Genomic DNA, 55771 nt, shown 5'->3' on the forward strand with positions numbered 1-55771 from the left:
ACGCCCGGTTACATTCCGAACCCGGAAGCTAAGCCTTACAGCGCCGATGGTACTGCAGGGGGGACCCTGTGGGAGAGTAGGACACCGCCGAACAAATTTTGAGAAAGGCCCACGCCGTTATGGCGTGGGCCTTTCTGCGTTTACGGGCACGGTTCGGCTAGAACGTCACGTCCGCCGTGTCGACCGTGCCGCCCTTTCGGCCGGGGGCCTCCTGCCACTGCCAGTAGAGGTTCGTGTGCGAGATGACCTGCTGCGGTGCCGGCGCACCGTACGCGGTGAGGTCCTCCGTGGTGTGGGCGTCGCCGACCAGGGTCGCGTCGTAACCGCGGACCATCGCGCCGTGCAGGGTGGAGCGGACGCAGGCGTCGGTCTGGGCGCCGGTGACGACCACGCGGCCCACGCCGTGTGCGGCCAGGACGGACTCCAGCTCGGTGTCCTCGAAGGAGTCACCGTAGCGCTTGTGGATGAGGGGCTCGGTGGCCTCCTCACGGGTCAGCTCCGGCACGTACTGCCAGGGGGCGCTGTCCGGCTTCAGCTCGTCGCTGGAGTGCTGGATCCAGATCACCGGGACCGCCTCGGAACGGGCCTTGGCGATCAGGGCGTTGATGTTGGCGATGACCTCGTCGCGGTTGTGGGAACTGTCCACCACCCCGTTCTGCACATCCACGATCAGCAGGGCGGTGTTCGGTCGGTTCGGCAGAGTCGTCATGGCGTCCACAGTAGGCGGGGGCACTGACAGCGGGCCCTGTGTGAGCGTCGTAAACGAGGTGAGCGTGGTGGGCGGTGGCGGCTACCGTGGCCGTATGAGTGCGATGACCAGCGGTGATTACGTTGTTCGTGCGATACGGGCCGAGGAGTGGGAGGACGTGAAGCGGCTGCGGCTGGTCGCGTTGCGGGACCCGGTGGCGCGCATCGCGTTCCTGGAGACCTACGAGGACGCCGTGGGCCGGCCGGACTCCTTCTATCAGGAGCGGGCCGCGCGGTCGGCCGAGGAGCCGAGCGGTGCGCGGCAGTTCATCGCCGAGGCGGCGGACGGGGAATGGGCCGGGAGTGTGACCGTACTCGTCGAGGAGGCCGGGTCCACGGATTGGGCCGGGGCCCGGGTCGAGCGGCGGCAAGGGCATGTGGTCGGGGTGTTCGTGCGGCCCGAGCACCGTGCGAGCGGGCTGATCAAGGCGCTGTTCGACGCCGGTGTGGCCTGGGCCAGGGAACGGGGTGCCGAGCGGGTACGGCTGCTGGTGCACCAGGATAACGCGCGGGCCCAAGGGGCCTACCGCAAGGCGGGGTTCGTGCCGAGCGGCGTACTCGTGCCGTTCGTCAAGGACGAGACGGAGAACGAGGTGGAGTTCGTTCTGGAGTGGCCGTCCTAGGCATTCGGCTGGACGGGCAGTTCCCGGTGCGGCCAGCGGGAGCGGGCCTGTTCGTGGGAGCGGAGCAGCGCCAGGGTCGGCAGGCCCTGGTCGACTCCGGTGGCGAGCAGGTCGGGGAGCTGGGGGAGCGGGGCCACGGCCGCGACGTCGTCCAGGACCAGGGTCAGTGGTGGGTCGAGCCGACCGGAGGATGACCGTTCGGCCATGCGCCGGCCGCGCTCGACCACGCTGGAGACGAGGGCCGTCAGGAGAGGCATCGCGCCGGGATTGGTCCTGGGGTCCTCGATGGATTCACCGACCACATAAAGCGTGCCCCCTTCGGCCACGAAGGAATCCAGGGCGAGGGCATCGGATCGGTTGGGTGTGCAGGCCTCGCGGATGTTGACCGTGAAGAGGGCGGCGAGCGTCCGGGCCGTCAACTCCTGTGCGATGTCGCGGCGTTCGGGGTGGGAGGTGAGTGCGGCTTCGAGCTCGCCGGCCGCGCCGGGGGCCGCCTTCGGGTGGGTGCGGAGGGTTCGTACGGCGTCCTGGACGCCGGTGCCCTGTGCCCAGCGGTGGACGTGGCGGATCGCGCGGTTCTCCAGGGCGGCGGCGTGGAGGTAGCTGCGCAGGAGGGTCTCGGCCGTGTCGGTGACCGCCTGGTCGATCTTGGCGGTGGGTTTCACGGGGGTGAGAAGTGCCTGGGCGCGCAGGACCGCGGTCTGCTTGTCCTCGCAGTTGGCCGTGGGCGACCAGTGGAAGCGGGCCGGGGTGTCGCAGAGGTGGTTCGGATCGTAGAGGAGGACCGGGCCGAGTTTGGCCCGGGCGTCCTTGGTGTCGGACCAGAGGGCGGGGTTCGAGGTGACGACGAGGGCGGGGCCTGCCGCGTCGCGGACGGCCTGGGTCGCGGTGGTGTGGCGGGTGTCCTTGGGTGCGATGTGGATTTCCGTCCACCTTCCCACCAGGCCGCCGTTGACAGCGGGGTGAGCGTAGAAGCCGTCGGGGACGGGGCGGCCCGGAGCGTCACCAGGGGTGGAGGGGGCCAGTGCGCTGATCGGTCCCGGGGCCGGGTAGGTGCCGTGCGCGTCGTGGCCGGCCTGTTCGAGTCCCGGGACTCCCGCGTCCGGGACTCCCGCTTCCAGGGCTCCCGCTCCCGGGACGGCCGGGTTCGAGGCTGACGCCCCCGAGGCCGGCGTCTGCGCCGGTTCCGGGCCCGTACGTGGCTCGGGCACCGCGGTGGTCGCCGCCGCGTACTTGTCCGCCGCCCGTCTTCTTCTCCCCGCGCGCCATCTCGCCACCGTGCCCATCACGAAGATCGTCAGGACCAGCAGGATCATCAGCTGGCCGATGAACAGGCCCCAGAACAGGCCCCATCCCGACAGCTGGGCCGGCGGCGTGTCCGGCCAAGCGCCCGTGATGTCGTGCGGTTCGCCGACGAGGTGGCGCATCGCGAGGGGGGTGTGGGAGAGGTCGACGGTCGACGGCCAGGCGCCGTGGGAGAACCAGGCCGCCAGGCCGGTCGCCGTCCACACCATCACCGTGATGCCGAGCAGGAACGCGAGTATGCCGATCAGCAGGCCGTCGGGGATCCCGCCGCCGCTCTGCTGTTCGCGCTCCTGCCGGGGGTCCGGTCTCACGATCGGGTCCTCCCTACGCCACCGTCGATTCCGAGTCGCCGAGATGCTGTTCGACGAAGGCCGCCGCTCGCTCCTCAGCCTCCAGTTCGGCGGCGCGCAGGGCGTCGTCGGCGGCGGCGAGCTGATCGGCGGACGACTCGGTCATCGCGCGGTCGGTGAAGACGAGTGGGCGTTCCGTCTCGGTGACCAGGTGTTTGACCACCTGGACATTGCCGTTGACGTCCCAGACGGCGATGCCCGGGGTGAGGGTGGGGATGATTTCCACCGCCCAGCGTGGGAGGCCCAGCACGCGGCCGGTGGCACGCGCCTCGTCCGCCTTCTGGGCGTAGATCGTCCGTGTCGACGCCATCTTCAGGATCGCCGCCGCCTCCTTCGCCGCCGCGCCGTCGACGACGTCGGAGAGGTGGTGGACGACCGCGACGAAGGAGAGGCCGAGCCGTCGGCCGAACTTCAGCAGGCGCTGGAAGAGCTGGGCCACGAAGGGGCTGTTGATGATGTGCCAGGCCTCCTCGACCAGGAAGATGCGCTTCTTCCGGTCGGGGCGGATCCAGGTGTGCTCCAGCCACACGCCGACGATCGCCATCAGGATGGGCATGGCGATGGAGTTGCGGTCGATGTGGGAGAGGTCGAAGACGATCAGCGGGGCGTCGAGGTCGATGCCTACCGTGGTCGGGCCGTCGAACATCCCCCTCAGGTCACCGTCGACCAGGCGGTCCAGGACCAGGGCGACGTCCAGGCCCCAGGCCCGTACGTCGTCTATGGCGACGTTCATCGCCTCCGCGGACTCCGGCTCGGGGTGCCGTAGCTGCTCGACGATGTCCATCAGGACCGGCTGGCGGTCCAGGATCGTCTCGTTGACGTACGAGTGCGCGACCTTGAGGGCGAAGCCCGAGCGTTCGTCGAGGCCGTGGCCCATCGCCACCTCGATGATGGTGCGGAGCAGCGCCAGCTGGCCGGTGGTGGTGATCGACGGGTCCAGCGGGTTCAGGCGGATGCCGTGGTTCAGCGCCGCCGTCGGGTCGAGCCGGATGGGTGTTATCCCCAGCTCTTCCGCGATGAGGTTCCACTCGCCGACGCCGTCCTCGCCCTGGGCGTCCAGGACGACGACCTGGCGGTCCCGGAAACGCAGTTGCCGGAGGACGTAGGTCTTCTCCAGGGCCGACTTGCCGTTGCCGGACTCGCCCAGGACCAGCCAGTGCGGGGCCGGGAGCTGCTGGCCGTAGAGCTGGAACGGGTCGTAGATGTAGCCCTTGCCGGAGTACACCTCGCGGCCGATGATCACGCCGGAGTCGCCCAGGCCGGGGGCGGCGGTCGGGAGGTAGACCGCCTGGGCCTGGCCGGTGGAGGTGCGGACCGGGGAGCGGGTCGTCTCGACCTTCCCGAACAGGAAGGACGTGAAGGCTTCGGTGAGGACGGACAGCGGGTCCCTCATCAGCGCATCAGCCTCTACCTTCGGATTCCGGTGGCGAAGGGAAGTGTGTTCACGAAGGCGCGGTGGTGCTCACGGTCGCACCACTCCAGTTTCAGGTACGACTTTCCGGCGGACGCCCTTATCGTGCGCTTGTCGCGGTTGAGGGCCTCCGGGGTACGGGAGGAGACCGTGATGTAGCCGACCAGGTTGACGCCGGCCGCGCCGCTGGCCAGGTCCTCGCCGCGCTGGTCGAGGCGGTTGTGGGCGGCGATGTCGCGGGGGTCGACGGTCCGGTTCATCTTGGCGGCGCGGGACGCCTCCGCCTCGTCGTTGGTCTTCTCGGTCAGCATGCGCTCGATGGCCACCTCGGTGGGTTCGAGGTCCATCGTCACGGCCACCGTACGGATGACGTCCGGGGTGTGGACGAGGAGGGGCGCGAGGAAGTTGACGCCGACGGGCGTCATCGGCCACTCCTTCACCCAGGCCGTGGCGTGGCACCAGGGCGCGCGGGTGCTGGACTCGCGGGTCTTCGCCTGGAGGAACGTCGGCTCCATGGCGTCCAGTTCGGCCGGCCAGGCGTTGCGCTGGGTCATCGCCTGGATGTGGTCGATGGGGTGGTCCGGGTCGTACATGGAGTGGATGAGGGAGGCGAGCCGGCCCTGGCCGAGGGGCTGGCGGACACGGATGTCCGCCTCCTGGAGGCGGGAGCAGATGTCGGTGAGCTCGCGGGCCATGACGACCGCGAGACCGGCGTCGCGGTCCAGCTTGCGGCCGGACTGCGGGCGGGCGGCGCGGGCCATCGCCTGGGCCTCCGCGGCCAGTTCGCGGGAGTAGTGCATGCAGGCGACGAGGTAGGCGCGGTGCTGCTCGCTGCTGGTGGAGACCATGGACTGCAGCTGGTCGTAGGAGCGGGACAGCCAGTCCGGGGACTTCTCGTCACCGCGCTGGGCGACGTCCTTGGCGTGGGCGTCGGGGTCGGCGGGGAGGGTGCGGGCGAGCATCTGGAGGCGGGTGACGAAGCCGTCGCCGTTGGCCACGTGCTTGAGGAGGGTGCCGAAGCGGTCGACGAGGGCTTCCTGGTCCTCGGAGTCGCGCAGGCCGACGCCGGGCCCCTCGATCTCGATGGCGGCGGTGACCGTCTTGCGGTCGGCGTGGAGCAGGACGGCGATCTCGTCCGGGCCGAACGGGGCGGCGAGCCAGCTGATCCGCCCGATACCGGGTGGGGGACCGATCTCGACCTCACGGCCGTCGATCCGGGTGCCGGCCTCGGCGGCCGCGGAACGGTAGACGGTGCCCTGGCGGAGCGTCCGTTTGAAACTGCGGTTGATCTCGAACCACTTGTAGAACGTACGGCGCTTGTACGGCACGTAGACCGCCGCCAGCGCGAGCAGCGGGAAGCCCATGAGCAGCACGATCCGCAGGGAGAGGACCGGGACGAGGAGCCCGCACATCATGCCGAGGAACGCGCCCGCGATGATCAGCACGATCTCGCCGGATTCACGGTTCCGGCCGACGATCGCGTTCGGCCGGGCGCGGCCGATCAGATACGTACGGCGGGGCGTGACCGGATGGGACAGATGGGACTCGGTCGTCAACGCCCTTCACCTCCCGAGCTGTTGTTGCGGGTGTTGCCGGCGTGCGGGGTGTTCAGAGGGCTGGGCGCGCGGGGTGCGGGTGCGGCGGAGGGGACAGATCCGCCGCCACCACCGTTCGGGGTGCGCGTGCTGTGCGCGGCGACGCCGCCCGAGGCCGGGTTGGACGGGCGGGCACCGGAGGAGGCGGAACCGCCGCCCCCGCCCCCGCCGCCGTTGTTGTCGGCGCGGGCGCTGTGCGTTCTGATGCCCTGGGCGACCAGGTTGGCGGGGCTGCTGATGACGGCGGCTGCCTTGCCCTCGGCGCCCTGCATGATGCGGTTGCTGCGGCCGGCCGCGATCTCGTCGCCGAAGCCGGGGACGAAGCGGTAGATCATCGCGCTGGCGAAGATGGCGAGCAGGATGATGGCGAGGCCGGAGACGACGGCGGAGAACGCGTCGGGGCCGCCGTCGGAGGACAGGGCGCCGGCGAGGCCGAGCACTATCACGATGACCGGCTTCACGAGGATGACGGCGATCATGACGCCGGCCCAGCGGCGGACGTGGCCCCACAGGTTCTTGTCGACGAGGCCGGCGTAGACGACGGTGCCGAGGAGGGCGCCGACGTAGAGCAGGGCGGCCCGGATGACGAGCTCCAGCCACAGCACCCCGGCGGCGAGGATGCTGACCAGGGAGACGACGATCAGCATGATCGGGCCGCCGCCGATGTCGTCGCCCTTGCTGAGGGCGCCGGAGAAGGTACCGAAGAACGTGTCCGTCTGGTTGCCGGTGGTCTTCGCGAGGACGTCGGTGACGCCGTCGGTGGCCGATACGACGGTGTAGAGGATGAGGGGCGTGAAGGCGGACGCCAGCACCGTCAGCCACAGGAAGCCGATGGCCTCGGAGATGGCGGTGCTGAGGGGTACGCCTCGCACCGCGCGCTTGGCGACGGCCAGGAGCCAGAGCAGGAGCGTGAGGATCGTCGACGCGGCGAAGACGACGGCGTACTGCTGGAGGAACTTCTCGTTCGTGAAGTCGACGTTCGCGGTCTCCTTCACGGCGTCGCTGAGCTTGTCGACGGTCCAGGAGGCAGCCTTGGCACACCCCTGAGCAAGCGAGGAGAGGGGGTCGAGGGTGGAGGTGAGGGGGTCGGTGGTTCCGCCGGTGCCGCCGCCGCTGCCCTTCTCGCAGTAGTCCTTCGCGGGACCGATCAGCAGGCTGCAGGAGTCGCTGCTCGACGACGCGGCGGGCGAGGGGGTGGGGGACGGAGACGGGGCCGCCATGGCACGGGTGGCCAGCAGCACCAGTGTGGTCTGTACGGCGGTCAGCATGCCGGCGAGCTTGAGTGCGCGGGACGGGCTACCGGGCATAAGTGAACCCTCCGTACTGCTCGACGGCCTTGCTGATCTCGTCGGATGTGGCGGCCTGGTCGTCACCTGGAACCGGAGCCGGTCCGTCCGCCTGTGTGTCCGCGCTGATCTTCCAGTCGCCGCCGGTCCACTGGAGGTCGAAGGTCCAGGTCTTCCAGGTGGTGGTCACGGGGTTGGTCGAGGAATTGCCCGACATGCCGATCAGCCCCATGTACCAGACGGCGATCTTGGCGCTGCTGTCGCTGTACTGCTGGATCTCGGTCCCCACCGGCACCGTACGGGAGACGAAGGTGCTGCCCTGCGGAGGATTTCCGTTGGCGTCCAGGCCCATCTTGCTCAGGAAGTTCGCCGAGTATGCCGAGTCCATGGCGCTCTGGAGGTTGTTCGCCGCGGTCGACGTATAGAGGCCGGTGACGATCCGGTGCCGGTTGTCCTTGTTGAACATGCCGGTCGAGCCCAGGGTCACCGCGTAGTTCGCCGCCGCGCTCTGCGCCCCCTGCGCACTGTGTGCGAACCCCGTCGGGATTCCTTCGGTGTTCTTCGTCTCCACCGGCTTGGTACCGCTCGCCGCCGTTGACGAAGTCGTCGGCCGGCCCCCGTTGCCGTTGCCGCCTCCGGTGCCCGTCGCCGATGACGAGTCTCCGTCCCCGCCTCTGTTCGCGAAGGCGATCGCCGCGATGAGGAGGACGACCACGCCGACGACCGTGACCAGGCTTCTGGAGGAGGAGCGGCCGCCGCGGCGGGACGCGCCGCCGTACGGGTCGCTCTCGGGCAGGCGGGTGCGGGTGTGGCCCGTCTCCGGGTAGCCGGGCTCGTCTCCGAGGCTCATGCCGCGTACTCCCCCTCCACGTCGTACCGGAACGCGTAGCAGTACGACGGTAGCCGTGCTGGTTCCCGCGCGGGCGCGGTGTGGTGACTCGACATCAGGGAAACGCAACCTCGGAGCGGGGGAAAGGGAGGTGCAGATTGGCTAGACGGCCATGCCGTACACGATCGTGAACAGGGTGCCGAGTGAGCCGATGATGAAGACTCCGGTCAGTCCGGCGATGATGAGGCCCTTGCCCTGTTCGGCACTGAAGGTGTCACGGAGGGCCGTGGCGCCGATGCGCTGTTTGGCGGCGCCCCAGACGGCGATGCCGAGGCAGAGCAGGATGGCGACGGCCATGACCACCTGGATCATCGTCTTCGCCTCGTTGCCCAGGCTGCCGAAGGGGCCCCAGTCCGGAGCGATCCCGCCGATGATGGTGTTGATGTCTCCCTTGTCGGCCGCATAGAACACGTAAGTCACCGCCCCTGGTGGGTAGTTCCGTTCGCCCCTGCCGGGTGCAGAGGTCACGCATCATTCTCGCCGAAAACGTCGCCGGAGTATGTCGACTTGACGTCATCGATTGGCGGGTTTCGTACGAAAGGCTCGTACGGTCACTCTGTGTATCACGGCAGGTCACGCCGGGCAATGAGGCCTGAGCGGAACCTGTCGTGTGGTTCCGTCGTTGACCCCCTCTATGACCTGGCACGTTTGATGGCGGCCGGTCGGGTGAGGGATCGAGACGATGTTCTCACGGTAGCCATGGGGAAATGGCCAGTGGACCCCGGCCGATGCCGGGGCCCACTGGGTCGGTGACGGGTGTTCAGCCCGCGAAGGCCGTGACGCCCTCCGGGGTGCCCCAGCCGGTCGGACCGTCGTAGCCGGTCGTGGCGGTGCAGTAGTACGACGTGGTGCAGGTGCCGTTGTTGCCGCTGGTCACGTCGTTGAGGTACGAGGTGCCGGCGTAGCCGTAGGGGAACTTGGCCGGGTAGGAGCCGCTGGACGGGGTGCCGGCCAGGGCGTAGACGCCCGCGATGATGGGCGCGGAGACGCTGGTGCCGCCGAAGGTGTACCACCCGGCGGTGACGCCGTAGGAGTCGTAGACGGAGACGCCGGTCGCCGGGTCGGCCACCGCGGAGACGTCCGAGATCATGCGCTTGGTGCAGCTGGTGTCGGTCTGCCAGGTGGGCTTGGCGTCGTAGGCGGAGCAGCCGGAGCCGGTGCCCTCGGTGCTGGACGTCTTCCAGACGGTCTCGGTCCAGCCGCGGGTGGTGGAGGAGGTGGCGAGCTTGGTGCCGCCCACCGAGGTCACGTACTTCGACGCGGCCGGGTACTCGGCGCCGTAGCCCTCGTCGCCGGCGGAGACGGTGATGGCGACACCGGTGTGGTTGAAGTAAGAGGAGTCGTACGAGGTGTCGGACGAGGACTCGCTGCCGCCGTAGCTGTTGGAGACGAACTTCGCGCCCAGGGTGACCGCCTCGTTCACGGCGGTGCCCAGGTTGGCCATGGTGGCGCTGGTCGCCTCGACGAGCAGGATCTTGCAGTTCGGGCAGATCGCGGAGGCCATGTCGAGGTCGAGGGAGATCTCCTCGGACCAGCCGGCGTCGGACGAGGGCAGCGAGGTCGTGGAGCCGGTCTGGCTGACCTTCTTGAAGCAGCCGTTGGCCGTGGGGCAGGCGGAGAGGCCGTAGTACGAGCGGTAGGTCGCGAGGTCGGTCTCGGCGTTGGGATCGTTGTACGCGTCGACGATCGCGATGGTCTCGCCCGAGCCGTTGGAGGCGGCGGCGGAGGTCAGGCCGTAGGCGGCCCGGAGGTTGGTCGGGCTGTAGCCGGAGGGGGTGCTGGCGTCGGCGGCCTTGGGGGTGACGCCGGTCTTCGCGGCCCGCTGCTTCTGGTAGGCGGTGAGGCCGCCGGTGACGCGGTAGGAGTTGCAGGCGAGTTCGCCCGTGTGCTTGGGGGTGGCACAGGGGGTCGCGGTGTAGGTCACCTTGGCGGAGGAGACGGAGGATGCCGCGTCGGCCTGGACGGCGGTGCCGAATCCGGTGAGCAGCAGCGCGGCCGTGGCCGCTGCCGCGGTGCCGACGCGGCGCCAGCCACCGCGTATGGAAAGTCTGTTGGGGGGAGTGGAACGCATGCGTGCAGCCTCCTGAGTTCCGGTATGGGGGAGGAACAGGGGCGGTGCGGGTGCGATCTGGTGCGTTGTGGTGCGCGATGAGAATCCTTTGTTGAGTACGCGACAACAAGAGGCTTCAGGAATCATGACTTCCGCATTGCCGAACGAGGCGTTCGCGTGACTCGTCGATGGCCGCCAGTTGTCCTGCGGGTGGCAGGCGCTTGACTCAACTCACAGCAAGTTCAAGGGAGTTACCAAGGCGGCCAGGAATACGAAAAACGGGCCACGGCCGGCTGCCGTGACCCGTTCCCTTTGCGTGCCGCCGAGGGGACCCCACGTCCCCCTCACGGTGGCGGCTCCCCGTGACCCGACGGGGAGGTCCTGCGGTCGGGGTTCAGCCGGTGAAGGCGTCCGTCCCTTCCGGGGTGCCCCAGCCGGTCGGGCCGTCGTAGCCCGACTTGGCGGTGCAGTAGTACGACGTGGAGCACGAGCCGTTGCTGCCGCTCGTCACGTCGTTCAGGGCGGAGGTGCCGGCCGCCGCGTAGGGGTACTGGGCCGGGTAGTCGCTGCTGCCGGGGGTGCCGGCCAGGGCGTAGACCGAGGCGATGATCGGCGAGGAGGCGCTGGTGCCGCCGTAGGTGTTCCAGCCGGTGCCGTCGGCGCCGTAGGAGTCGTAGACGGAGACGCCGGTGGCCGGGTCGGCGACCGCCGACACGTCGGCGATCATGCGCTTGGAGCAGCTCGTGTCGGTCTGCCAGGTGGGCTTGGCGTCGTAGGCCGAGCAGCCGGAGCCGGTGCCCTCGGTGCTGGACGTCTTCCAGACGCTCTCGGTCCAGCCGCGGCTGGTGGAGGAGGTCTTCAGGGCGGTGCCGCCGACGGCGGTCACATAGCGGGAGCCGGCCGGGTACTCGGCGCCGTAGCCCTCGTCACCGGCGCTCGCGGTGATGGCCACGCCCGCGTGCTTGTAGTACGAGGTGTCGTACGACGTGTCCGACGACGACTCGGCGCCGCCGTAGCTGTTGGAGACGAACTTGGCGCCCAGCTTGACGGCCTCGTTCACCGCGGTGCCCAGGTTGGCGTCGGAGGCGGACTTGGCCTCGACGAGCAGGATGTTGCAGTTGGGGCAGACCGCACTGACCATGTCGAGGTCGAGGGACTCCTCGCCGGCCCAGCCGCTGTCGGCGGAGGGGAGCGAGGTCGTGGAGCCGGTCTGGGAGACCTTCTTGAAGCAGCCGTTGCCGGTGGTGCAGTCCGACAGGCCGTAGTACGACCGGTAGGTCGCGAGGTCTTCCTCGGCGTTCGGGTCGTCGTACGCGTCGACGATCGCGACGGTCTCGCCCGAGCCGTTGGAGGCGGCGGCGGAGGCCAGGCCGTAGGCCGACTGGAGGTCCGAAGGGCCGTATCCGGTGGGGGAGTCGGCGGCGGCGTTCGGCTTGACGGTCTTCGGCGTCACGCCCTTGAGCGCGGCCTGCTTCTCCATGAAGGCGGTGGTGCCGCCGGTGACCCGCAGGGCGTCGCACGCGGCGAAGCCCTTCTTCGGGGTGGCGCCGCAGCCGGCCTTCTCGTACTGCACATGGGCCTTGGCGACCTGGGCGGCGACGGTCCTGGCGCTGACCTTGTGGGTCGTGGTGGCGGTGGCCGCGGTGGCGTGCGCCGCGGTGCCGAGCCCGGCGACGAGCAGGGCGGCGGTGGCCGCGGCTGCCGAGCCGGCGCGGCGCCATCTGCCGCGTATGTGGGGGGTGTTGGGGGTGGTCGTACGCAACGTACAGCCTCCTGGAAGAGGGGGACAGAGGCCTGCGGGTGGGGGCCACCGGTGTGGTTGCCGGTGGGGGCGGCGGCCCGCGAAGACCATCGCGTTGTTCAGTACGCGACAACAAGGTGGGTTTCGGAATCCTGACTTCCGCGTTACTGAAGGACGGCCGGGACTTACTGATCATTGGGCCGCGGATGGCCGGAAGTTGGGGTCCGATTGACCTGGGGGCGCGCGTGGCAGGGGCTCAATGCGCGTTGACGGTGCATTGAGGACGTGTCAGACGGGCGTTTTCCGTGCCGTTTCCGGACCGTTGCGGGCCTGTCCCGGCCTGTCCCGGCCTGTCCGGTCCCGTCCGGCCTATCGGGGCTTCAGGCCGTGCAGTACGAGGTGGACGTGTTCGTCGAGTCCGGCCAGGGCCTCCTGGGCCGGCAGGGCGCAGCCGGCGATGAGGGCGGCGAGGCCGTGGATGCTCGCGGCCGCGACGAGGGTGAGCCGTTCCGGGTCGCCCTCGACGATCTCGCCCCGGGCCTGCGCGTCGGCGACCAGCCGGGTGAAGGACCCCAGGGACGCGTCGATCACCTCGGCGGCCTGCACGGAGCTCTCCGGGTCGTGCTTGCGCGCGAACATCAGCTCCAGCAGCTCGGGGTGATCCACCGCGAAGGTGAGATAGGCCCGGGCCAGTGCGCTGACCCGCGGTTCGAGGGGGGCGGCCGGGTCGTCGGCCGCGTCCAAGGCGCGCTGCAGGCGGTCGTACCCGCTGAGCGCGAGCGCGTCCAGCAGGGCCTGCTTGTCCTTGAAATGCCGGCCGGGCGCGGCGTGGCTGACGCCGATGTCGCGGGCCAGTTCGCGCAGGGACAGCGCGGCGGCGCCCTTCTCGCGCAGGGTGCGTTCCGCGCTGGCGAGCAGGGCGGCGCGCAGGTCTCCGTGGTGGTAGGGGCGGCTTTGCGGCATGAAGGTCATCCTAACCCGGATGTTGACGGTGCCAGCTTTGTTGGCGCCGTCAGCTTTGTTGGCGTTGCCATCTTTGTTGTCATTGACAGCATTGTTGTCGACGCCTACATTGGCGGGCATGGCGAAGAAGACCGGCACATGGAACGCATCCGACCTCCCCGACCTCTCCGGCCGCACGGCCGTGGTCACCGGTGCCAACAGCGGCATCGGCTTCACCGCCGCGGACGCGTTGGCCCGGGCCGGTGCGCAGGTGGTGTTCGCGGTACGGGACCCGGAGCGCGGGCGCGCGGCCGCCGCGCGGGTGAACGGCAGTACCGAGGTGCGCCGCCTGGACCTGGCGGACCTGGCCTCGGTACGGGAGTTCGCGGCGGGCTGGGACCGCCCGCTGGACCTCCTGATCAACAACGCGGGCGTGATGATGCTCCCGGAGCAGTCCACCAAGGACGGCTTTGAGATGCAGTTCGGCACGAACCACCTGGGCCACTTCGCGCTGACGAACCTGCTGCTGCCGCATCTCACGGACCGGGTGGTGACGCTCTCCTCCGGGCTGCACCGCGGGGGCGACGGCGTGATCCACTTCGCCGACGTCAATCTGCGCGGCACCTACAGCCCGACCCGCGCCTACGCCCAGTCCAAACTGGCCAATCTGCTGTTCACCCTGGAACTCCAGCGTCGGCTGACGGAGGCCGGCTCCCCGGTCCGCGCGCTGGCCGCCCACCCCGGCTACGCGGCCACCAACCTCCAGAGCCACACCGCCAGCCCGCTGGCCCGGCTCGGCATGCGCCTCGGCAACCTCCTCGTCGCCCAGGACGACCGCTCCGGCGCGCTCCCCACGCTGTACGCGGCGACCCAGGACCTGCCCGGCGCCAGCTACGTCGGCCCGGACGGCATGGGCGGGATGCGGGGCGCGCCGGCCCTGGCCGGCCGCAGTCCGGCGGCGAGCGACCCGGTGGCGGCCCGCAGGCTGTGGACGCTGTCGGAGGAGATGACGGGGGTGACGTGGCCGCTCGGGGTGGAGGCCGTGTGACCGCGGCCCGGTAGCCCGGCGCCCAGTACCCGGACGCCCGTCGGTCCGTCCGCACCCGCCGGATACGGTGAGCCGATACGACGGATACGGCGGATACGACGGTTCTCCGGGAGGTGGCCGGATGAGCGGTGGCGTGGACTTCGCGCTCGACGGGCGTACGGCCCTGGTGACCGGCTCCGCGCGCGGACTGGGCCTGGAGATGGCCCGGGGACTGGCGGGCGCCGGCGCGCGGGTGATCCTCAACGGGCGTGATCCGGCGACGCTGGAGGCGGTGGCCGGGCGGCTCCGCGACGACGGTCTCGACGCGGTGGGCGCGGTGTTCGACGTCACCGACCGGGAGGCCGCCGAGGAGGCGGTGACCGCCCTCGGCGGGATCGACATCCTGGTCAACAACGTGGGCCACCGCGACCGGCGCGGAGTCCGCGAGATGACCCCTGACGAACTGTCCGCGCTCCTCGACGTCCATCTGACCTCGGCGTACGCGCTGAGCCAGACGGTGGCCCGGGGGCTGGCCGCGCGGGACGTCCCGGGCCGGATCATCAACGTCTCCTCGGTCGTCGGCCAGCTGGGGCGCACCGGGGACGTCGCCTACGCCACGGCGAAGGCGGGTCTGGACGGTCTGACCCGGGCACTGGCGGCCGACCTCGGCCCCAGCGGCACGACGGTGAACTCGGTGGCACCGGGCACCTTCGCGACGGACGTCAACGCGGACCTGGCGGAGGACCCGGAGTGGGCGCGGTGGCTGCGTACGCGCACGGCGCTGGGCCGCTGGGGCCGCCCCGCCGAGATCGCCGGCATCGTCGTCTTCCTGGCGAGCGACGCCGCGTCCTTCATCACGGGCCAGACGATCGCGGTCGACGGCGGGATGACCACGACGTTCTGAGGGCGGGCGCGGGCTGCATCCCGTGCGGGCGTGCGCCGAGTGCCGGTGCCCCGTGGCGGGCGCGGTTCACAGAGAAATCTCAGTCAAGTGGGGAACCGTTTCTCACCTTTGTGGGACACAGTGGGGGCTGATGAAGCGCACCTCACGCATCTCTTCCGTATCGCGCCGTGTCGCGCTCGGCGCGGCGATCGTGCTCGCCGCCACCTCGGCCTCCGTGGCGGCCGCCGACGACGGGCCCGGGCCGTTCGGGGTCACCGCGGTGGTCGGGCCGACCGCGGAGAGCGCGCGGGTCGGGGCCCTGTTCGGCGCCGACAAGGCCGGGAGTCTGGCCGGCAACCACTTCTGCACCGCCTCCGTCGTGCACAGCCCGCAGCGGGACCTGATCGTCAGCGCCGCGCACTGCGTCGACGGCGACGACACCACCGGGCTCGTCTTCGTGCCGGGCTACCGGGACGGTCAGGCGCCGTACGGGGTGTGGAAGGTGGGGAAGCGGTACCTGCCCGACGGGTGGGCGAAGGGGCAGGACGAGGACAGCGACGTGGCCTTCGCCGTCGTGGCCGAACGGGGTGGTAAGAGGGTCGAGGAGGTGACCGGGGCCAATCGGTTCGTCAGCGGCATGGCCACCGGGGCCACCGCCGTGACCGTCACCGGGTATCCCGACTCCCGTGAGGTGCCCATCAGTTGCACCAACAAGCCCGTCGCCGACAGCGCCACCCAGCAGCGGTTCGACTGTCCCGAGTTCACCGGGGGAACCAGCGGGAGCCCCTGGGTGAACGGGGACCATGAGGTGGTCGGGGTACTGGGCGGGCACGAGCAGGGCGGTTCGACCCCCGACACGTCCTACAGTGTCGTGCTCGGGAGCGAGGCCGGCGAGCTGTACAAGGACGCCGTGGCCGGCTGAGACGGCGTCATGTGCGCCGTCCTGCTGTGAAATAGCGCCACTCTCCGCCGAAATGGCGTTGAACAGCCCTGACATGGGGGAGGGTTGGGGCGTGCGGAAAGTATGGGTGATCGGTGGCGCGGCGGTCGGCGCCGGGCTGAGCTTCGTCATGCTGCTCGTCGTCGGGGTGTACGTCGTCGCCGGGAACCTGCTGGGCGGCGCCGGCGGTGCCGGCAAGGCACTGGCCAAGGGAGCCGTACCGGCCGCCTACTCCACGCTCGTGCAGAAGTGGGGCAACCTGTGCTCCGCGATCAATCCCGCCCTGCTCGCCGCGCAGCTCTACCAGGAGAGCGGGTTCAACCCGAAGGCGCAGAGCGCGGCGGCCGCGCAGGGGATAGCTCAGTTCATCCCGGGGACCTGGGCCACCCACGGCATCGACGGCGACGGCGACGGGGACCGCGACGTCTGGGACCCGAATGACGCGATTCCGTCGGCCGCCTCCTACGACTGCCAGCTCGCCTCGTACGTCAAGGACGTCCCCGGCAACGTCTCCGAGAACATGCTCGCCGCCTACAACGCGGGGGCGTACGCGGTCATCCAGTACAAGGGTGTGCCGCCGTACAAGGAGACCCAGAACTACGTCAGGACGATCACCACCCTCGAGGACAGTTTCGCCGCGCCCGTCAGCCGGCTCTCCCCGACCAAGCAGGCCGCCGGCGCCATCGAGTACGCCCAGAACAAGCTCGGCACCCCCTACCTCTGGGGCGGCAACGGCACAGCTCAGGACGGTGGCCGGTTCGACTGCTCGGGGCTGACCAAGGCGGCGTACGCGAAGGTGGGGATCACGCTGCCACGCGTCGCCAACGATCAGTACAACGCCGGTCCGCACCCCTCGCGCAAGGAACTGCTCCCGGGGGACCTGGTCTTCTTCTCCACCGACCTCTCCGACTCCCGCGCCATCCACCACGTGGGGATCTACGTCGGCGGCGGGTACATGATCGACGCGCCGTACACCGGGGCGGTCATCCGGTTCGACCCCATCGACAGCGCCGACTACTTCGGGGCCACCCGGGTCACCGAGGATGGCGCGAAAGCGCTGCCCACCACGGTATGAACGGAGCGTATAACCCACCCCCTGAGCTGGGGCTTTGTGTCTCTCTTCGATAACGTCTGCGTGATCATTCGGTGGAACCTGGAACGTAGTGACGGGGACCGTGCGTTCCTGTTGACGTAGCCGACCACGGGGGTGGCAGCGAGCGACGCACACGAGGTGCGTCCGGGACGACGACGAAGGGGCCGCAGGCACGATGGCTGTACTCGCCGAATCCGGATCCAACCCCGACGTCGACCTGCTCTACGACATCAACGGCCTGGCCAAGGACGCACCGCACTGGTTCGACCGGGCCATGGAGTTCGTCGGGGAGTACGGGCTGCTGGTCGCGATGGTGCTGCTGGTGGTGTGGTGCTGGTGGTCCGTGCGGCGCCGGGGCGAGGAGGACACCGCGTCCACCATGGCCGCGCTGGTGTGGACGCCGCTCGCCGCCGCGATCGCCGTCCTCGTGAACGTCCCCATCCGCGGGTTTGTCGAGCGGCCCCGGCCGTTCCTCACCCACCAGGGGCTCGACGTCCTGGTCTCCGGCAAGACCGACTACTCGTTCGTGAGCGACCACGCGACGATCACCATGGCCCTGGGCGTCGGGCTGTTCATCGCGAACCGCCGGTTCGGGCTGGCGGGGATAGGGCTGGCGCTGGTCGAGGGGTTCTGCCGGGTGTACATGGGGGTGCACTACCCGACGGACGTGGTCGGGGGGTTCGCCCTCGGCACCGCGGTCGTGCTCCTGCTGTCCCCGCTGGCCGCGGCTGTGCTGACGCCGGTGATGAAGGCGGTGGAGGGGTCGCCGAGGGTGGGGTGGATCGTGCGGGGGCGGTCGGTGACGGTCGGGTTGGTGCCGGGAGCTCGTACGCCGATGGACCCGGAGGAACGAGACCTGGCGGCGTAGCCGGGGGCGGGGGTTTCGCCTACCGGCGCCGGCAGGGTGCCGCTGCGCCCACCCGTGCCGCCTCGGGGCACCTCCCAGGCGCTCAACGCACTGGGGGAGGCACGCTTGCCCGCAGCTGGGAAGCTGACGCGACTGCAGCGCCCCGTAAGGGGCGCGGGGCTGGGACATGTGCGGCTCCGCCGCGTGGGCGCGATCAGCCCCCACGCAGCCGCGGACGGAAACGACTCCCTACAACCCCTGCGGAGAAGAGAAGAACCGCTCCGGGTCGTACTGCTTCTTCACCTTGCCGAGGCGGGTCACGGCGTCCCCGTAGTACGCCTTCTTCCAGTCGGCCAGCGTCGGGTCCGTGTAGTTCTGATAGGCCGCGCCGGAGGCGTACGGCTTCATCGCCGTGTGCGCCCCGTTCAGCCACGTCTGGCCCGAACCGCCGGAGGCCCCCGCCCCCCACGACACTATGTACTGCGCCAGCATCCGCGACCGCCGGTGCACGAACGCCGTCGCCGTCGGCGAGACCCGGTTAACCGCGCCGCCGAGCGCCGTGAAGGCGATGCTCCCGGCGCCGCCGCGCACCGCGCCGATCTGCCGCAGGGCCGTCTGGATGCCGGCCGCCGAGAGCGAGCGGTCGAAGAAGTCGGACCGGGCCGCGTAGGTCTCCCGGCCCAGCCTGCCCGCCGTGGAGCGGCCCGGCGTGGACCCGGGCAGGTGGCACTGGGGCTCGGTGGCGAAGGAGGAGCAGCCGGCGTAGCTCTCCATCGCCTCCTCGTAGCCGTGGCGGCGCAGCGAGACGGAGGAGGCGTTGGCGCCCGCCTTGTGGGCGAGGGCGTCCACCGCGTTCTGGAGTTCGCCGTAGGTGCCCATCGAGAAGCAGGCCACGGAGACGCGCGGGCCGCTGCCCGCGTTCTCCAGGTGCAGGGAGGACCAGATCTCGTCCGGCTGGGAGGGGCCCCACTCCTGCCAGGCCTTGAGGACCTGCGCCGCCTTCGACCAGGGCCAGGTCAGGTACGCCGTCACGGCCTGCGGGGCGGGGTGGGTCCGGAACTGCAGTTCGGTCACGACGCCGAAGTTGCCGTTGCCGGCCCCGCGCAGTGCCCAGAAGAGGTCCTTGTTGGTGCTCGCGTTGGCGACCACCTGCGTGCCGTCCGCCGTGATCAGCGTCGCCTGGGTGAGGCTGTCGCAGGTCAGGCCGTACGCGCGGGACGCCACCCCGTGGCCGCCGCCGAGGACCAGGCCGGAAACACCGACGGTGGGGCAGGAGCCCGCCGGGATGGTCACGCCCTTGGCCGCGAGGCCGCGGTAGACGTCGATCAGCTTGGAGCCGGCGCCGACGACCGCCGTGCCGCCGCTGACCCGGATGCGGTTGAGCTTGGAGACGTCGAGGATCAGGCGGCCGTCGCCCGAGGAGTAGCCCGCGTAGGAGTGGCCGCCGTTGCGGATCGAGACCTTCAGCCCGTGGGCCTGGGCGTACGACAGCGTGGTGCGGATGTCGTCCGCGTGGGCCACGTAGGCCACCGCGGACGGCTTCAGTCCGTCGAAGCGGGTGTTGTAGAGCTGGTGCGCCGTCGTCCAGCTCGCGTCGCCGGGGCGGACCAGGGTGCCGTCCAGGGCGTGGGCCAGGGCGGTCCAGTTGGCCGCGGCCGCTGCGCTGGTGGTCTTCAGCGCCGTACGAGAGGATGTGGACGCGAGTGGCGCGCCGGTCGTGTGGGATGCGGTGGCGCCGCCGGAGCTGCACCCCGTCAGTGCGGTCGCCGCGAGGGCGGCCGCCCCGCCCGATATGAAGGTACGCCGTTCCATGCCCGTGCCTTTCGTCGGCTTTCGTGGGACGAGACGGCGTCCGTCGCACACGGGTTCCCGTGCGGTGTAACGAACGCTGTGACGTCGTAACGGCTGTGATGGCGAACGGCGAATAAATGTTCGCGTAACCCGGCGGTCGGAACCATGGCGTGCCCTCACCGTGAGCGTTCCGTGACCTAACCGGGTCGACGGCAGGGGTTCACCCTCCGTTTACCTATGGCCATCGGCGGCTTCACCTGTTCTGCCTAATTTCGGCCGTACCCGATGCGGTGAGCGGTCCTAAATGACCAGTCAGGAGGCCCTCACCCCATCACGACTACTTCGCACGCCGCCGAAGGTGGCGCCTCTGGAAGGAACCCCCGAAAGTGAAGCTTCAGCGCAAGAACCGGCTGCGCGCCCTGTCTCTCGGTGCTGTCGCTGTCTCCGGCGCCCTGGCCCTGACGGCGTGCGGCTCGGACGACAACGGTGGCGGCAGCGGTTCGAGCACCTCCTCGGCCTCCGCTAACGCCAGCTCCATCAAGTGCGACGACGCCAAGGGCCAGCTGCTCGCCGACGGCTCCTCCGCGCAGAAGAACGCGATCGACGCCTGGGTGAAGAACTTCTCCCAGGCCTGTGGTGTGCAGATCAACTACAAGGGCTCCGGCTCCGGCGCCGGCGTGACCGCCTTCACGCAGGGTCAGGTCGCCTTCGCCGGTTCCGACTCCGCGCTGAAGCCGGAAGAGGTCACCGCCTCCAAGAAGATCTGCACCGGCGGCCAGGGCATCGACCTCCCGATGGTCGGCGGCCCGATCGCCCTCGGGTACAACGTCCCGGGTGTCGACAACCTGGTCCTGGACGCGCCGACGATCGCCAAGATCTTCGACAGCAAGATCACCAAGTGGAACGACGCCGCGATCAAGAAGCTGAACCCCGACGCGAAGCTCCCCGACCTCAAGATCCAGGCGTTCCACCGCTCGGACGAGTCGGGCACGACGGACAACTTCACCAAGTACCTGATCGCCGCCACCCCGTCCAACTGGAAGTACTCGGGCGGTAAGGCCTGGCAGGCCAAGGGCGGCCAGTCCGCTCCGCAGTCCGCGGGTGTCGCCCAGCAGGTCAAGCAGACCTCCGGCGCCATCGGCTACTTCGAGCTCTCCTACGTCTCGGACGGCGTCAAGGCCGTCTCGATCGACACGGGTGCCAGCAAGCCGGTCGCCCCGTCCACCGAGTCCGCCACCGCCGACATCGCGGCCGCCAAGGTCGTCGGCACCGGCAAGGACCTGGCGCTGCAGCTGGACTACAAGACCAAGGCCGAGGGTGCGTACCCGATGACCCTGGTCACGTACGAGATCGTCTGCGACAAGGGCAACAAGGCCGACACCCTCCCGGCGACCAAGGCGTTCCTGCGCTACATCGCCTCCGAGGACGGCCAGAAGGTCCTCTCCACGATCGACTACGCCCCCGTCCCCGACGACATCATCGCCAAGGTCCGCACCACCATCGAGGGCCTCAGCTAAAGATCCGCGAGTGCGGCCGAGTTCCGTGAGGAGCCCGGCCGCACCGTCCGGTGCACCGCCGCCCGGAGCCGTACGCCCACAAGCCGGGGCGTGCGGCTCCTCCGAGCCGCCCCTCAGGACGGCTCCGCAGACCGGAGAACCCGATGGACATATCTACACAGACAACAGACGCATCTCCCCCCACCCCACGGCCCGGCACGGCCGAGCAGAAGCGCAACGCCCGCGGTGCCACCCGGGCGGGTGACCGGGTCTTCCTCGGTCTCTCCCGCGGATCCGGCATCCTGCTGCTGGTGATCATGGCCGCGATCGCGGTCTTCCTCACCTACCGTGCCGCCCTCGCGATCAGCCGCGACCACGGCAACTTCCTCACCACTTTCGAGTGGAACACCAACCTCATCCCGCCGACCTTCGGCATCGCGGTCCTGGCCTTCGGCACGGTCGTCTCCTCGATCATCGCCATGGCCATCGCCGTCCCGATCGCCGTCGCGATCGCGCTGTTCATCACGCACTACTCGCCGCGCAGGCTCGGCGGCACCATCGGCTACGTGATCGACCTGCTCGCCGCGGTGCCGTCCATCGTGTACGGCCTGTGGGGCGCGCTGGTCCTGGTACCGCACATGACCGGCCTGTTCGGCTGGCTCGACAAGTACTTCGGCTGGACCGGGATCTTCTCCTGGGACGGCGGTGCCCCCCGCTCGATGCTGACCGTCGGCGTCCTGCTCGCGATCATGATCCTGCCGATCATCACCAACGTGAGCCGCGAGGTCTTCCGCCAGGTCCCGCAGATGCACGAGGAAGCGGCACTCGCTCTCGGCGCCACGCGCTGGGAGGTCATCCGCATGTCGGTGCTGCCCTTCGGCCGCTCCGGCGTGATCTCCGCCTCGATGCTCGGCCTCGGCCGTGCGCTCGGTGAGACGATGGCCGTGGCCACCGTGCTCTCCCCGGACTTCGACATCCACACCAGCCTGCTCAACCCGGGCGGCGGCACCTTCGCCCAGAACATCGCCAGCAAGTTCAGCGAGGCGACCGCGGACGGCCGTGACGCGCTGATCGCGTCCGGTCTGGTCCTGTTCGTCATCACCCTGCTGGTCAACGGCGCGGCCCGCATCATCATCCAGCGCCGCGCGGAGTACTCGGGGGCCAACGCATGAGCACCGCAGCAGTCAACCGCCCCAGCACCCTGCAAGGCGCCACCCTCCCCAAGTGGACCCCCTACGCCATCATCGGCGGGTCCATCGTCCTCGGCGTGGTCATCGGCCTCGTCGCCGGCCTGGACAGCAAGATCCAGTGGGGCCTGATCGCCGCGCTCCTGTACATCTTCGGCACCTACGGCATCGCCGCCCGGGTCGAGGGCCGCCGCCAGGCGAAGGACCGGATCGCGACCTCGCTGGTCTGGGTCGCCTTCATCGTCGCCGTCATCCCGCTGGTCTCCCTGATCTGGGTGACCATCTCGCGCGGTGTGAAGGTCCTGGACTTCTACTTCCTCAGCCACTCCATGGGTGTGGTCGCCGACTCCGAGGCCGGCGGTGGCGCCTACGCCGCCATCATCGGCTCCCTGGAGCAGGTCGGTCTCGCCACCGTGATCGGTGCCCCGATCGGCATCCTCACCGCGGTCTACCTCGTCGAGTACGGCCGCGGCCGGCTCTCCAAGGCGGTCACCTTCTTCGTGGACGTGATGACGGGTATCCCGTCGATCGTCGCGGGTCTGTTCATCCTCAGCCTCATGCTGATCTTCGACATGCAGCCCTTCGGTTTCGCCGGATCGCTCGCCCTGGCCATCCTGATGATGCCGGTCGTGGTCCGCTCCACCGAGGAGATGCTCAAGCTCGTCCCCAACGAGCTGCGCGAGGCCTCGCTGGCCCTGGGCGTGCCGAAGTGGCGCACGATCCTGAAGGTGGTCCTGCCGACCTCCATCGGCGGTATCACCACCGGTGTCATGCTGGCCATCGCCCGTATCGCGGGTGAGACCGCCCCGGTGCTGCTGCTGGTGTTCGGTAACCCGTTCATCAACAACAACCCCTTCGAGGGTGCCCAGTCGTCGCTGCCGCTGTTCATCTACCAGCAGTACGCGAACAGCGCGGGTGCCAACGCCGCGTACGACCGTGCCTGGGCGGCGTCGCTCACGCTGATCGCCTTTGTGATGATCCTGAACCTGGTGGCCCGCGGCATCGCCCGCTGGAAGGCCCCGAAGACCGGTCGCTGACCGGCCTACAGCGACCGACTCCCTGGAAGTGAAGAAGTAATGTCCAAGCGAATCGACGTAAGCGGGCTCACCGCCTACTACGGCTCCCACAAGGCCATCGAAGACATCTCGATGAACATAGAGCCGCGCACCGTCACGGCGTTCATCGGCCCCTCCGGCTGCGGCAAGTCGACGTTCCTGCGCACGCTCAACCGCATGCACGAGGTCACCCCCGGCGGCCGCGTCGAGGGCAAGGTCCTCCTCGACGACGAGAACCTCTACGGCGCCGGTATCGACCCCGTGTCGGTGCGCCGTGAGATCGGCATGGTGTTCCAGCGTCCGAACCCCTTCCCCACCATGTCGATCTTCGACAACGTGGCCGCGGGCCTGAAGCTGAACGGCAACTACAAGAAGAGCCAGCTCAACGACATCGTCGAGAAGTCGCTCAAGGGCGCCAACCTCTGGAACGAGGTCAAGGACCGCCTGAACAAGCCGGGCTCCGGCCTCTCCGGTGGTCAGCAGCAGCGTCTGTGCATCGCCCGCGCGATCGCGGTCGAGCCGAAGGTGCTGCTCATGGACGAGCCCTGCTCCGCCCTCGACCCGATCTCCACCCTCGCCATCGAGGACCTGATCGGTGAGCTCAAGGAGCGCTTCACGATCGTCATCGTGACGCACAACATGCAGCAGGCCGCGCGTGTCTCCGACCGCACCGCCTTCTTCAACCTGGCCGCCGTCGGCCAGCCCGGCCGGCTGATCGAGATCGACGACACGGAGCGCATCTTCTCCAACCCCTCGGTCCAGGCGACCGAGGACTACATCTCCGGCCGCTTCGGCTAGGCCGGAACCGACCCCTCGCGGTGCTGCATGGCGGTGCCACCGCGAGGATGCAAGAGGGCCCGCCCCTGGCTCCCGGGGGCGGGCCCGTCTGCGTGTCCGGCGGCGGCTCGGTGTTCACACCCTGTGGACGGGGAAGTCGACCGGTTCCACTCCCGACTCCCGCAGCTTGTCCACAGCCTGTTGGACCACCCGGGGTCCGGTCAGTCCCATGGTCTGCGCCAGCCGCCGCCAGGTCACCGCGTCCGGCCGGCCACCGGGGCCGCCCGGGTACGGCCGACCGGACGCCGGCCGGTCGGCGCAGTCGTGCGCCACCAGGGCGAGGGGCTCGTCCGCGGTCGCGAACCGGACCACCGAGGCCGTGCTCCGGTCCACCCGCGTGATCTCCCCGTCGGGAAAGGTCGCCACGTCCCCCTCGAAGCCCAGCGCCCCGGCGCAGACCAGCGCCAAGGTGTCCGAGCAGTCGTGCACGACACTCGTGGCGAACTCCCGGGCCACGTCCTCGCCGACCTTCGTCCCCTCGGCCGAGGTCAGCGCGGACACGAACGCCCAGTAGTCGTCGGCCGAGCCGGACCCCACCAGACAGACGGTGAAGTGCCGCAGCGGCGCGAGCAGCGCCTGTACGGCGTCCCCGGCGGGGCCGGGCGGCGGCAACCGCACACCCGAGCCGCAGGAACACCGGAACGGTCCGCCGACGGACACCACCTCGACGACCGGGTCGCCGAGCTCCCGCCGCAGCGCGGCCAGCACGTCGAGGACGGCCGTGGTCGGCAGCTGGTGATCCACCAGCACCAGCTCGACGGGCGCCGCGTACGCCGCCCGGACCCAGTCCAGGTCCTGCGGAAGCGCGCCGAGCAGAGCGGGGGTGAGGCGTACGACACCCTCCGTGCCGCCGGCCGCCTTCCGTACGGCACCCTGCGTGCCGTACGCCGGCTCGCGCACGGCCCGGCCCTCGTCGCCGACGAGCACGACGGTCGACACCCGCTCCGCCGCGTCCGGCCGCCGTGCCATCGCCGCGGCCACGAAGTCCCCGAGGCCGTTGCCGGCCATGACATGAATCGTTCCTGCCCTCAGACCCACCGAAGCCTCACCGGTCCCGTCGCGGAGCCGCACAGGGCGTACGGCGTCCCGTCGGCATGATCACACCGAAGGACGAGGATGGGGTGAAGGCGGGGGCGGCGGGCGCTGCCGTTACAGGAATGCCAGGTCCACGAGGCCGAACGTCGCCGCTGCCACCAGGGCCGCCGCCGGCATCGTGATGAACCAGCCCAGGACGATGTTCTTGGCCACGCCCCAGCGGACCGCGTTCACGCGCTTCGTCGCGCCGACGCCCATGATGGCCGAGGTGATGACGTGGGTCGTGGAGACCGGTGCCTTGAAGAGGTACGCCGTGGTGAACATGATCGAGGCGCCCGTCGCCTCGGCCGCGAAGCCCTGCGGGGGGTCCAGCTCGATGATCTTGCGGCCCAGCGTGCGCATGATGCGCCAGCCGCCCGCGTAGGTGCCGAGGGAGAGCATTACGGCACAGGCGATCTTGACCCAGGCCGGAATCGCGTCGCCGTACGTCTCGTGGCCGGAAATCACCAGTGCCATCACGACGACGCCCATCGTCTTCTGGGCGTCCTGGAGACCGTGGCCGAGGGCCATGCCGGCCGCGGAGACGGTCTGGGCGATACGGAAGCCGCGCTTGGCCTTGTGCGGGTTGGCGCGGCGGAAGATCCACATGATGGCCGTCATGACCAGGTAGCCGAGGACCAGGCCGACGACCGGCGACAGGAACATCGGGATGATGACCTTGTCGACGACACCGTTCCAGAGGACCTCCGTGCCGCCCGCCAGGGCGGCGCCCACCAGACCGCCGAACAGAGCGTGGGAGGAGGACGAGGGCAGACCGAAGTACCAGGTGACGAGGTTCCAGACGATCGCGCCGACCAGCGCGGCGAAGAGGATGCCCATGCCCCTGGAACCCTCGGGCGTCTCGATCAGGCCCTCGCTGACGGTCTTGGCGACGCCGGTGCCGAAGAACGCACCGGCCATGTTCATGACCGCGGCCATGGCGAGAGCCGCGCGCGGGGTGAGCGCACGTGTCGACACGGACGTCGCGATCGCGTTCGCCGAGTCGTGGAAGCCGTTCGTGTACGTGAAGAAGAGCGCGACCAGGATGGTCACGACGAGCGCGAAGGTGTCCATCGACGCCTCAGGACTCCTTGACGGCGATGGTCTCCACCGTGTTCGCCACGTGCTCGAACGCGTCCGCGGCCTCTTCCAGGACGTCCACGATCTGCTTGAGCTTCAGCACCTCGATCGCGTCGTACTTGCCGTTGAAGAGGTGGGCGAGAAGCTTGCGGTGGATCTGGTCGGCCTGGTTCTCCAGACGGTTGACCTCGATCCAGTACTCGGTGAGGTTCTCCATCGTGCGCAGGTTGGGCATCGCCTCGGCGGTCAGGTCGGCGGCCCGCGCCAGCACCTCGATCTGCTGCTCGACGCCCTTCGGCAGCTCCTCGACGTTGTAGAGGACGACCAGGTCGACGGCTTCCTCCATGAAGTCCATGATGTCGTCGAGGGAGGACGCGAGGTTGTAGATGTCCTCGCGGTCGAAGGGAGTGATGAACGAGGAGTTCAGCTGGTGGAAGATCGCGTGCGTGGCGTCGTCACCCGCGTGTTCCGCTGCCCGCATACGCTCCGCGATCTCGGCCCGGGCAGACGCGTCCGCCCCGAGCAGTTCCATCAGGAGTTTCGAGCCCGTGACGATGTTGTCCGCGGACGCGGCGAACATGTCATAGAAGCTCGTCTCCCTGGGGGTCAGACGAAAGCGCACTTGGGGTCCTCGGTATGCATGGGTTTCGGTCAGGCTGATGCTAGGCGCATCATCCGGCCACGGCTAATGGGCCGTCCTCCAGTGTCGCCCATCGGGCAAGGTGATCAGTACGGGGGCGTCCCGAGGGCCCTATACCCAGCAAAGTTCGTTACCATATACCCACCAGGGGTATATGTATCGGCAATGCGGAGGACGCGATGACGACCACCGAGGCCGGCGCCACCAAGCCCTCCGGCGACGGGGCTCCGGCGACCACGCACGGCTACCACAAGCAGAAGGACGAACACCTCAAACGGCTGCGCCGGATCGAGGGCCAGATCCGTGGCCTGCAGCGCATGGTCGACGAGGACACCTACTGCATCGACATACTCACCCAGGTCTCCGCCTCCACCAAGGCCCTGCAGTCGTTCGCCCTGCAACTGCTTGAGGAACACCTGCGGCACTGCGTCGCCGACGCTGCGGTCAAGGGCGGTGCGGAGATCGACGCGAAGGTGGAAGAGGCCACCCAGGCCATCGCCCGGCTGCTGCGGACCTGAACCGGCGGACCGAACCCGCGGACCCGAACCCGCGGGCCTGATCTGCGGACCTGACCTGCGGACCTGGCCGAAGTCAGCCGCCCTCGCGCGCCTCGGCCACGCGCAGCACCTCGTCGATGCTCTCCAGGCTGAGCCGTTCCTCGGCGGCCGACGCCGCGATGATCAGTTCTCCGCACAGCTCGATCTCGGCGAGGGCCACGTGGTCCTGAACTGCCGTACCGCCGACCGGAGCCACGTGCATCACCTCTTCTCTGCCGTCACCGACTTCCTAGAGTAGGGAGCGGTCTACACAACGCGCATGGCACGGACGGGCTAGTTCACAGGTTGTACAGAGCCGATCCCGGACTAGTGCGCTGGCTGGTTTTCGGCGATCCGGCCCGCGTAGATGTCCCGGGAACGCGGCAACTTTACGTCCACCGGAGTGCCGAAGTCGTACAGCAGGGTCGTCGAGGCGACCGCGACCGTGCCCTTGCTGCTGTCGTTGACGAAGCTGAACCGCTGCCGCAGTTTGCGGATACGGCCCTGGTCGTCGAGGTACGCGTCGAACGGAACCTCGGCCGTGGCGAACCCTTTCGCTGCGGCGGCGAGGGCCGGCCGGTTGCCGGCGGAGGCGGCGCGGGCGGCGGCCGCGAGGTCGGCGGTGCCCCGGTAGTGCCGGACCTCGGCCCCGGCGACCTCGGTCTTTCCCAGGTAGGTCGCGGTGCGGGTGCCGAGGAGCAGCTCGGCCGCGGCGAACGGGTCGGTCGCGCCGCCGGTGACCAGGTTGCCGTCGGAGAGGCTCGCGGTCTCCACCCGGACCCATTTGTCGGCGGGTACCCCGGCGCCCCGGTTCTTCATGAACAGCGCGCCGGGGGCGAGGAGTTCGGTGATCGGACGGTGCTCGGGAGTGCCCGCGGGGTCCTGCGGGAGCACGACCGTGAGTTCGCCGAGCTGGTTGCGGTAGTCGTAGCGGCCCTTGCCGCGGATGGTGACCCGGGTGCCGCCGGTCGCCATCTCCATCGACGTCGTCGCCCTCGACGTGGCTGCGGCGCGCAGGGTGTCCGCCGCGCGCTTGAGGACGGCGACCGAGGTGCCGCCGGGGTCGCCGTTGGCGCCCTCCGCCGCGGCGCCGCCGCAGCCGGTCGCGCATGCGCCGAGGCCGACCATGAGCCCTACGGTGACGGCCGTCTTTCCAGCGCGCCTGTGCTGCCGCCGATCCATCGCCTGCCTACCCCCAGCCGGTACGTCCGTCACGGGCCCCCTGTCGTTCCGCTTAACGAGGGGTGGGTGGGGCCGTCACGCATACCGGCCGTTTACCGGGCGTGGGTAACGTTGTCAGGGTGGCGCAGAAAGACGGTTCCGGGCGGGGCGTGCAGGGGCAGCAGCACGATACGAGGCTGGTCGAGCACGGACCGTTCTGTTACGCGCGGTGTATGTGTGGGTGGAGGGGGCCGGCGCGCCGGGCGAGAAGCCTCGCGCGTACGGACGGGGCGGGGCATGTGAGCGGCGGGGCCGGCTGAGGTGGTTTGCTGGCTGCGGCTTGGTGGGGGCTTGTCGCGCCCGCGCGGCGGTAGCCGCAAGTCACACAGCCCCGCGCCCCCGATGGGGGCGCTGTAGCTTGCGCCCTCTGAGAAGGCTCCCCCTACTGCGTGTTGTGCAGCGAGGCCAGTAGTTCGTCCACCAAGTCGGCGTCCCTCGGTTGGGTGAGCCGTCGGCGTGCGTCCTCCGGGCGCAGCCACAGGAGCCTGTCGACCTCGTGGTTCGGGGTGAAGTGGCCCTCTCCTGCCTCTCCCGCCCAGTAACGGACCTGCTTGGGGCGGTCGTTGGCGTAGTAGAGGGCCGTGGAGAGTTCGCTGCCGACGTGTGCGGTGTAGCCGGTCTCCTCCGCGACCTCGCGCAGGGCGCCCGTGACCGCGTCCTCGCCGCGCTTGAGCTTGCCCTTCGGGTGGGACCAGTCGTCGTACTTGGGGCGGTGGACGAGGCAGACCTCCAGGTCGCCGTTCACCGGTGAGCGGCGCCACAGGACGCAGCCGGCCGCCAGGACCGGGGTGTCGTTCACACCGCCTCCAGTCGCTGCTTCTGCCACGCCTGCTGGAACGCGAACCGGGCCGCCTCCACCTCGTGCCGCTGGTCGGCGTGGAGGACACCGAGGGCGTAGGCGGTCGCCGGCGCGATGCGCGGGGTGCGGGCCGCGGCCGCGGCGGCCGCGGCCGCTTCGGAGGCGTCGCGGTGCCGGTTCAGGGCCTGGCCCGCCGAGAACAGCCGTACGTCCACGGGCGCGCCCTCGCCGCACAGCACCTCGCGGGCGTAGCGGTGCAGGCGCAGGAGAAGGCGGACCTGGTGCCAGGGGCCGTCCTGGGGGTGCGGGGCCGGGTCCGGGGACAGGCCGTGGACCAGGGCCTCCGCGTTGTAGGGGTGGCCGGCGGTGACCAGCGGGAGGGCCGCGATGGCGTCGGTGAGGCGTTCCTCGGCCGCAGAGGCGAGCGGGCGCAGGTCGGCCGAGGGCGCCGCGGGGGTGAGCGGGACCTCGCTGGCCAGGACCGCGACCTTGTCGGCGACCGCGTGGAACCGGGAGGAGCCGAGCGCCTGGAGGGCGGTGGAGTGGGCCCTGGTGCGGGCGAGGGTGAGCTGGCGGTCGAGCAGGGCGCCCGCCTTGGCGGCGCCGACGGTGAGGTTGCCGCGCTCGACCGGGGTCTCCGAAGTGGCCTGGCTCGGCAGGGTCGTCGAGCCGGAGAGCCGGTGGAGTGCCAGCAACAGGCGCTCCAGTCTTGCCTCGTAGGCGTGCTCAAGACCCAGTGTGCCCGACAGCCAGGCCAGTTCGGGGCGGATCTCCTCCGACCAGTCGGCCTCGAGCAGCGGCCGGAAGGTGTGCAGGCTGCCGCTGATGCGCCGGGCCGAGCGGCGCAGCGCGCGGGCCGCGTCGACGGACTCCTCCGCCGAGCTCGCCGTCCCGGTCTCCCGGTGCAGGCGCAGCGCGCGGAGGAACTCGGTGGCCTGGGCGCGCAGGTAGCCCGCGAGGGCGTCCCCGGTCACCACCCGGGCCGTCGGGTCCGTCGGTTCAAGGTGTTGCTGTGCCACGCCGGCGCCTCCGGGCGTCTATGAGCATCTCCTGGATGTTGCGCAGGGGCTGTCCGTCCGCGTCGGTCGCGTGCCGGGTCCACTCGCCGTCCGCACTCAGGTGCCAGGAGGAGGTGGAGTCGGACATACCGGTTTCGAGGAGCCGGTTGAGCGCGGCTCGGTGGGCCGGGTCGGTGACCCGGACCAAGGCCTCTATCCGGCGGTCGAGGTTGCGGTGCATCATGTCGGCGCTGCCTATCCACACCTCGGGCTCGCCGCCGTTGCCGAAGGCGAAGACCCGGGAGTGTTCCAGGAAGCGGCCGAGGATCGAGCGGACCCGGACGTTCTCCGACAGGCCCGTGACGCCCGGCCGGATCGCGCAGATGCCGCGGACCCAGATGTCGACCGGTACGCCCGCCATGGACGCGCGGTACAGGGCGTCGATGATCGCCTCGTCGACCATCGAGTTGACCTTGATGCGGATGAACGCGGGACGGCCGGCCCGGTGGTGCTGTACTTCCTTGTTGATCCGCGCGATCAGTCCGTCGCGCAGCGACTTGGGTGCCACCAGCAGGCGGCGGTAGGTCTCCCGGCGCGAGTAGCCGGAGAGCCGGTTGAACAGGTCGGACAGGTCCGCGCCGACCTGGGTGTCGGCGGTGAGCAGGCCGAGGTCCTCGTAGAGCCGTGCCGTCTTCGGGTGGTAGTTGCCGGTGCCGACATGGCTGTAGCGGCGGAGCGTCTCGCCCTCCTGGCGGACCACCAGGGACAGCTTGCAGTGCGTCTTCAGGCCCACCAGGCCGTAGACGACGTGGCAGCCGGCCTCTTCCAGGCGCTTGGCCCACTTGATGTTGGCGTGCTCGTCGAAGCGGGCCTTGATCTCGACCAGGACGAGGACCTGCTTGCCCGCCTCGGCGGCGTCGACGAGCGCGTTGACGATCGGGGAGTCGCCGGAGGTCCGGTACAGGGTCTGCTTGATCGCGAGGACGTCCGGGTCCTCGGCGGCCTGCTCGATGAAGGCCTGCACGGAGGTGGAGAAGCTGTCGTAGGGGTGGTGCAGCAGGACGTCCCGCTCGCGCAGGGCCGCGAAGATGTCGGGCGCGGACGCCGACTCGACCTCGGCGAGATCGCGGTGGGTGCCCGCGATGAACTTGCGGTACTTCAGCTCCGGCCGGTCCAGACCGTGGATGCGGAACAGGCCGGTCAGGTCGAGCGGTCCGGGCAGCGGGTAGACCTCGGCCTCGGAGACCTTCAGCTCGCGGACCAGCAGGTCGAGCACCTCGCGGTCGATGGACTCCTCGACCTCCAGGCGCACCGGCGGCCCGAAGCGGCGCCGCATGAGCTCCTTCTCCAGGGCCTGGAGCAGGTTCTCGGCGTCGTCCTCCTCGACCTCCAGGTCCTCGTTCCGGGTGAGGCGGAAGGCGTGGTGCTCCACGACCTCCATGCCCGGGAACAGTTCCTCCAGGTGGGCGCCGATGACGTCCTCGATGGGGACGTACCGGCCCGGGCTGCTCTCCAGGAAGCGGGACAGCGACGGCGGCACCTTGACCCGGGCGAAGTGCTTGTGGCCGCTGACCGGGTTGCGTACCACCACGGCCAGGTTCAGGGAGAGGCCGGAGATGTACGGGAAGGGGTGCGCCGGGTCGACCGCCAGCGGGGTCAGGACCGGGAAGATCTGGTGCCGGAAGAGCGTGAAGAGCCGCGCCTGCTCCTTCTCGGTCAGCTCGGCCCAGCGGACCAGGTGGATGCCCTCCTCCGCCAGCGCGGGGGCGATGTCCTCGTGGTAGCAGGCGGCGTGCCGGGCCATCAGCTCACGGGAGCGGGCCCAGATCATCTCCAGCACCTCGCGGGGCTGCAGCCCGGAGGCGGACCGGGTGGCCACGCCCGTCGCTATCCGGCGCTTCAGCCCTGCCACCCGGACCATGAAGAACTCGTCCAGGTTGCTGGCGAAGATCGCCAGGAAGTTCGCCCGCTCCAGCAGTGGCGTGTTCGGGTCCTCGGCGAGTTCGAGCACCCGCTCGTTGAACGCGAGCCAGCTGCGCTCCCGGTCGAGGAAGCGGCCCTGGGGCAGTTGGGGCCCGTCGTACGGTGACTCCTCGTACGCGTCGAGGTCGGCATCGATGTCGGGTTCGAGGTCGGAGACCGCGGCGGCCACGGTGTGCGGGCGGTGCGCGGCGATGGAGCCCACGGAGGGCTGGGCGTGCTGGACCTCGGCTGCCTGGGCGTTCTGCTGACTCATGACCCCATTCTTCCGCGCCCGGGGCGTGACAGGCGCGTCGGAGCGTGCGGTCGGGAGCTGAACGACCCCGTTTCCCGCGAACCCCTGCGGGGGCGGCGAAGGCTCTGGCACGGCGGGCTTCATTGGCTGAGCGTCGCAAGCCAGCCTGAACCAATGGTTACGAAGACATGGCGTATGGGATAGCTGCGAGAGGCTCGCGGACGTCGAAGATCAGGTCGCGGCGCTCTCCGGGATCACGAAAGCGACGTTCCTGTACGACCTTCCCACGGATCCCGTACGCCCTTCCGCCGACGGGGGACGCACGGGTCCGACGGTCCCTCAGCGGGCCCGGTGGCGCAAGAGGGAGAACGCGCCGACGACGGCCGCCGCGGCAACGGCGAGCACCATGGCGGTGGCCGTGAGGTGGACGGCCCAGAAGCCGTGCAGGGGACCGTGCAGCGGCTGCCATGCCGCGCGCAGATACAGCCTGATCACCAGGGTCACGGCGGCGGCCGCGGCCAGCGCGGGCAGGGTGCGGCGCAGGGCGATGCCGGCCAGCGCGCCGACCGCGAGGCCGAGCAGCAGCAGGGCCGGCAGCAGCGGGCCGCGCGGGATGAAGACGCGGTCCCAGGTCCAGTTGGTGACCAGGGCGCCCCGGTCGGAGGTCCACACCCAGCCGAAGGCCAGTGCCAGCAGTCCGCCCCCGGCGAGCAGCGGCACGGCGGCGGCGATCAGCTTCCCGGCCAGCCAGCGGGCCGGGGAGACCGACTGGGTCCAGGCGAGCTTGGCGGTCCCGGACTCCAGCTCCCGGCCGATCAGCGCGGCGCCCGCCCAGGCGGCGACGGCGACACAGGAGTAGCTGAGGGCCTCGCCGAGGAAGTTGAAGAGGTTGTTGGCATCCGTGAACGCCGAGTAGGTGCAGGTGGGGAGGTTGCCGTCGGCGGAGTAGCGAAAGCCCATGCAGGCCTGCTCGGCGGGCACCTCGGAGAAGTGCAGCCAGAGCAGCCAGCCCGTCACCAGCAGCACGAACGCGGTCCAGACGAGCAGGGCCGGGCCGTGCAGCCGGCGCAGGGACCGTTGGGCGGCCGCGGGACCGGGGGCGGCGGACAGGGTGGTCATCAGGCGGTCGTCTTTCCGGTCAGGCGGCGCAGGGCCAGGAAGCAGCCGAGGGTCAGCAGGGCCGTCACGGCGAGGAGCAGGGCGGTGGTGGTCAGCTGGAGCGGCCAGTAGTGGGAGGCCGGATGGTAGTCGCCGGAGGGCACTGCGCCGTTCTTGCTCTCCCGCACCGTCCAGGAGCTGTTGGGAAGGGCGAAGAAGGCCTCCCCGGTGCTGGTCCTCGTCGGCCACAGGCGGGGCATGACCAGCTGGGCGACGGTCCAGATCGCGCCGGTGAGGAGCAGGCCGAGGCCCAGGGCGGGCAGGGTGCGGCGGGACAGCAGGCCCGTCAGCGCGCCCGCCGCCAGGCCGCACAGGGCCAGGGCGACGAGAGTGGGGCCGTTGGTGTGGAAGGTCCAGACGTCGTACCACTGCTTGGCGGTGTCGATCCGGTGGTTGCCCGCGGCCCAGGCCAGATGGTGCAGCCAGACCAGCAGTCCGGTCCCGCCGGCGACGGCCGCGGCCGGAACCGCGAGGCGGACGGTCAGCCAGCGCACGGGGGTGCTGGACTGGGTCCAGGCCAGCCGGGCGGTGCCGGACTCCAGCTCCTTGCCGAACGCGCCGCCCGCCCAGCCGGCCGTCAGGAGGGGCACCGCGGCCAAGGTCAGGGTGGCGTAGTTGTACCAGTCCTTGTAGCGCAGGATCGCGTTCTGGTCGTACTCACACCGCTTCGGCCACTCCGGGCAGCCGTGGTACCGGTGCCAGGCTTCGGCCGCGGCGTCGGTCATGGGGCCGTGCAGGAGGAGGAGCAGGACGGTGGCGGCGAGCACCAGGCCCGCCCAGACGTACAGCGCGGGGCGGTGCAGGCGCAGCAGCCAGCGGGTGAGGTGGGCCCGGGTGGCCGGTGCCGGCGCGGGTGCGGTCAGGGTGGTCATACGGTGGCCTCCACCGCGGTCAGGGCCGGGGCCTCGGGGTTGCGGAGATGGGCGAGGACCAGCTCCTCCAGGGAGGGGGAGCCGGTGCTCCAGCCGGCGGGCAGCGGGCCCGCCGGGCGGATCATGGCGCTCAGCCGGCGGCCGGTGGTCCGGGACTCCACCACGGTGTGCGGGGCGAGGTCGGCGTCGGCGGTGGCGCCGACCCGGGTGTGGGCGGCCAGCAGGTCGTCGATCTCGCCGGCCAGCCGGACCCGGCCGCCGCCGATCAGCAGCAGATGGTCGCAGGAGTCCTCCAGTTCGGCGACCACGTGCGAGGACATCGCGATGGTGGTGCCGTGCTGGGCGGCCTCCACCATGAGCAGGCCCATCAGTTCGTGCCGGGCCAGCGGGTCGAGGTCGGCCATCGGCTCGTCCAGGAGCAGCAGTTCGGGCCGCTTGCCGAGCGCGAGGGCGAGCGCGACCCGGGTGCGCTGGCCACCGGAGAGGGCGCGGACCCGGGACTTCGGGTCCAGGTCGCCGCCGGCCACGACGTGCTCGGCGGCGGCCGCGTCCCAGCGCTCCGGGTTCAGGTCGGCGCCCATCCGGAGCGTCTCGCCGACCGTGAGCTGCGGATACAGCGGCTTGTCCTGGGCGACGTAACCGACCCGGCTGCGTGCCTCGGCCGGGGTGGTGCCGAGGACGGTCAGCTCGCCCTCGGTCGGGCCCAGCAGACCGGCGGCGAGGGCGAGGAGCGTGGACTTGCCCGCCCCGTTGGGGCCTACGACGGCACACACGCGGCCGGCCGGCAGCCGGAAGCCGCACTCGCGCAGCGCCCAGCCCCCGCGCCGGCCGAACCGCTTGCCGAGCGCGGTGGCCGCTATCGCGGTGTCGGTCATGAACTCTCTCCTTGGAAGTGCTTCTCGGGCACGGTGAAGTGCTTCTCCGGTACGGGGAAGTGCTTCTCCAGTACGGCGGTGAAGAGTGCGGCCACGTCGTCCCGGTCCAGGCCGGACTCCCGGGCCCGGACGGCCCAGTCGTCCAGCTCCCCGTGCAGCGGGGACTCGGCCGGGGCGGTGCCCAGGGCGCGTTTCACGAACGTGCCCAGGCCGCGCCGGGCCTCGACCAGGCCCTCCCGCTCCAGCTCCCGGTAGGCCTTGAGGACCGTGTTGGGGTTGATGGCCGTGGCCTCGACCACCTCACGCGCGGTGGGCAGTTTGTCTCCCGGCTGTATGTGGCCGAGCCGGAGCGCCTGCTTGGTCTGCTGGACGATCTGGACGTAGGTGGCGACGCCGGAGCGCCGGTCGATGCGGTACTCGACCACCCGTACAACCACCCTTTCACTAATTGAGTAGTGAAAGGGTGGTGCAAGGGTGGGTCGAAAGTCAATCCCGGAAGATTTCCGGAACGGCCCCGTAGCCCGTGAACCGATCGGCCGGGCTCGTGCGATGAGGAGACGTGAGCGGAACGAGAAGCGACGGGGAGCTGCTGCGGGCGATCGCGGCGGACTCGGACCGACGCGCCTTCGAGGAGCTGTACCGGCGGTACGCGCCGTGGCTGACCGCGCGGCTGCGCGGCCGGTGCGCCGATCCGGCGGTCGTCGACGACGTCGTACAGGAGACGTTCCTCGCGGTGTGGCGGGGAACCGCCCGCTACCACGAGGAGGGGGACGCCGCCGGGTGGCTGTGGCGGATCGGGTCGCGGCGGCTGGTCGACGTGCTGCGCGGCGACGGGGCCCGGGGCCGGCTGCGGCAGGCGCTGGCGCGGCTGCGGCACCGGGACGAGGCCTCGGCGGAGGAACGCGTGCTCGCGGGGGTGGAGCACGGGGACCTCGCCGGGGCCCTGGTCCGGCTCTCGCCCGAGCTGCGGGCGGTGCTCCAGGCGACGGTGATCGACGGGCTGACCACCCGGGAGGCGGCGGTCCTGCTCGGCATTCCGCCAGGGACGGTCAAGACAAGGGCGATGCGGGCGCGCAAGCAGTTGCGGGAGGAGTTGGCATGACCTGGCATGTGTCTGAGGAAGAGCTGCGGGCCTACGCGCGCGGCGAGTTGGCGGCGCCGCTGCTGTGGTCGGCCGACACCCACGTCGGCTCCTGCGCCGAGTGCCGTGCGGTGCTCGCGGCGGTCTCCGACCCGGTCGCGCTGGACGCAGGCTGGGACCGCCTGGACGCCGAACTGGACGCGCCCCGGCCGGTACGGGGCGAACGGCTGCTGGTGCGGCTGGGCGTCGGCGAGCACACCGCGCGGCTGCTCACCGCGACCCCGGTGCTGCGCCGCTCCTGGCTGGCGTCGGTCGCGTTCGTGCTGGCGGCGACGGTCACCGTGGTGCGCCTGGTGGACGCCCCGGCCCTGTTCCTGGCGCTGGCCCCGCTCCTTCCGCTGGCCGCGGTGGCGCTGTCGTACGGACCGACACTCGACCCGACGTACGAGATCGCCGCGGTCGCCCCGACGCACGGCTTCCGGCTGCTGATGATCCGTACGGTGGCCGCGCTGACCGCCTCGCTCAGCCTCAACTGCCTTGCCGCGCTGGCCCTTCCGGGGTTCGGCCTGCTCGCCTTCGGCTGGCTGCTGCCCGCCCTCGCGCTCACCGCGGCCGGCCTTGCGCTCTCCGCGCGGCTGGGCCCGCTGCTCGGCCCCGGCCTGGTCGGCGGCGCCTGGACGCTGCTGATGGTGATGGCCGCGCGGCACCCGGCGGACACGCCGGCCGCGTTCACGACGGCGGGCCAGTCGGTGGCCGCGGCGCTGGCCGCGCTGGCGATCTTCCTGCTGCACCAGGCGCGGGACCGCTTCGACGCCAAGCCCTACTGACCCGCCGACCTGCCGACCTGCCGACCTTCTGCCTCGCCGTCCTTCTGTCTCCTCCTTCTTCTGTCTCCTCCTTCTGTCTTCCCGACCTGCTGATCCTGATCGCTGGAGCCCCTACGTGAACACCACTGTCTCCGCCGCAGGCCTCACCGTGCGCTACGGCGGCACCCGGGCCCTGGACGGCGTCTCGCTGCGTCTGACGGACGGCGTGACGGGCCTGCTGGGCCCGAACGGCGCCGGAAAGACGACCCTGCTGAAGGTCCTGGCCACGGCCGTACCGCCCGACGGCGGCGGCTTCACGGTCCGCGGCGAGGACCCGTCGACCCCGGCCGGCCGCCTGGCCGTCCGCCGCACGCTCGGCTACCTCCCGCAGACCCCCGGTTTCCACCCGGACTTCACGGCCTTCGAGTTCGTCGACTACGTGGCCGTCCTCAAGGAGCTGACCAGCCGGGCCGAGCGCCACCGCGAGGTGCGGCGCGTCCTGGACCAGGTCGGGCTCGCCGACGTACGCGGCACGCGCATCAGGCGGCTGTCCGGCGGCATGCGCCAGCGGGTCGCGCTGGCCGCCGCCCTCGTCGGCGACCCCGGCTTCCTGGTCCTGGACGAGCCGACCGTCCACCTCGACCCCGAACAGCGGATGCGGTTCCGGGAGCTGGTCGCGGAGGCGGGGGAGGGCCGCACGGTGCTGCTCTCCACCCACCAGACGGAGGACGTGGCGATGCTCTGCCACCACGTCATCGTCCTGGCGGGCGGCCGGGTCCGCTTCGACGGCACCCCCGCCGAGCTGACGGCACGGGCGGCGGGCCGGGTGTGGAGCAGTACGGAACGCGCCCCGGGCGCCCGGGCGGGCTGGCGCACCGGCAGCGGCGCCTACCGCAACGTGGGCGATCCGCCGGCCGGCGCCGGCCTGCTCGAACCGACCCTGGAGGACGGCTACCTGCTGGTCCTCGACGACGAGACCACGGAGGTGGCGGCGGCATGACGACGACCCTGGTGAAGCCGGCCGTGCCGGTGGCGGGCGGTCCCGGCCGCCGTACCGCGTCCGTGGTGACCCTCGCGGCCTTCGAGGCCCGCCAACTCGCCCTGCAGATTCCGGTGGTGGTGCTCGGTCTGCTCTATCTCGTCTATGTCGGCCACCAGTTGCTCGGCCGGGACGAGGGCATGGACGCGTATCCGGTCCTCCACGACGCCGACCGGGCCACCCAGGGCGGTCCGATGCTGCTCTGCGTCGCCCTGCTGGCGTGCGTGCACCGGGCCGCCCTGCTGAACCGGCGGCGTGGGCTGGAGGAGCAGCTCTCGGTGCTGGTCATGTCGCCGCCGCGACGCACCCTGGCGCACGCCCTGTCGGTGGTGCCGTTCGCCGTCGGCGTGGCCCTGGTGGTGGGTGTCCAGTTCGGCTGGGCGGCGCTGCGGCCGGGCGCGGTCGGCCATGGCTCGCTCGCCGAACTCGCCGTCGCCCCGCTGACGGTCCTGCTCTCCGGGGCGGTCGGTGTCCTGCTGGCCCGGGTGCTGCCGTTCCCGGCGGCCCCGGTGCTGTTCGTGATCGCCCTGGCGGTCGTCGTCAGCCTCCTCGGCGGTGTCACGGGCGGCGCGTACGGTGTCCAGTGGCTCTGGCCGACGGTGCAGGAGAACGGCGGCACGCCGGTCCCGGGCGAGCTGCTGGGCCGCCCGGCGGGCTGGCACGCGCTGTACCTGGCGGGACTGACGGTGCTGGCGGCGAGCGTCGCGGTACTGGTGGCGGGCGGCCGGACGCGGGCGCTCCAGGTGGTGACGGCCGTGGCGCTGGCCGCGACGGTCGCCGGCGTGAACGGCCAGACCCCGGGCACCTCGGCCTCGCTCCAGGCCACCCGGAAGGCGGAGGCGGACCGCCCGGGGAAGTTCCAGACGTGCGTGGAGCGCGACGGATCCCGGTACTGCGCCTACCCGGACTGGACGGGCTGGACGGCCGACTGGGCGGGAGTGGTGCGCCGGGTGCGGGCCGAGGCGGGCGGCGACGCGGCGAACCCCCGTCTCACCGTCCGCCAGCGCATCCAGGAGATCACCGACCTGACCACGGACGCCACCCTGCCGACCAGTTCTACCCGGGGCACGGTCACGGTCGGCACCCAGTGGGGCGGCAACCGGGTCCCCGAGTTCGCGGTCGGCGTCGCCAGGGTCCTGGTGGCGGGCGACGAGATGGCGTCCATCGACATGTGCGACGCCCGGGCGGTCACGACGATGTGGCTGGCCCTCGCCACCGACCCCACTCCGGAGGACACCTTCCGCCGGCTCCGCATCGACGACAGCCTCACCGGGCCGGCCGCGGTCCTCACCCCGGACGGCGGCAGCATGAGCGTCTCGGCCCAGGCCACCGAGGTCGTACGTGAACTGCTCCGCGCACCGCACGACACGATCACGGCCCGGGTGAAGGCCCACTGGCCAGAGCTGACGTCACCCCGGACGACAGCGGCGGAAGCGGCCCGCCTCCTCGACGTGACCGTACCGAAGGGCCAGGACGACTGCGGGGAGGGCTGACCGTCCTCACGTCTCCGTGCGGTACATCAGGTCCGTCTCGTGCGTCGTGAAGCCGAGGCGTTCGTACACCGCCACCGCCGCCGTGTTGTCGGCGTCGACGTAGAGCATCGCCGTCGGCAGGCCCCGGTCGGACAGGTGGCGCAGGCCGATGGTGGTGAGGGACTTGCCGAGGCCGCCGCCCTGGGCGGCGGGGGAGACGCCGAGGACGTAGACCTCGCCGAGGCCCTCCTGGTCGTGGACCTTCGTCCAGTGGAAGCCGACGAGTTCGCCCGCGCGCTCGGCGAGGAAGAAGCCGGCCGGGTCGAACCAGGGCTGGGACTTGCGGTCGTCCAGGTCGCGTTGGGTGAGCGAGCCCTGTTCGGGGTGGTGGGCGAAGGCGGCCGCGTTCAGGGCGAGCCAGGCCGTGTCGTCCTGGCCGGGCACGAAGGCACGGACCGTCACGCCCTCGGGCAGCTTCGGGTCGGGCAGGTCCAGGCTGGTCAACGGGCGGCGCATCTGGCGCAGTTCGCGGAACAGGGTGAGGCCGAGGACCTGGGCGAGGTGGCGGGCCGCCGAGTGGCCGCCGTGGGCCCAGACACGCAGCCGCTTGCCGGAGGCCGCGAGGAGGGCGGAGCCGAGGGCGCGGCCGTGGCCGTGGCCCCGGTGGGCGGGGTGGACGACGAGTTCCGCGGCCGGTGCCTCCACCGGGTCGGTGTCCTCCAGCTGGGCGTAGCCCACGAGTTCGTCGCCGACGCTGAGCAGCAGATGGGAGACGCCCTCGCGGGCGCCGCCGCGGATCTGGATCCGGCCCTGCTCGGACACCGGCTGCTGGCCGTCGGAACGGGCCGCCTCCGCCAGCAGTCCCAGCACGGCCTCGGCCTGGTCCGGGGTGAGCGCGGAGTAGGTGTCGATGGAGCGGGAGTACATGGGCGGCCGTGCGGTGTCGTCGCTGGTCATGCGTACGAGGGTACGGGGCCGGACCGGCAAAGTGGGGACACCGGGGAAGGTAAAGGGCAGGGCAACCGGCAACCAAGATGTAACCATGAACCCCCTGTTGCGCTACGCGCGTTGACCCTAGGCTGCGCCGGACCGGGCCACTTCTCAGCAGACCCACAGGGGGGTTCCATGCAAGCGAAGGCCAGACCGTCCAGACGGCGTACCTACGCGCTGCTCGCGTCGGCCGCCGGGCTCGCCACCGTCGCAGCCCTGGCGAGCGCGCTGCCCGCCGACGCCCACTCCGGCAAGGGGCACGGGCACCACGGCCCCAGCCGCTACCAGGACGTCCAGCTCCTCTCCTTCAACGACCTGCACGGCAACCTGGAGCCGCCGGCGGGCTCGTCGGGCCGGGTGAGCGAGACCCAGGCCGACGGGACGACGAAGACGATCGACGCCGGCGGTGTGGAGTACCTCGCCACGCACCTGCGCCAGGCCCGCAAGGGCAACCCGTACTCCGTCACGGCCGCCGGCGGTGACATGGTCGGCGCCTCCCCGCTGATCTCCGGGCTCTTCCACGACGAGCCCACCATCGAGGCGCTCAACAAGCTCGACCTGGACGTGACGACGGTCGGCAACCACGAGTTCGACGAGGGCGCCAGGGAACTCGCGCGCCTGCAGAACGGCGGCTGCCACCCCACCGACGGCTGCTACACCGACAAGAGGTTCAAGGGCGCCGACTTCCCCTACCTGGCCGCCAACGTCCTCGACGACAAGACCGACAGGCCGATCCTGAAGCCGTACTGGGTCTGGAAGAAGAAGGACGTCAAGATCGGCTTCATCGGCGTCACCCTGGAGGGCACGCCGGGCATCGTCTCCGCCGACGGCGTCAAGGGGCTGGCCTTCAAGGACGAGGTCGAGACGATCAACAAGTACGCCAAGGTGCTCCAGAGCCAGGGCGTCCAGTCGATCGTGGCGCTGGTGCACGAGGGCGGCTTCCCGGCCTCCGCCAACTACAACTACGACTGCGACTCCTCGGGCGCCGGCAGCGGCATCTCCGGGCCGATCGTCGACATCGCGAAGAACGTCACCCCGGCCGTGGACGCGCTCGTCACCGGCCACACCCACACCGCGTACGTCTGCACGATCGACGACCCCTCCGGCCGGCCCCGCATGGTGACCTCGGCGGCCTCCTTCGGCCGCCTGTACACCGACACCACCCTCACCTACGACCGCCGCACCGGCGACATCGTGCGTACGGCCGTACAGTCGGCCAACCACGTGGTCACCCGGGACGTCGCCAAGGCGCCCGACATGACCGCGCTGATCGGCAGGTGGAACACCCTCGCCGCCCCGATCGGCAACCGCGCCATCGGCTACATCTCCGCCGACGTCAACAGCACCGGCACCGAGTCCCCGATGGGTGACCTGATCGCCGACGCGCAACTGGCGTACGGCAGGAAGCTGGACCCGGAGACCGACCTGGCGCTGATGAACCCGGGCGGGGTGCGGGCCGGGCTGACGTACGCGGCCAAGGGGAGCGAGGGCGACGGCGTGGTGACCTACGCCGAGGGCTTCACGGTCCAGCCGTTCGCCAACACCGTCAACCTCCAGGACTTCACCGGGGCCCAGGTCATCCAGGCGCTCAAGGAGCAGGTCAGCGGGAGCAACGCCGCCGCCCCGAAGATCCTCCAGCCCTCCAAGGGCCTCACCTACACCCTGGACCTGACGAAGACGGGCGCGGACCGTGTCGTCACCGACTCCGTGAAGCTGAACGGCACCGCCATCGACCCGGCGGCCACCTACCGCGTCGCCACCAACTCCTTCCTCGCCGGCGGCGGCGACGGCTTCACCACCCTCGGCCAGGGCACCGGCGACGTCGTCGGCACCGACGACCTGTCCGCCCTGGCGGACTACCTGACGGCCAACTCCTCGGCCACGGCGCCGCTCGCGTCGCCGGCCACCGACCGGATCACGATCGTGCAGTAGTCACCCCACACCAGCCCTCGGGCCCGGTGCGCGCACCCGCGCGCACCGGGCCCGTTCTGTTTTATAAAACCTGTGTGAAGTGGTGTTCGGTTCCGCGTTGCTCCTGAAAATTGATCTCAGCCGCAATTCATCGAGGTCTAAGTGAAAATGGCTTTCTTCGGCTCGCGGAGCACGTAATGTTTTCCATGTCGAAAGCGAACGGCGCAGACGACAGAACGAAGGAGAACAGCATGAGCTTCCACAAGATCGCCCCGGTGAAGAAGCACCACAAGCCCGCCCCGGCCCCGAAGAAGCCCGCGCCGAAGAAGCCGGCTCCGAAGCGCCGACCGGTCGGCGACCAGCGCTGACAAAGAATTTACAGACGTAATTCAAATCAATTCACAGGTCATTGCAGCAGGGCGGTAGAGGAACTGTTGCAGAACCACGACAGAGGCCCCGGCAGAGGCCACGACAGAGAGGAACAGCACCATGAGCTTCCACAAGATCGTCCCCGTCAAGAAGCACCACAAGCCCGCCCCGGCCCCCAAGAAGCCCGCCCCGAAGAAGCCGGCCCCGAAGCGCCGCCCCGTCGACAAGGGCTGAGGCACGCAGCGAGGCGGGGTCACCGGTGGAGTGTGGTCGCACCGGTGGCCCCGCCTCGGCCACGCGCACTCCTGTGCGCACAGAGACAAGAAGGGAGTTGCCGACCATGAGAGAAGCCCGGGTGGCCTTCCGCCGCTTCTGGCCGCTGACCCGCGGCGACCGCAGATGGCTCGGCGCGATCATCGCCTGCGTGGTGGTGTCCGCGCTGGCCGAGACCGCCGCGATCCTGCTCTTCGCCGACCTCACCGACAACGCCCTGGCGGCCGGCTCGCTGTCCGCCTTCTGGGGGCCGGCAGGCGCCTGGCTGGGCGTCGCCGCGCTCGGCGCGTTCGTCGGCTACTGCGGCAACTCACTGGCCACCTGGACCGCCGAACGGTTCGTGCTGCGGCTGCGCGCCAAGGTCTTCCGGCACGTCCAGGACCTGCCCCCGCACTTCTTCCAGCGGCACCGCCAGGGTGACCTGGTGGAGCGCCTCACCGGTGACGTCGAGGCCGTCGAGCAGATGGTCGTCTCGGGTGTCGTCGGCACCGTCGCCGCCGCCTTCTCCGCGGTCTTCTACGCGGCCGCCGCCTGCTGGCTGCGCTGGGACCTGGCCGTGGCCACCTTCGTCCTCGCGCCCCTGTTCCTGTTCGCCGCCCGCCGCTTCTCCGGCCGTATCAGGACGGCCTCCCAGGACGAGCGGGTCGCCGACGGCGCGATCACCTCCGTGGTCGAGGAGTCCCTCGGCAACGTCGTCCTCACCCAGGCGTACAACCGGCGCCGGGACGAGGAGAAGCGCCTCGACGTCGAGGCCCGCGCCTGGATGCGGGCGAGCGTGCGCGGCGCCCGGCTCAGCGAGATGTACGCGCAGTTCGTCGAGGTCGTCGAGACCCTCTGCGTGCTCGCCGTGATCGGCCTGGGCGTCTGGGAGATCTCCGCGGACCGCATGACCCTCGGCCAGCTGCTCGCCTTCGCCGCCTTCCTCGGCTACCTCTACCCGCCGATCCGCAACCTCGGCCAGCTCGGCCTCACCCTCACCGCGGCCACCGCAGGCGCGGAACGCATCAACGAGATCCTGGACGCCGAGCCCGCCGTCACCGACCCCGCCCGGCCGGTCGGCCCCTGGCCGGTGCGCGGCTGGGTCAGCTTCCACAACGTGTCCTTCCGCTATCCGGACTCCCGCCGCGCCTCCCTCCGGGACGTCGACCTCGCGGCCGGCCCCGGCGAACTGGTCCTGGTCACCGGCAGGAGCGGCGCCGGCAAGTCCACCCTCTCCAAGCTCCTCACCCGCTTCTACGACCCCTCGGCCGGCGTGATCTGCCTGGACGGCGTCCCGCTCACGGACGTGCCGCTGGAGTTCCTCCGGGAGAACGTGGCCCTGCTCCCGCAGCAGACGCTCATCCTCAACGGCACGGTCCGCGAGAACATCGGGTGCGGGCGGCCAGGGGCGACGGACACCGAGATCGAGCAGGCGGCCCGGGACGCCGCCGCCCACGACTTCGTCGCCGCCCTCCCCGAGGGCTACGACACCCACATCGCGCCCGGCACGGCCGCCCTCTCCGGCGGTCAGCTCCAGCGGATCGCCATCGCCCGCGCTATGCTGCGCGCCGCCCCGGTCCTCGTCCTCGACGAGCCCACCGCGGGCCTGGACGCGATCGCCGCCCGCCAGGTGGTGACCCCGCTGCGCAGGCTGATGGCGGGCCGTACGACCATCATGATCACGCACGACCTCACCCTCGCCCCCGACGCCGACCGCATCCTGGTCGTCGACCACGGCCGCCTGGTGGAGTCCGGCACGCACGCCGAACTCCTAGCCCGCGACGGCGCGTACGCCGGCCTGGCCCACCCCCTGCCGGAGGCGATCGCGGCGGCACCGGCACCGGTGCCGGACGAGACGATGATCCTCAGGTGGTAGCGGCGCACGGTGGTTCAGGCGAAGGCCAAGGCGAAGACGGCCGCCACGATCGCCGCCGCCAGCGCCAGAGCCACCACCACCGACCACGTCTTGCGCCGCGCGATCCGCCGCACGATCTGCTCCTCGACGGCCGGGCGCAGCTCCCAGTCGAAGCCGCGGTACGGGACGGCGGTCAGACAGATGTCGGTTATCTCGGCGTACGGGTCGTCCAGTTGCCAGTTGTTGAGCTGTGGCAGCGGGAACCGGCGTCCGTCGAAGTCGTACAGGTAGACGACCCAGTCCGGATACGTCACCCCGGAGCCGCCGCCCGGGACGCGCTCGACCCGGATGCCGTACACCTCCCGCCACGCCCAGGTCCGTGCGTGCAGGGCCCACTGTGCGGTGACGCCCTGCCCCGTGACCCGGGTGTGCGCCCGGTACTGGTTCAGCGGGACCATGACCAGGATCATCAGGAACAGCAGCCCGAACCCGAGTGAGCCCCATCTGCGCAGCTCGCCGTCATCCGTGTAGAGCTGTAGGTACGCTCCCCCGATGGTCGCGCCCACCACCAGGAAGTACCGCCCCGGCAGCCGGCGCCGTCTCCGGTACACGCGCTCCACGCCTGTCGCCTCCCCCATCGAGGCCCCCTCCTCAGACCCGCACCGAACTGGTGCGCGGCTGAGGAGAGGATAGGACCGCTCGCTGTGACGTCAGTCGGGCTGCCGGGCCAGGGAGCGCGGCGGCCGGGTGCTCCAGTACCACCGGAGTACGGCGCTCAGCACGACGCCCGAGGCCAGCGGCACGCACACCATCAGCAGGAAGGGATGGTCCGCCCGGTCCGCGGACACCAGCGCCAGGGAGACCACGAACATCACCACCATCACGGCGACGGCTCCGTACCCGCCCCACAGCCGTGCCTTGCGCCGCACGGCCCCCCGCAGGATCCGTTCCTCGACGTCCGGGCGCCGCTCCCAGCCGAGGCTGCGCTGCGGGGCGGCGGCCAGGCACAGCTCCGAGACCTCGGTGTAGGGGTCGGCCAGCTGCCAGTCGTCGAGGTGCGGGAGCAGGAAGCGGCGGCCGTCGAAGTCGTACAGGTGGGTGAGCCACCGGGGACCGTTCCCGCCGGAACCGCGCGGGAGCGGCTCGACCCGGATGTCGTACACCTCGGACCAGGCCCAGGTACGGGTCCGCAGCGGTCCCCGCGCGGTGATCCCGGCGCTCGTGACCCTGGTGTACGCCCGGTACTGCTGCAGCGCGACCCGCGTGAGCACCACGACGATCAGCAGCCCGAAGACGGGCGGCCCCCACCAGTCCCCGCCATCGCCCTCGTCGTGGAGACGACCGGTCTGGAGGAGGGAGTTGAACAGCACCACCCCCACCAGGACGAGGTACGACCCGGGCGGCCTTCGCCTCTTCCGGTACTCCCGCTCCACTCCACCCTCGGCCACGTCCCGAACCCCTCCCCAGACGCACCGAACGGGTGCGCGACTGGGGAGAGAATAAGCGGCCTGGTTGTGGAGCCTTCAGGCAGATCAAGAGGCGGCCGGCGGCCAGGAAGCCGAACCTATCGGCCTGCCTCCGGCGGAGCCGTGGGTGCCCCCGGCAGCCGTACCGTCGCCACCGTGCCGCCGCCGCTCGCACGGGCCAGGGTGACCTCGCCGCCGACCTGCTGGACCGTGCGGGCCACGATGGACAGGCCGAGACCGGACCCGGGCAGGGCCCGTGCGCTCGGGCTGCGCCAGAAGCGGTCGAAGACGTGGGGGAGTTCGTCCTCCGGGATGCCGGGGCCGTGGTCGCGGACGGTGAGGATGCCGTGGTCCAGGGCGACGTCGATCGTGCCGCCCTCGGGGCTGAACTTCACGGCGTTGTCCAGGATGTTGACGATCGCCCGCTCCAGGGCGGAGGGCTCGGCGCGCACGAACCACGGCCGTACGTCGGCCGTGATCTTCAGCTCCGGGCCGCGCAGCTGGGCGCGGCGCAGGGCCGCCTCGACCGTGTCCTGCAACGCCACCACCTGGACGCGCTCGCCGCGCTGGCCCTCCGACCGGGACAGCTCCTGGAGGTCGCCGATCAGCGACGCCAGCTCCGTCATCTGCGCCTTCACCGACGCGAGCAGCGCCTTGCGGTCCGCCGGGGGGATGGGTCGGCCGGTCTCCTCGCTCCGGGTGAGGAGTTCGATGTTGGTGCGGAGGGAGGTGAGGGGGGTACGGAGTTCGTGGCCGGCGTCGGCGATGAGCTGCTGCTGGAGTTCGCGGGAGCTCGCGAGGGAGGTGGTCATGCTGTTGAACGAGCGGGAGAGGCGGGCGATCTCGTCGTCCGACTCCTCCTCCACCGGGATGCGGATGCTCAGGTCCTCGGTACGGGCGACGTGTTCGACGGCTTCGGTGAGTTCGTCGACGGGACGCAGACCGGCCCGGGCGACCGCGAGGCCGGCGGCTCCGGCGCCGATGACTCCGATGCCGGAGACGAGCAGGAGGATCAGGGCGAGGTCTTTGAGGGTGTCCTGGGTGCTCTTCAGGGGAACTGCGGTGATCAGTCCGACGTAGGAACCGCTCTCGGTGGCGAACACCTGGGTCATCACGCGCAGCGGGTTGCCGTCCTTGTCGGTGCCGTTGCGGAAGTAGAGGGTCCCGAGGTTCCCGGCCTTGATGACGTCCTTGTCGTGCTGCGCGACCTTGACCACGCCCGTGGAGTCGTGGTCGAGGCAGATCGAGCCGTCCGTCTTGACCACTTGGGCGTAGCTGATCCGCAGGCCGTTGGAGTCCGAAACCGTCGGGGAGCAGTCGAAGAGGATCCTCTGGGCGGCCATTTGCGCCGGTCCGCGCACCTTCTGCAGGTCCGCGTCCAACTGGCCGTACAGCTTCCCCTGCACGATGAACCAGCACGTCACCGAGACCGCCGCCACCGCGAACGCCACCGCTGCCGCGACCAGCATCGACAGACGGGCGCGGATCGGGAGGGTGCGGAAGCGGCGGGCGAGCCTGTTCACTCGGCGCCGCCCTGGCGCAGGACGTACCCGACGCCGCGCACGGTGTGGACGAGGCGGGGCTCGCCGCCGGCCTCGGTCTTGCGGCGGAGGTACATGACGTAGACGTCGAGGGAGTTGGAGGAGGGCTCGAAGTCGAAGCCCCAGACGGCCTTGAGGATCTGCTCGCGGGTGAGGACCTGGCGTGGGTGGGCCATGAACATCTCCAGGAGCGTGAACTCGGTGCGGGTCAGCTCCACCTGCCGGCCGGCGCGGGTGACCTCGCGGGTCGCCAGATCCATCCGCAGGTCGGCGAAGGTGAGCGCTTCGTCCTCCTGGCCCCCGTCGGCCACCGAACCCGAGTAGGAGCTGCGGCGCAGGAGGGCGCGGATACGGGCGAAGAGTTCGTCCAGTTCGAAGGGCTTGACCAGGTAGTCGTCCGCCCCGGCGTCGAGTCCGGTGACGCGGTCGCCGACGGTGTCGCGGGCCGTCAGCATCAGGATCGGGGTCGTGTCGCCCGCCCCGCGGATCCGGCGGGCCGCGGTCATGCCGTCCATCCGCGGCATCTGGATGTCGAGGACGATCAGGTCCGGCTTGTAGGCCGTGGCCTTCTCCAGCGCGTCCGCCCCGTCGACCGCGACCTCGGTCTCGTATCCCTCGAAGGCCAGGCTGCGCTGGAGGGCTTCGCGTACGGCCGGCTCGTCGTCGACGATCAGAATGCGCTGGGGGTCACGGTCGCCTTCGGCGGGGCTCATCGCTCGCGGTTCCTCGGGGTGTGATGGATCGGGGTGCGGTGGTTCGTGGTGGGGCGCCTCTCAGCGTCGCATGTTTGCGGGCTGTCGGGTATGCACGCCGGTGGGGTGGTACGCCCCCTAGCCGCGTACCAGGGTCATCCGGCTCAGCGGCACCTTGCGCTGGTGCGGCCGGGCCGCGGTCACGCGCAGCCCCATCAGCTCCGGGGCCGGCACGATCTCCGGTGCGCGCGGGGCCGGGGCCGCCACCTCGGTCGGCGCGTTGAGCTCGTACGCCACCTCGAGGGCGAGGTCGAAGCCGGCCGGGTTGTCACCGCTCGTGTGGTGCGAAACCTGCTTGATCATGACGTACTCCCTTGCTCTTGGTGTGCTCGTGGTGCCGTGTTTCAGCTGGTGGAGCCCGCCCGCAGCTTGGCCAGGTCGGACTTGACGGTGTTGATCGGGATGGCGAAGCCGAGGCCGACGCTGCCCGCGTCCGAGGAGGACGACGAGGAGTCAGAACTGGCCGAGTACATCGCCGAGTTGATGCCGATGATGTTGCCGCCGGCGTCGATCAGCGCGCCGCCGGAGTTGCCGGGGTTCAGCGAGGCGTCGGTCTGGATCGCCTTGTAGGTCGTCGTCGAGGAGCCCGTGTCGCCGTTGAACTGCCGGCCGCCGAAGGAGAACGGCCACTGGCCGTTGCCGCCGCCGCCCTGGCTCTGCTGGTCCTGGCCCTCGTCGGTGGAGACGGTCACGTCCCGGTCGAGCGCGGAGACGATGCCGCTGGTGACGGTGCCGCTGAGGCCCTCGGGGGAGCCGATCGCGACGACCGTGTCGCCGACCTGGACGCCGTCGGAGTTGCCGAGGGTGGCGGTCTTGAGGCCGGAGGCGCCCTGGAGCTTGACGAGGGCGAGGTCCTTGGCGCTGTCGGTGCCGACGACCTCGGCGGTGTAGGACTTGCCGGTGCTGGTCGTCGCCTTGATCGACTGGGCGCCGGAGATCACGTGGTTGTTGGTGATGATCTCGCCGTTGCTGCTGATGACGACGCCGGAGCCGGTGGAGGTGCCGTTGCTGAGGGTCGCGGTGATCTCGACGACGCTCGGGCTGACGGCGGCGGCGATCGTGGCGACGTCGCCCTTCTTGCTGGAGGGCACCACGCTGGTGGTGGTGCTGCTGGAGACGGTGTCGTTCTTGCCGGTCAGCTCCTGGAAGGCGTACGCGGTGCCGCCGCCGACCGCCGCCGCGACGATCGCGACCGCGGCGAGCAGGGCTATCGGGCCCCGGGTGCGCCTCTGCTTCGCGTGGGCCGAGTGCTCCGGGTGCTCCGCCGTGTGCAGCGGCGGCACCGCCGTGTACTCCGGGAGCTGCGCGGTCCCCGGCTCCGCGGGGACCTGCGGCTGGTGCGCCGGCGGGGGCGGCCACTCCGGGTTCACGGGGGCGGAGGCGTGCTGCTGCTGGGGGTACGCGCCCTGGTAGGCGTCACCCTGGGGACCCTGGGGGTTCTCGTACTCGCCGCTGCGGCGGAGGCTCTCGGTCATGACAAACAGCTTGTCCCGTGACCATGAGAGCTTCCTGAGGGCCCGCTGAGAACGCCGCGAGAAGCGCGTTTGCCCGATATAAGGAACCTTCTCGCAGGTCGGGCGAGGTTCTCAGAAACCGTTCATGAAGCGCTTCCGGTGGGTGCGGCCCAGTGGGGGCTGGTCGCGCAGTTCCCCGCGCCCCTAAAGGGGCGCTCGCCGTGGCGCCCTGCTTTCAGGGGCGCGGGGAACTGCGCGAGCGACCACGACGCACCCGCAGTCAAAGAGCTACCCGCACCCGCGCTCGGAGAGCTACCCGCAGCCGCAGGAACCCCGCACCACCAGCCGCGACGGAAACGTCTTCAGGCGTTCCCGCCGCGACCCCGCCACCCGCAGGCCGTCGTCCAGGACCAGGTCCACCGCCGCCCGGGCCATCGCCGGGCGGTCCGACGCGATCGTTGTCAGCGGCGGATCCGCCAGCCCCGCTTCCTTGATGTCGTCGAAGCCGGCCACCGCCAGCTCGCCCGGCACGTCGATGCGCAGCTCGCGGGCCGCCCGCAGCAGGCCGATCGCCTGGTCGTCGGTGGAGCAGAAGAACGCCGGCGGCCGGTCGGGGCCGGCCAGCACCTCCAGGGCCACCCGGTACGCGTCGTACCGGTTGTACGGCGCCTCGAACAGCCGGCCCTCCGTGGTCAGGCCCGCCTCGTCCATGGCCCGCTTCCAGCCCTCGACGTGGTCGGAGACCGGGTCGCCGACGGCCGGGGTGTCCGCCGTACCGCCCATACAGGCCACGTACTCGTAGCCGTGTTCCAGTAGGTGCCGGACGGCCAGCTGGGCGCCGCCCAGGTCGTCCGTCACCACCGCCACGTCGTCGATCGCCTCCGGCCGCTCGTGCAGCAGCACCACCCGGGCGTCCCAGGCGTCGATCTCGGCGGCGGCCAGATCGTTCAGCGCGTGGGAGACGAGGATGAGGCCCGAGACCCGCATTCCCAGGAACGCGCGCAGATAGTGGACCTCGCGCTCGCCGACGTAGTCGGTGTTGCCGACCAGCACCATCTTTCCGCGCTCGGACGCTGCCTGCTCCACCGCGTGCGCCATCTCGCCGAAGAAGGGCTGACGGGCGTCCGGGATGATCAGCCCTATGAGGTCCGTGCGCCGGGATGCCATCGCCTGGGCGACCCGGTCGGGCCGGTACCCCAGCTCCTTGATCGCGGCGAGGACACGCTCGCGCGTGGCCGGTGCGACCGGCCGGGGTCCGTTGTTGATGACATAACTGACCACGGCGGTCGAAGTCCCCGCCAGCCGCGCCACATCATCCCGAGTCACCTTGGCCACGCGCGGAGTCTACGCGGATGGACCCGCTCTGGGCAGGGCATATCGAAGCTTCGCTTGCGGAAGCAATGCCCTGTCCGGGCGACGGCCATGCCTCGCCCGGACCCCCACTACGTCTCCGCCGGTACCTCGACCGCGTCCAGGGCCGCCGAAGCGTCCGCATCCTCCGGCTTTGGACCCTCCGCCCGTGCCCTGGCCTCCTCGCTGACCCGCTCGCCCCGTTCGCCCTTCTCCGGGGTAACGAATCGATAACCGACGTTCCGGACGGTCCCGATCAGGGACTCGTGCTCCACGCCGAGCTTGGCGCGCAGCCGTCGTACGTGTACGTCGACGGTCCGGGTGCCGCCGAAGTAGTCGTAGCCCCAGACCTCCTGGAGCAGCTGTGCACGAGTGAACACCCGGCCGGGGTGCTGGGCCAGGTACTTGAGGAGCTCGAACTCCTTGAAGGTGAGGTCGAGGACCCGTCCCTTGAGCTTGGCGCTGTACGTCGCCTCGTCCACCGAGAGGTCGCCGTTGCGGATCTCCATGGGGGAGTCGTCGTTGACGATCTGCTGGCGGCCCATGGCGAGGCGCAGCCGTGCCTCGACCTCGGCCGGGCCGGCGGTGTCGAGGAGTACGTCGTCGATGCCCCAGTCGGCGGTGACTGCGGCGAGTCCGCCCTCGGTGACGACCAGGATGAGCGGACAGCCGGGGCCGGTGGAGCGCAGCAGCTGGCAGAGGCTGCGGACCTGGGGGAGGTCACGGCGCCCGTCGATGAGGATGACGTCGGCGCCCGGGGTGTCGACGAGGGCGGGGCCCTCGGCCGGAGCGACCCGCACGTTGTGCAGGAGCAGCCCGAGGGCCGGCAACACCTCCGTCGACGGCTGGAGGGCGTTGGTCAGGAGCAGCAGAGAACTCATACGTCTGGTTCCTCCTCGGTCCCTGCGAGGACTGTGTGCAATGACACTGCGCTGCGCTCCCGAGCCTCCGTACAGCCGCGGTCACCTGGAGTTTCCCGCTTCGTATACAGAGCTTCCGAAAGCACAAAAGGACCCGGTGGCGGCGCTGCCCGAGTCCTCTGCAAGCAGAATAGCCCACATGAGCAACGGTCCGGCAGGTCATGTGGCACGTTCCGTAATTCGTCCGAACTGTGAGACAAGCAGAAGCACCCCTATCCGGACGTTTCTGCGCACGGACGACGGGGTTTCCGTCGATTCCGTATACGATCCCGCCTCCGTCGTATACGACGGCTCCCAGCCACTCTCCCGTGACCTGGTGTTTGTCCTGGCCCATGGTTTCACCGGCGACGTGGACCGGCCACACGTACGACGGGTGGTGGCCGCGCTGACGCGTTACGCCCCGGTGGTCAGCTTCTCCTTCCGGGGCCATGGCCGCTCCGGCGGCCGCACCACGGTCGGTGACCGCGAGGTCCTCGACCTGGCGGCGGCGGTGCGCTGGGCGCGTCACTTCGGGCACGTCCGGGTGGTGACCGTCGGCTTCTCGATGGGCGGCTCGGTGGTGCTGCGGCACGCGGCGCTGAACGCCGGGGTGGACGCCGTGGTCTCGGTGTCGTCCCCGGCCCGCTGGTACTACCGGGGCACCGCCCCCATGCGCCGCGTCCACTGGCTGGTCACCAGACCGGAGGGCCGTCTGGTCGGCCGCTACGGTTTCCGCACCCGCATCCACCACCGCGACTGGGACCCGGTGCCGCTGTCCCCGGTGGAGGCGGTGCCCAAGATCGCCCCCACCCCGCTGCTGATCGTGCACGGCGACAGCGACGGTTACTTCCCGGTCGACCACCCCCGGATGCTCGCGGACGCCGCCGGTGGCGCCGCCGAGTTGTGGCTGGAGCCCGGCATGGGCCACGCCGAGCACGCCGCGGACGACCGGCTGCTGGCCAGGATCGGCGACTGGGCGACCTCCCGGGCGGGCTAGCCTGAGCCTGTAGAACTGCTACACAGCCGACTGATTGTTCTTACTGGTTCTTACTGAGTCTCTTGAGGAAGCTGATGCCCAAGGTCACGGTGCGCTACTGGGCCGCCGCGAAGGCCGCGGCCGGCATCGCCGAGGAGCCGTACGACGCGGACACCCTCGCCGAGGCGCTGACCGCGGTACGTACGCGACACCCCGGGGAACTCGCGCGCGTCCTGCGGCGATGCTCCTTCCTCATCGACGGTGACCCCGTGGGGACGCGCGAGCATGAGACGGTACGGCTGGCCGAGGGCGGCACGGTCGAGGTGCTCCCGCCGTTCGCAGGAGGGTGAGCGAGACCGATGACCAACCAGCCGTACGAGGGCTACGACCCGTATCAGCAGTATCAGCAGCCTCAGCAACAACCCCAACAGTCCCAGCAGCCCCCCGCCCAGCCCCAGTGGGGGTACGAGGAGCAGCAGTACGCCACCCAGCAGTGGCAGGGGCAGACCTGGGAGACGCAGACGCACGCGCCGGTGCAGGCGGCACAGCCGCAGGCGTCTGCGGCGGAGACGGCGTACATGTCCCAGCAGACCTACACACCGGCCCAGCAGCAGGCTCAGGCGCAGGCCCAGCAGCAGGCGCAGGCTCAGCAGCAGGCCCAGGCCCAGCAGCAGCCGGTCTACATGCAGCAGGCACAGCAGCCGCAGCAGCCGCAACAGCCGACGCACACACCGCCCCCGGCTCCCGGCTCCGGCCCCGCTGAGCCCGGCGCCGGCTACGGTCCCGCGACCCTGGCCGGCAACGCGCGCGTCACCGACGCGCAGCGGGCCCGCCTGGAGGGGCGCTCGCCGATCATCGAGCCGGGGATGCAGCCGGCCCTGCTGACGGGCCTGCTGGGCCTGCTGCTTGCGGTGGCGGCCCCGGTCTCCTCCTACGCCCTGGTGGTCCCCCTGGTGATCCTGCAGGCGGTGACGGCGGCGGGCTGGTTCCGGCTGAACGGCATGTGGCCGGCCCGGCAGGGCATCGCCCTCGCCTTCCTGGGCGCGCTGGCGGCGGACGCCGCGGTGCTGGTGGCGGGCCGCGACCAGGCCCCGGCGGCGATCCTCGGCCCGCTGGGCATCTGGGTGCTGCTCTCCCTGGTCCTCCAGCTCCGCTCGCACGCGGACCCGGACACCCGTATGTACGGCCTGATGGCGACGGTCGCCTCCTCCGCGCTGGCGATCATCGCGACGGGCTTCCTGGGCGCGGACCCGGACGCGGCCTCGGTGGGCGCGGCGGCGGTCGCGGTGGCGGTGGTGGCGCGTGCGCTGCCGCTGCCGACGGTGGCGTCGGTGGTGGTGTCGGTGCTGGCGGCGGCCGGGGCGGGCATCGCGGTGGGCGGCATGACCGGGCTGGGCACCAAGGGCGCGCTGATCGGCGCGGGGGCCGCGGTGTGCGCGCTGGCCGGCCACCGTGCGGCGAGCTACGACTACCCGTCGAAGTTCGTGCACTTCACGGCGGGCGTGGCGCTGCCGCTGGCCGCGGCGGCACCGGCGGTGTGGATCCTGGGCCGGTAGTTCTCGCGTTCTGAAGGAAGCGTCGCTGTGGGCGTCCCTTCGGGGGCCGCGGGGCCGTGTTCGACATGCGGCTGCCGCCGCGCGGGCGCGACCGGCCCCCGCCGGGCGGCTCTCGATGTTCAAACCTGTCACAGGTGTTCGACAATTTCCCGGTTGTCGTCCCCGGCGGGGTTAGCGTGAACTCGCCGTTATCGAACGCCGACCCGGGGGACCCCATCACCATGCGAGCCCTGCGTATCTTCCTGATCGTCGTCGTCATCCTCGGTGTGCTCTTCGTGGTCGTCGACCGCGTCGCCGTGCACTTCGCCGAGGGCGAGGCCGCCGGCAAGCTGAAGACGACGGAGGACCTCGCGAGCACCCCCGACGTCTCCATCAAGGGTTTCCCGTTCCTCACCCAGGTCGCCGGCGGCACGCTGGACGACGTGCAGGTCGGCATCAA

General features: G+C 70.7%; 53 protein-coding genes and 1 rRNA gene (1 of these 54 cut by a window edge). 22 read left to right on the forward strand and 32 right to left on the reverse strand.

The genetic code is table 11. The features are described 5' to 3' along the window. Positions 1 to 93: ribosomal RNA gene (rrf, locus tag ACZ4N4_RS33450) — 5S ribosomal RNA — on the forward strand; the annotation flags it as partial. Between the two features lie 64 nt (positions 94 to 157). On the opposite strand, the gene ACZ4N4_RS33455 is transcribed toward rrf, so the two are convergent. Then, entirely contained in the window at positions 158 to 709 is a 552-nt protein-coding gene (locus tag ACZ4N4_RS33455; protein WP_467595849.1) for an isochorismatase family protein, read from the reverse strand. A 103-nt stretch (positions 710 to 812) separates the two neighbouring features. Between ACZ4N4_RS33455 and ACZ4N4_RS33460 the strand changes: the two genes are divergently transcribed. Further along, on the forward strand, positions 813 to 1370 hold the full coding sequence (locus tag ACZ4N4_RS33460) for a GNAT family N-acetyltransferase (RefSeq protein ID WP_453572692.1): 558 nt from the start codon (positions 813 to 815) through the stop codon (positions 1368 to 1370). Here the strand turns inward: ACZ4N4_RS33460 and ACZ4N4_RS33465 are convergent. From ACZ4N4_RS33465 to ACZ4N4_RS33505, 9 genes are all read right to left on the reverse strand, one after another. After that, positions 1367 to 2986, reverse strand: a complete 1620-nt coding sequence (locus ACZ4N4_RS33465; RefSeq protein WP_467595851.1) for a type VI secretion protein — start codon at positions 2984 to 2986, stop codon at positions 1367 to 1369. The two genes, ACZ4N4_RS33460 and ACZ4N4_RS33465, sit on opposite strands and share 4 nt — an antisense overlap. 13 nt (positions 2987 to 2999) lie before the next feature. Next, complete coding sequence (locus tag ACZ4N4_RS33470; RefSeq protein WP_450762022.1) at positions 3000 to 4418, reverse strand: ATP-binding protein; 1419 nt, start codon at positions 4416 to 4418, stop codon at positions 3000 to 3002. 14 nt (positions 4419 to 4432) lie between these two features. Next, on the reverse strand, positions 4433 to 5992 hold the full coding sequence (locus ACZ4N4_RS33475; protein ID WP_453572182.1) for an SCO6880 family protein: 1560 nt from the start codon (positions 5990 to 5992) through the stop codon (positions 4433 to 4435). Beyond that, the gene (locus tag ACZ4N4_RS33480) at positions 5989 to 7338 is read right to left on the reverse strand and encodes a hypothetical protein (RefSeq protein ID WP_467595854.1); all 1350 of its coding nucleotides are present in this window, start codon (positions 7336 to 7338) and stop codon (positions 5989 to 5991) included. Before ACZ4N4_RS33480 ends, ACZ4N4_RS33475 begins: the two co-directional genes overlap by 4 nt. Further along, positions 7328 to 8167 carry a DUF8175 domain-containg protein gene (locus tag ACZ4N4_RS33485; RefSeq protein ID WP_467595856.1) on the reverse strand — a complete coding sequence of 280 codons (840 nt, stop codon included), beginning with the start codon at positions 8165 to 8167 and terminating at the stop codon, positions 7328 to 7330. The genes ACZ4N4_RS33480 and ACZ4N4_RS33485 overlap by 11 nt, the downstream gene beginning before the upstream one ends. A gap of 141 nt (positions 8168 to 8308) precedes the next feature. Beyond that, positions 8309 to 8617: a hypothetical protein gene (locus tag ACZ4N4_RS33490; protein ID WP_351328461.1), complete on the reverse strand. Its 309-nt coding sequence runs from the start codon at positions 8615 to 8617 to the stop codon at positions 8309 to 8311. Positions 8618 to 8966: 349 nt separating this feature from the next. Continuing rightward, positions 8967 to 10277, reverse strand: a complete 1311-nt coding sequence (locus ACZ4N4_RS33495; RefSeq protein ID WP_467595858.1) for a S53 family peptidase — start codon at positions 10275 to 10277, stop codon at positions 8967 to 8969. Between the two features lie 373 nt (positions 10278 to 10650). After that, a complete protein-coding gene (locus ACZ4N4_RS33500) occupies positions 10651 to 12018 on the reverse strand; it encodes a S53 family peptidase (RefSeq protein WP_467595861.1) in 1368 nt (455 codons plus the stop codon). 348 nt (positions 12019 to 12366) lie between these two features. After that, positions 12367 to 12969, reverse strand: a complete 603-nt coding sequence (locus ACZ4N4_RS33505; protein ID WP_453572197.1) for a TetR/AcrR family transcriptional regulator — start codon at positions 12967 to 12969, stop codon at positions 12367 to 12369. Positions 12970 to 13078: 109 nt separating this feature from the next. Here ACZ4N4_RS33505 and ACZ4N4_RS33510 point away from each other — a divergent pair, with 109 nt between their 5' ends. The 5 genes from ACZ4N4_RS33510 (at position 13079) to ACZ4N4_RS33530 (ending at position 17750) form a co-directional block, all read left to right on the forward strand. Beyond that, positions 13079 to 13987, forward strand: a complete 909-nt coding sequence (locus tag ACZ4N4_RS33510) for an oxidoreductase (protein WP_467595865.1) — start codon at positions 13079 to 13081, stop codon at positions 13985 to 13987. Between the two features lie 121 nt (positions 13988 to 14108). Continuing rightward, positions 14109 to 14870, forward strand: a complete 762-nt coding sequence (locus ACZ4N4_RS33515) for an SDR family oxidoreductase (RefSeq protein ID WP_467595868.1) — start codon at positions 14109 to 14111, stop codon at positions 14868 to 14870. 130 nt (positions 14871 to 15000) lie between these two features. Beyond that, positions 15001 to 15771 (forward strand): trypsin-like serine peptidase, encoded by a 771-nt coding sequence (locus ACZ4N4_RS33520; RefSeq protein ID WP_467595871.1) that lies wholly within the window; start codon positions 15001 to 15003, stop codon positions 15769 to 15771. 73 nt (positions 15772 to 15844) lie between these two features. After that, the gene (locus ACZ4N4_RS33525) at positions 15845 to 16864 is read left to right on the forward strand and encodes a C40 family peptidase (protein WP_467595873.1); all 1020 of its coding nucleotides are present in this window, start codon (positions 15845 to 15847) and stop codon (positions 16862 to 16864) included. Positions 16865 to 17057: 193 nt separating this feature from the next. Next, positions 17058 to 17750: a phosphatase PAP2 family protein gene (locus ACZ4N4_RS33530; RefSeq protein WP_453572211.1), complete on the forward strand. Its 693-nt coding sequence runs from the start codon at positions 17058 to 17060 to the stop codon at positions 17748 to 17750. A gap of 228 nt (positions 17751 to 17978) precedes the next feature. Here ACZ4N4_RS33530 and ACZ4N4_RS33535 read toward each other — a convergent pair whose 3' ends face one another. After that, positions 17979 to 19541, reverse strand: coding sequence for an FAD-binding oxidoreductase (locus tag ACZ4N4_RS33535; protein ID WP_467595877.1), 1563 nt, complete (start codon positions 19539 to 19541; stop codon positions 17979 to 17981). Positions 19542 to 19906: 365 nt separating this feature from the next. Between ACZ4N4_RS33535 and pstS the strand changes: the two genes are divergently transcribed. The 4 genes from pstS (at position 19907) to pstB (ending at position 24056) form a co-directional block, all read left to right on the forward strand. After that, positions 19907 to 21037: a phosphate ABC transporter substrate-binding protein PstS gene (gene pstS / locus ACZ4N4_RS33540; protein ID WP_467595880.1), complete on the forward strand. Its 1131-nt coding sequence runs from the start codon at positions 19907 to 19909 to the stop codon at positions 21035 to 21037. A 143-nt stretch (positions 21038 to 21180) separates the two neighbouring features. Then, complete coding sequence (gene pstC, locus ACZ4N4_RS33545; protein WP_467595882.1) at positions 21181 to 22188, forward strand: phosphate ABC transporter permease subunit PstC; 1008 nt, start codon at positions 21181 to 21183, stop codon at positions 22186 to 22188. Next, positions 22185 to 23240: a phosphate ABC transporter permease PstA gene (gene pstA / locus ACZ4N4_RS33550; RefSeq protein WP_453572222.1), complete on the forward strand. Its 1056-nt coding sequence runs from the start codon at positions 22185 to 22187 to the stop codon at positions 23238 to 23240. Before pstC ends, pstA begins: the two co-directional genes overlap by 4 nt. A gap of 39 nt (positions 23241 to 23279) precedes the next feature. Then, positions 23280 to 24056 carry a phosphate ABC transporter ATP-binding protein PstB gene (gene pstB, locus ACZ4N4_RS33555; RefSeq protein ID WP_351708834.1) on the forward strand — a complete coding sequence of 259 codons (777 nt, stop codon included), beginning with the start codon at positions 23280 to 23282 and terminating at the stop codon, positions 24054 to 24056. 114 nt (positions 24057 to 24170) lie between these two features. Here the strand turns inward: pstB and ACZ4N4_RS33560 are convergent, their stop codons facing one another. From ACZ4N4_RS33560 to ACZ4N4_RS33570, 3 genes are all read right to left on the reverse strand, one after another. Continuing rightward, positions 24171 to 25103 carry a hypothetical protein gene (locus ACZ4N4_RS33560; protein ID WP_467595885.1) on the reverse strand — a complete coding sequence of 311 codons (933 nt, stop codon included), beginning with the start codon at positions 25101 to 25103 and terminating at the stop codon, positions 24171 to 24173. A gap of 141 nt (positions 25104 to 25244) precedes the next feature. Further along, complete coding sequence (locus ACZ4N4_RS33565; RefSeq protein WP_453572228.1) at positions 25245 to 26243, reverse strand: inorganic phosphate transporter; 999 nt, start codon at positions 26241 to 26243, stop codon at positions 25245 to 25247. 7 nt (positions 26244 to 26250) lie between these two features. Beyond that, the gene (locus ACZ4N4_RS33570; RefSeq protein WP_450762058.1) at positions 26251 to 26871 is read right to left on the reverse strand and encodes a DUF47 domain-containing protein; all 621 of its coding nucleotides are present in this window, start codon (positions 26869 to 26871) and stop codon (positions 26251 to 26253) included. 197 nt (positions 26872 to 27068) lie between these two features. Here ACZ4N4_RS33570 and ACZ4N4_RS33575 point away from each other — a divergent pair, with 197 nt between their 5' ends. Further along, positions 27069 to 27407 (forward strand): metal-sensitive transcriptional regulator, encoded by a 339-nt coding sequence (locus tag ACZ4N4_RS33575; protein WP_453572231.1) that lies wholly within the window; start codon positions 27069 to 27071, stop codon positions 27405 to 27407. A 73-nt stretch (positions 27408 to 27480) separates the two neighbouring features. On the opposite strand, the gene ACZ4N4_RS33580 is transcribed toward ACZ4N4_RS33575, so the two are convergent. The 9 genes from ACZ4N4_RS33580 to ACZ4N4_RS33620 form a co-directional block, all read right to left on the reverse strand. Further along, complete coding sequence (locus tag ACZ4N4_RS33580; RefSeq protein ID WP_467595887.1) at positions 27481 to 27648, reverse strand: hypothetical protein; 168 nt, start codon at positions 27646 to 27648, stop codon at positions 27481 to 27483. A 104-nt stretch (positions 27649 to 27752) separates the two neighbouring features. Next, positions 27753 to 28607, reverse strand: a complete 855-nt coding sequence (locus tag ACZ4N4_RS33585; protein WP_467595890.1) for an SCO4651 family lipoprotein — start codon at positions 28605 to 28607, stop codon at positions 27753 to 27755. A gap of 421 nt (positions 28608 to 29028) precedes the next feature. Further along, positions 29029 to 29445: an NUDIX hydrolase gene (locus ACZ4N4_RS33590; RefSeq protein WP_467595893.1), complete on the reverse strand. Its 417-nt coding sequence runs from the start codon at positions 29443 to 29445 to the stop codon at positions 29029 to 29031. Beyond that, entirely contained in the window at positions 29442 to 30464 is a 1023-nt protein-coding gene (locus ACZ4N4_RS33595; RefSeq protein ID WP_467595896.1) for a CHAD domain-containing protein, read from the reverse strand. The genes ACZ4N4_RS33590 and ACZ4N4_RS33595 overlap by 4 nt, the downstream gene beginning before the upstream one ends. Then, positions 30445 to 32802 carry an RNA degradosome polyphosphate kinase gene (locus ACZ4N4_RS33600; protein ID WP_467595898.1) on the reverse strand — a complete coding sequence of 786 codons (2358 nt, stop codon included), beginning with the start codon at positions 32800 to 32802 and terminating at the stop codon, positions 30445 to 30447. The genes ACZ4N4_RS33595 and ACZ4N4_RS33600 overlap by 20 nt, the downstream gene beginning before the upstream one ends. Before the next feature lie 195 nt (positions 32803 to 32997). Next, a complete protein-coding gene (locus tag ACZ4N4_RS33605) occupies positions 32998 to 33777 on the reverse strand; it encodes a hypothetical protein (RefSeq protein WP_467595901.1) in 780 nt (259 codons plus the stop codon). Further along, positions 33777 to 34688, reverse strand: coding sequence for an ABC transporter permease (locus ACZ4N4_RS33610; RefSeq protein WP_467595903.1), 912 nt, complete (start codon positions 34686 to 34688; stop codon positions 33777 to 33779). The genes ACZ4N4_RS33605 and ACZ4N4_RS33610 overlap by 1 nt, the downstream gene beginning before the upstream one ends. Next, entirely contained in the window at positions 34685 to 35563 is an 879-nt protein-coding gene (locus tag ACZ4N4_RS33615) for an ABC transporter ATP-binding protein (protein WP_453572268.1), read from the reverse strand. Before ACZ4N4_RS33615 ends, ACZ4N4_RS33610 begins: the two co-directional genes overlap by 4 nt. After that, positions 35560 to 35988, reverse strand: a complete 429-nt coding sequence (locus tag ACZ4N4_RS33620; RefSeq protein ID WP_453572271.1) for a GntR family transcriptional regulator — start codon at positions 35986 to 35988, stop codon at positions 35560 to 35562. Before ACZ4N4_RS33620 ends, ACZ4N4_RS33615 begins: the two co-directional genes overlap by 4 nt. Before the next feature lie 134 nt (positions 35989 to 36122). Between ACZ4N4_RS33620 and ACZ4N4_RS33625 the strand changes: the two genes are divergently transcribed. From ACZ4N4_RS33625 to ACZ4N4_RS33640, 4 genes are all read left to right on the forward strand, one after another. Continuing rightward, positions 36123 to 36665: an RNA polymerase sigma factor gene (locus tag ACZ4N4_RS33625; protein WP_360496676.1), complete on the forward strand. Its 543-nt coding sequence runs from the start codon at positions 36123 to 36125 to the stop codon at positions 36663 to 36665. Continuing rightward, on the forward strand, positions 36662 to 37471 hold the full coding sequence (locus tag ACZ4N4_RS33630) for a zf-HC2 domain-containing protein (protein WP_467595907.1): 810 nt from the start codon (positions 36662 to 36664) through the stop codon (positions 37469 to 37471). The genes ACZ4N4_RS33625 and ACZ4N4_RS33630 overlap by 4 nt, the downstream gene beginning before the upstream one ends. A gap of 115 nt (positions 37472 to 37586) precedes the next feature. Beyond that, positions 37587 to 38450, forward strand: a complete 864-nt coding sequence (locus tag ACZ4N4_RS33635) for an ABC transporter ATP-binding protein (RefSeq protein WP_467595909.1) — start codon at positions 37587 to 37589, stop codon at positions 38448 to 38450. Beyond that, positions 38447 to 39982, forward strand: a complete 1536-nt coding sequence (locus ACZ4N4_RS33640; RefSeq protein WP_467595911.1) for an ABC transporter permease — start codon at positions 38447 to 38449, stop codon at positions 39980 to 39982. The genes ACZ4N4_RS33635 and ACZ4N4_RS33640 overlap by 4 nt, the downstream gene beginning before the upstream one ends. Before the next feature lie 6 nt (positions 39983 to 39988). Here the strand turns inward: ACZ4N4_RS33640 and mshD are convergent, their stop codons facing one another. Then, positions 39989 to 40918 (reverse strand): mycothiol synthase, encoded by a 930-nt coding sequence (mshD, locus tag ACZ4N4_RS33645; protein ID WP_453572283.1) that lies wholly within the window; start codon positions 40916 to 40918, stop codon positions 39989 to 39991. 168 nt (positions 40919 to 41086) lie between these two features. Between mshD and ACZ4N4_RS33650 the strand changes: the two genes are divergently transcribed. Both ACZ4N4_RS33650 and ACZ4N4_RS33655 read left to right on the forward strand, forming a co-directional pair. After that, entirely contained in the window at positions 41087 to 42883 is a 1797-nt protein-coding gene (locus tag ACZ4N4_RS33650; RefSeq protein ID WP_467595914.1) for a bifunctional metallophosphatase/5'-nucleotidase, read from the forward strand. Positions 42884 to 43571: 688 nt separating this feature from the next. Further along, positions 43572 to 45359 (forward strand): ABC transporter ATP-binding protein, encoded by a 1788-nt coding sequence (locus tag ACZ4N4_RS33655; RefSeq protein ID WP_467595917.1) that lies wholly within the window; start codon positions 43572 to 43574, stop codon positions 45357 to 45359. Between the two features lie 14 nt (positions 45360 to 45373). On the opposite strand, the gene ACZ4N4_RS33660 is transcribed toward ACZ4N4_RS33655, so the two are convergent. From ACZ4N4_RS33660 to ACZ4N4_RS33695, 8 genes are all read right to left on the reverse strand, one after another. Then, a complete protein-coding gene (locus tag ACZ4N4_RS33660) occupies positions 45374 to 45976 on the reverse strand; it encodes a PH domain-containing protein (protein WP_467595919.1) in 603 nt (200 codons plus the stop codon). A 72-nt stretch (positions 45977 to 46048) separates the two neighbouring features. Continuing rightward, positions 46049 to 46786 carry a PH domain-containing protein gene (locus ACZ4N4_RS33665; protein WP_467595921.1) on the reverse strand — a complete coding sequence of 246 codons (738 nt, stop codon included), beginning with the start codon at positions 46784 to 46786 and terminating at the stop codon, positions 46049 to 46051. Between the two features lie 116 nt (positions 46787 to 46902). Next, a complete protein-coding gene (locus tag ACZ4N4_RS33670) occupies positions 46903 to 48327 on the reverse strand; it encodes a sensor histidine kinase (protein ID WP_467595924.1) in 1425 nt (474 codons plus the stop codon). Then, positions 48324 to 49058, reverse strand: a complete 735-nt coding sequence (locus tag ACZ4N4_RS33675; protein ID WP_467595927.1) for a response regulator transcription factor — start codon at positions 49056 to 49058, stop codon at positions 48324 to 48326. The genes ACZ4N4_RS33670 and ACZ4N4_RS33675 overlap by 4 nt, the downstream gene beginning before the upstream one ends. 117 nt (positions 49059 to 49175) lie before the next feature. After that, the gene (locus ACZ4N4_RS33680; RefSeq protein WP_453572302.1) at positions 49176 to 49400 is read right to left on the reverse strand and encodes a hypothetical protein; all 225 of its coding nucleotides are present in this window, start codon (positions 49398 to 49400) and stop codon (positions 49176 to 49178) included. A gap of 41 nt (positions 49401 to 49441) precedes the next feature. Beyond that, positions 49442 to 50572: a S1C family serine protease gene (locus ACZ4N4_RS33685; RefSeq protein ID WP_467595930.1), complete on the reverse strand. Its 1131-nt coding sequence runs from the start codon at positions 50570 to 50572 to the stop codon at positions 49442 to 49444. A gap of 291 nt (positions 50573 to 50863) precedes the next feature. After that, entirely contained in the window at positions 50864 to 51886 is a 1023-nt protein-coding gene (locus ACZ4N4_RS33690) for a LacI family DNA-binding transcriptional regulator (RefSeq protein WP_453572306.1), read from the reverse strand. Positions 51887 to 51993: 107 nt separating this feature from the next. Further along, complete coding sequence (locus ACZ4N4_RS33695) at positions 51994 to 52782, reverse strand: response regulator transcription factor (protein ID WP_467595932.1); 789 nt, start codon at positions 52780 to 52782, stop codon at positions 51994 to 51996. Positions 52783 to 52960: 178 nt separating this feature from the next. On the opposite strand from ACZ4N4_RS33695, the gene ACZ4N4_RS33700 reads away from it, so the two are divergent. The 4 genes from ACZ4N4_RS33700 to ACZ4N4_RS33715 all read left to right on the forward strand — a co-directional run. Further along, the gene (locus tag ACZ4N4_RS33700; protein WP_467595935.1) at positions 52961 to 53797 is read left to right on the forward strand and encodes an alpha/beta hydrolase; all 837 of its coding nucleotides are present in this window, start codon (positions 52961 to 52963) and stop codon (positions 53795 to 53797) included. A gap of 74 nt (positions 53798 to 53871) precedes the next feature. After that, positions 53872 to 54126 carry a MoaD/ThiS family protein gene (locus ACZ4N4_RS33705; RefSeq protein WP_450762109.1) on the forward strand — a complete coding sequence of 85 codons (255 nt, stop codon included), beginning with the start codon at positions 53872 to 53874 and terminating at the stop codon, positions 54124 to 54126. A 9-nt stretch (positions 54127 to 54135) separates the two neighbouring features. Further along, on the forward strand, positions 54136 to 55332 hold the full coding sequence (locus ACZ4N4_RS33710) for a hypothetical protein (protein ID WP_467595938.1): 1197 nt from the start codon (positions 54136 to 54138) through the stop codon (positions 55330 to 55332). A gap of 221 nt (positions 55333 to 55553) precedes the next feature. Further along, positions 55554 to 55771, forward strand: the 5' end (the start) of a protein-coding gene (locus ACZ4N4_RS33715; protein ID WP_467595941.1) for an LmeA family phospholipid-binding protein. 520 nt of this gene lie beyond the right edge of the window; the window shows 218 of its 738 coding nt (coding positions 1-218); its start codon is at positions 55554 to 55556; its stop codon lies beyond the right edge, outside the window.

Source organism: Streptomyces sp. NPDC026538, assembly GCF_055567535.1.

Coding starts and splice junctions, on each gene's coding strand:
- ACZ4N4_RS33455 (WP_467595849.1), bottom strand. CDS start 709: ATGACGACTCTGCCGAACCGACCGAACACCGCCCTGCTGATCGTGGAT.
- ACZ4N4_RS33460 (WP_453572692.1), top strand. CDS start 813: ATGACCAGCGGTGATTACGTTGTTCGTGCGATACGGGCCGAGGAGTGG.
- ACZ4N4_RS33470 (WP_450762022.1), bottom strand. CDS start 4,418: ATGAGGGACCCGCTGTCCGTCCTCACCGAAGCCTTCACGTCCTTCCTG.
- ACZ4N4_RS33480 (WP_467595854.1), bottom strand. CDS start 7,338: ATGCCCGGTAGCCCGTCCCGCGCACTCAAGCTCGCCGGCATGCTGACC.
- ACZ4N4_RS33485 (WP_467595856.1), bottom strand. CDS start 8,167: ATGAGCCTCGGAGACGAGCCCGGCTACCCGGAGACGGGCCACACCCGC.
- ACZ4N4_RS33495 (WP_467595858.1), bottom strand. CDS start 10,277: ATGCGTTCCACTCCCCCCAACAGACTTTCCATACGCGGTGGCTGGCGC.
- ACZ4N4_RS33505 (WP_453572197.1), bottom strand. CDS start 12,969: ATGACCTTCATGCCGCAAAGCCGCCCCTACCACCACGGAGACCTGCGC.
- ACZ4N4_RS33510 (WP_467595865.1), top strand. CDS start 13,079: ATGGCGAAGAAGACCGGCACATGGAACGCATCCGACCTCCCCGACCTC.
- ACZ4N4_RS33515 (WP_467595868.1), top strand. CDS start 14,109: ATGAGCGGTGGCGTGGACTTCGCGCTCGACGGGCGTACGGCCCTGGTG.
- ACZ4N4_RS33520 (WP_467595871.1), top strand. CDS start 15,001: ATGAAGCGCACCTCACGCATCTCTTCCGTATCGCGCCGTGTCGCGCTC.
- ACZ4N4_RS33525 (WP_467595873.1), top strand. CDS start 15,845: ATGGGGGAGGGTTGGGGCGTGCGGAAAGTATGGGTGATCGGTGGCGCG.
- ACZ4N4_RS33530 (WP_453572211.1), top strand. CDS start 17,058: ATGGCTGTACTCGCCGAATCCGGATCCAACCCCGACGTCGACCTGCTC.
- ACZ4N4_RS33535 (WP_467595877.1), bottom strand. CDS start 19,541: ATGGAACGGCGTACCTTCATATCGGGCGGGGCGGCCGCCCTCGCGGCG.
- pstC (WP_467595882.1), top strand. CDS start 21,181: ATGGACATATCTACACAGACAACAGACGCATCTCCCCCCACCCCACGG.
- pstA (WP_453572222.1), top strand. CDS start 22,185: ATGAGCACCGCAGCAGTCAACCGCCCCAGCACCCTGCAAGGCGCCACC.
- pstB (WP_351708834.1), top strand. CDS start 23,280: ATGTCCAAGCGAATCGACGTAAGCGGGCTCACCGCCTACTACGGCTCC.
- ACZ4N4_RS33560 (WP_467595885.1), bottom strand. CDS start 25,103: ATGGCCGGCAACGGCCTCGGGGACTTCGTGGCCGCGGCGATGGCACGG.
- ACZ4N4_RS33565 (WP_453572228.1), bottom strand. CDS start 26,243: ATGGACACCTTCGCGCTCGTCGTGACCATCCTGGTCGCGCTCTTCTTC.
- ACZ4N4_RS33575 (WP_453572231.1), top strand. CDS start 27,069: ATGACGACCACCGAGGCCGGCGCCACCAAGCCCTCCGGCGACGGGGCT.
- ACZ4N4_RS33580 (WP_467595887.1), bottom strand. CDS start 27,648: ATGCACGTGGCTCCGGTCGGCGGTACGGCAGTTCAGGACCACGTGGCC.
- ACZ4N4_RS33585 (WP_467595890.1), bottom strand. CDS start 28,607: ATGGATCGGCGGCAGCACAGGCGCGCTGGAAAGACGGCCGTCACCGTA.
- ACZ4N4_RS33600 (WP_467595898.1), bottom strand. CDS start 32,802: ATGAAGCCCGCCGTGCCAGAGCCTTCGCCGCCCCCGCAGGGGTTCGCG.
- ACZ4N4_RS33605 (WP_467595901.1), bottom strand. CDS start 33,777: ATGACCACCCTGTCCGCCGCCCCCGGTCCCGCGGCCGCCCAACGGTCC.
- ACZ4N4_RS33610 (WP_467595903.1), bottom strand. CDS start 34,688: ATGACCACCCTGACCGCACCCGCGCCGGCACCGGCCACCCGGGCCCAC.
- ACZ4N4_RS33615 (WP_453572268.1), bottom strand. CDS start 35,563: ATGACCGACACCGCGATAGCGGCCACCGCGCTCGGCAAGCGGTTCGGC.
- ACZ4N4_RS33630 (WP_467595907.1), top strand. CDS start 36,662: ATGACCTGGCATGTGTCTGAGGAAGAGCTGCGGGCCTACGCGCGCGGC.
- ACZ4N4_RS33640 (WP_467595911.1), top strand. CDS start 38,447: ATGACGACGACCCTGGTGAAGCCGGCCGTGCCGGTGGCGGGCGGTCCC.
- mshD (WP_453572283.1), bottom strand. CDS start 40,918: ATGACCAGCGACGACACCGCACGGCCGCCCATGTACTCCCGCTCCATC.
- ACZ4N4_RS33650 (WP_467595914.1), top strand. CDS start 41,087: ATGCAAGCGAAGGCCAGACCGTCCAGACGGCGTACCTACGCGCTGCTC.
- ACZ4N4_RS33655 (WP_467595917.1), top strand. CDS start 43,572: ATGAGAGAAGCCCGGGTGGCCTTCCGCCGCTTCTGGCCGCTGACCCGC.
- ACZ4N4_RS33660 (WP_467595919.1), bottom strand. CDS start 45,976: ATGGGGGAGGCGACAGGCGTGGAGCGCGTGTACCGGAGACGGCGCCGG.
- ACZ4N4_RS33675 (WP_467595927.1), bottom strand. CDS start 49,058: ATGAGCCCCGCCGAAGGCGACCGTGACCCCCAGCGCATTCTGATCGTC.
- ACZ4N4_RS33680 (WP_453572302.1), bottom strand. CDS start 49,400: ATGATCAAGCAGGTTTCGCACCACACGAGCGGTGACAACCCGGCCGGC.
- ACZ4N4_RS33685 (WP_467595930.1), bottom strand. CDS start 50,572: ATGACCGAGAGCCTCCGCCGCAGCGGCGAGTACGAGAACCCCCAGGGT.
- ACZ4N4_RS33695 (WP_467595932.1), bottom strand. CDS start 52,782: ATGAGTTCTCTGCTGCTCCTGACCAACGCCCTCCAGCCGTCGACGGAG.
- ACZ4N4_RS33700 (WP_467595935.1), top strand. CDS start 52,961: ATGAGCAACGGTCCGGCAGGTCATGTGGCACGTTCCGTAATTCGTCCG.
- ACZ4N4_RS33705 (WP_450762109.1), top strand. CDS start 53,872: ATGCCCAAGGTCACGGTGCGCTACTGGGCCGCCGCGAAGGCCGCGGCC.
- ACZ4N4_RS33710 (WP_467595938.1), top strand. CDS start 54,136: ATGACCAACCAGCCGTACGAGGGCTACGACCCGTATCAGCAGTATCAG.